The organism is Providencia sp. PROV073 (genome assembly GCF_033688125.1).
GTDB lineage: Bacteria > Pseudomonadota > Gammaproteobacteria > Enterobacterales > Enterobacteriaceae > Providencia > Providencia hangzhouensis.
Window position 1 is genome coordinate 1,153,430 of sequence record NZ_CP096353.1, and the last position, 57,671, is coordinate 1,211,100.

Annotated in this window: 49 protein-coding genes and 1 pseudogene (2 of these 50 running past the window's edge); 23 read left to right on the forward strand and 27 right to left on the reverse strand. The window is 39.1% G+C overall.

Going from position 1 to position 57,671, the window contains the following annotated elements; all coding sequences use genetic code 11:
• Together M1F17_RS05130 and M1F17_RS05135 are read left to right on the forward strand one after the other, a co-directional pair.
• Nucleotides 1-501, forward strand: partial view of a haloacid dehalogenase-like hydrolase gene (locus M1F17_RS05130; RefSeq protein ID WP_164455181.1) — the 3' portion only. Its footprint begins 429 nt before the window's first position; the window shows 501 of its 930 coding nt (coding positions 430-930); its start codon lies off the left edge, out of view; it ends in the stop codon at nt 499-501.
• Nucleotides 502-1,067: 566 nt separating this feature from the next.
• Nucleotides 1,068-1,772, forward strand: a complete 705-nt coding sequence (locus tag M1F17_RS05135; protein ID WP_112307186.1) for a hypothetical protein — start codon at nt 1,068-1,070, stop codon at nt 1,770-1,772.
• Between the two features lie 204 nt (nt 1,773-1,976).
• Here M1F17_RS05135 and M1F17_RS05140 read toward each other — a convergent pair whose 3' ends face one another.
• Nucleotides 1,977-2,456, reverse strand: a complete 480-nt coding sequence (locus tag M1F17_RS05140; RefSeq protein ID WP_318837278.1) for an Hcp family type VI secretion system effector — start codon at nt 2,454-2,456, stop codon at nt 1,977-1,979.
• A 217-nt stretch (nt 2,457-2,673) separates the two neighbouring features.
• The gene (locus M1F17_RS05145) at nt 2,674-3,021 is read right to left on the reverse strand and encodes a hypothetical protein (RefSeq protein WP_137018913.1); all 348 of its coding nucleotides are present in this window, start codon (nt 3,019-3,021) and stop codon (nt 2,674-2,676) included.
• A gap of 174 nt (nt 3,022-3,195) precedes the next feature.
• Between M1F17_RS05145 and rimO the strand changes: the two genes are divergently transcribed.
• Nucleotides 3,196-4,530: a 30S ribosomal protein S12 methylthiotransferase RimO gene (gene rimO, locus M1F17_RS05150; RefSeq protein ID WP_318837279.1), complete on the forward strand. Its 1,335-nt coding sequence runs from the start codon at nt 3,196-3,198 to the stop codon at nt 4,528-4,530.
• A gap of 215 nt (nt 4,531-4,745) precedes the next feature.
• Nucleotides 4,746-5,387, forward strand: coding sequence for a helix-turn-helix domain-containing protein (locus M1F17_RS05155; protein ID WP_094960938.1), 642 nt, complete (start codon nt 4,746-4,748; stop codon nt 5,385-5,387).
• 602 nt (nt 5,388-5,989) lie between these two features.
• Here M1F17_RS05155 and M1F17_RS05160 read toward each other — a convergent pair.
• Nucleotides 5,990-6,619: a response regulator transcription factor gene (locus M1F17_RS05160; protein ID WP_094960939.1), complete on the reverse strand. Its 630-nt coding sequence runs from the start codon at nt 6,617-6,619 to the stop codon at nt 5,990-5,992.
• 470 nt (nt 6,620-7,089) lie between these two features.
• Between M1F17_RS05160 and M1F17_RS05165 the strand changes: the two genes are divergently transcribed.
• Nucleotides 7,090-8,085 (forward strand): LacI family DNA-binding transcriptional regulator, encoded by a 996-nt coding sequence (locus M1F17_RS05165; protein ID WP_004260608.1) that lies wholly within the window; start codon nt 7,090-7,092, stop codon nt 8,083-8,085.
• Between the two features lie 31 nt (nt 8,086-8,116).
• Here M1F17_RS05165 and M1F17_RS05170 read toward each other — a convergent pair whose 3' ends face one another.
• A complete protein-coding gene (locus M1F17_RS05170; protein ID WP_094960940.1) occupies nt 8,117-9,571 on the reverse strand; it encodes a glycoside hydrolase family 32 protein in 1,455 nt (484 codons plus the stop codon).
• 203 nt (nt 9,572-9,774) lie between these two features.
• Here M1F17_RS05170 and M1F17_RS05175 point away from each other — a divergent pair, with 203 nt between their 5' ends.
• From M1F17_RS05175 to yjiA, 7 genes are all read left to right on the forward strand, one after another.
• Nucleotides 9,775-10,722, forward strand: a complete 948-nt coding sequence (locus tag M1F17_RS05175; RefSeq protein WP_004260601.1) for an aminoimidazole riboside kinase — start codon at nt 9,775-9,777, stop codon at nt 10,720-10,722.
• 172 nt (nt 10,723-10,894) lie between these two features.
• Nucleotides 10,895-11,821, forward strand: a complete 927-nt coding sequence (gene rarD / locus M1F17_RS05180; protein ID WP_318837280.1) for an EamA family transporter RarD — start codon at nt 10,895-10,897, stop codon at nt 11,819-11,821.
• Between the two features lie 122 nt (nt 11,822-11,943).
• Nucleotides 11,944-13,122, forward strand: a complete 1,179-nt coding sequence (gene purT, locus M1F17_RS05185; RefSeq protein WP_004260593.1) for a formate-dependent phosphoribosylglycinamide formyltransferase — start codon at nt 11,944-11,946, stop codon at nt 13,120-13,122.
• 221 nt (nt 13,123-13,343) lie between these two features.
• Nucleotides 13,344-13,799 carry a hypothetical protein gene (locus M1F17_RS05190; protein ID WP_004260591.1) on the forward strand — a complete coding sequence of 152 codons (456 nt, stop codon included), beginning with the start codon at nt 13,344-13,346 and terminating at the stop codon, nt 13,797-13,799.
• A gap of 429 nt (nt 13,800-14,228) precedes the next feature.
• Nucleotides 14,229-16,382: a carbon starvation CstA family protein gene (locus M1F17_RS05195; protein WP_004260588.1), complete on the forward strand. Its 2,154-nt coding sequence runs from the start codon at nt 14,229-14,231 to the stop codon at nt 16,380-16,382.
• Nucleotides 16,383-16,483: 101 nt separating this feature from the next.
• Entirely contained in the window at nt 16,484-16,687 is a 204-nt protein-coding gene (locus M1F17_RS05200; RefSeq protein ID WP_004260586.1) for a YbdD/YjiX family protein, read from the forward strand.
• Between the two features lie 22 nt (nt 16,688-16,709).
• Entirely contained in the window at nt 16,710-17,678 is a 969-nt protein-coding gene (yjiA, locus tag M1F17_RS05205; RefSeq protein WP_094960941.1) for a GTPase, read from the forward strand.
• A 138-nt stretch (nt 17,679-17,816) separates the two neighbouring features.
• Here the strand turns inward: yjiA and M1F17_RS05210 are convergent, their stop codons facing one another.
• Both M1F17_RS05210 and M1F17_RS05215 read right to left on the reverse strand, forming a co-directional pair.
• Nucleotides 17,817-19,139: a serine dehydratase subunit alpha family protein gene (locus tag M1F17_RS05210; protein WP_004260581.1), complete on the reverse strand. Its 1,323-nt coding sequence runs from the start codon at nt 19,137-19,139 to the stop codon at nt 17,817-17,819.
• Nucleotides 19,140-19,347: 208 nt separating this feature from the next.
• The gene (locus M1F17_RS05215) at nt 19,348-20,694 is read right to left on the reverse strand and encodes an MATE family efflux transporter (RefSeq protein WP_144140768.1); all 1,347 of its coding nucleotides are present in this window, start codon (nt 20,692-20,694) and stop codon (nt 19,348-19,350) included.
• Between the two features lie 199 nt (nt 20,695-20,893).
• On the opposite strand from M1F17_RS05215, the gene M1F17_RS05220 reads away from it, so the two are divergent.
• On the forward strand, nt 20,894-21,790 hold the full coding sequence (locus M1F17_RS05220) for a diaminopimelate dehydrogenase (protein ID WP_144140766.1): 897 nt from the start codon (nt 20,894-20,896) through the stop codon (nt 21,788-21,790).
• Between the two features lie 170 nt (nt 21,791-21,960).
• Nucleotides 21,961-22,695, forward strand: a complete 735-nt coding sequence (locus M1F17_RS05225) for a hypothetical protein (RefSeq protein ID WP_004260570.1) — start codon at nt 21,961-21,963, stop codon at nt 22,693-22,695.
• 62 nt (nt 22,696-22,757) lie between these two features.
• Here M1F17_RS05225 and M1F17_RS05230 read toward each other — a convergent pair whose 3' ends face one another.
• Both M1F17_RS05230 and M1F17_RS05235 read right to left on the reverse strand, forming a co-directional pair.
• Nucleotides 22,758-23,585, reverse strand: coding sequence for a phosphoenolpyruvate hydrolase family protein (locus tag M1F17_RS05230; protein ID WP_004260569.1), 828 nt, complete (start codon nt 23,583-23,585; stop codon nt 22,758-22,760).
• A gap of 12 nt (nt 23,586-23,597) precedes the next feature.
• Nucleotides 23,598-24,815: a Tm-1-like ATP-binding domain-containing protein gene (locus M1F17_RS05235; RefSeq protein WP_110592268.1), complete on the reverse strand. Its 1,218-nt coding sequence runs from the start codon at nt 24,813-24,815 to the stop codon at nt 23,598-23,600.
• A 372-nt stretch (nt 24,816-25,187) separates the two neighbouring features.
• On the opposite strand from M1F17_RS05235, the gene M1F17_RS05240 reads away from it, so the two are divergent.
• Together M1F17_RS05240 and M1F17_RS05245 are read left to right on the forward strand one after the other, a co-directional pair.
• A complete protein-coding gene (locus M1F17_RS05240; RefSeq protein ID WP_004260563.1) occupies nt 25,188-25,820 on the forward strand; it encodes a TetR/AcrR family transcriptional regulator in 633 nt (210 codons plus the stop codon).
• Between the two features lie 196 nt (nt 25,821-26,016).
• The gene (locus M1F17_RS05245; RefSeq protein ID WP_164455187.1) at nt 26,017-27,066 is read left to right on the forward strand and encodes an AbrB family transcriptional regulator; all 1,050 of its coding nucleotides are present in this window, start codon (nt 26,017-26,019) and stop codon (nt 27,064-27,066) included.
• Between the two features lie 59 nt (nt 27,067-27,125).
• Here M1F17_RS05245 and M1F17_RS05250 read toward each other — a convergent pair whose 3' ends face one another.
• Complete coding sequence (locus M1F17_RS05250; protein WP_004913725.1) at nt 27,126-27,473, reverse strand: YacC family pilotin-like protein; 348 nt, start codon at nt 27,471-27,473, stop codon at nt 27,126-27,128.
• Between the two features lie 240 nt (nt 27,474-27,713).
• Between M1F17_RS05250 and cueO the strand changes: the two genes are divergently transcribed.
• Entirely contained in the window at nt 27,714-29,345 is a 1,632-nt protein-coding gene (gene cueO, locus M1F17_RS05255; RefSeq protein WP_164455189.1) for a multicopper oxidase CueO, read from the forward strand.
• A 126-nt stretch (nt 29,346-29,471) separates the two neighbouring features.
• Nucleotides 29,472-30,008, forward strand: coding sequence for a hypoxanthine phosphoribosyltransferase (gene hpt, locus M1F17_RS05260; protein WP_004260548.1), 537 nt, complete (start codon nt 29,472-29,474; stop codon nt 30,006-30,008).
• Between the two features lie 107 nt (nt 30,009-30,115).
• Here hpt and M1F17_RS05265 read toward each other — a convergent pair whose 3' ends face one another.
• The 8 genes from M1F17_RS05265 to M1F17_RS05300 form a co-directional block, all read right to left on the reverse strand.
• Entirely contained in the window at nt 30,116-30,661 is a 546-nt protein-coding gene (locus M1F17_RS05265) for a fimbrial protein (RefSeq protein WP_180312403.1), read from the reverse strand.
• Between the two features lie 9 nt (nt 30,662-30,670).
• Complete coding sequence (locus M1F17_RS05270) at nt 30,671-31,219, reverse strand: fimbrial protein (protein WP_165119655.1); 549 nt, start codon at nt 31,217-31,219, stop codon at nt 30,671-30,673.
• A gap of 16 nt (nt 31,220-31,235) precedes the next feature.
• Nucleotides 31,236-32,258 carry a fimbrial protein gene (locus tag M1F17_RS05275; RefSeq protein ID WP_004260537.1) on the reverse strand — a complete coding sequence of 341 codons (1,023 nt, stop codon included), beginning with the start codon at nt 32,256-32,258 and terminating at the stop codon, nt 31,236-31,238.
• Nucleotides 32,259-32,272: 14 nt separating this feature from the next.
• Nucleotides 32,273-34,855 carry a fimbria/pilus outer membrane usher protein gene (locus tag M1F17_RS05280; RefSeq protein ID WP_318837281.1) on the reverse strand — a complete coding sequence of 861 codons (2,583 nt, stop codon included), beginning with the start codon at nt 34,853-34,855 and terminating at the stop codon, nt 32,273-32,275.
• A gap of 21 nt (nt 34,856-34,876) precedes the next feature.
• Nucleotides 34,877-35,554, reverse strand: coding sequence for a molecular chaperone (locus M1F17_RS05285; protein ID WP_197739528.1), 678 nt, complete (start codon nt 35,552-35,554; stop codon nt 34,877-34,879).
• A 49-nt stretch (nt 35,555-35,603) separates the two neighbouring features.
• Nucleotides 35,604-36,149, reverse strand: a complete 546-nt coding sequence (locus M1F17_RS05290; RefSeq protein WP_318837282.1) for a fimbrial protein — start codon at nt 36,147-36,149, stop codon at nt 35,604-35,606.
• A gap of 747 nt (nt 36,150-36,896) precedes the next feature.
• Nucleotides 36,897-37,667 carry an ABC transporter permease gene (locus M1F17_RS05295; RefSeq protein ID WP_004260522.1) on the reverse strand — a complete coding sequence of 257 codons (771 nt, stop codon included), beginning with the start codon at nt 37,665-37,667 and terminating at the stop codon, nt 36,897-36,899.
• Nucleotides 37,664-38,605: an ABC transporter ATP-binding protein gene (locus tag M1F17_RS05300; RefSeq protein WP_318837283.1), complete on the reverse strand. Its 942-nt coding sequence runs from the start codon at nt 38,603-38,605 to the stop codon at nt 37,664-37,666. Before M1F17_RS05300 ends, M1F17_RS05295 begins: the two co-directional genes overlap by 4 nt.
• Before the next feature lie 257 nt (nt 38,606-38,862).
• On the opposite strand from M1F17_RS05300, the gene can reads away from it, so the two are divergent.
• Nucleotides 38,863-39,537 carry a carbonate dehydratase gene (can, locus tag M1F17_RS05305; protein ID WP_004260515.1) on the forward strand — a complete coding sequence of 225 codons (675 nt, stop codon included), beginning with the start codon at nt 38,863-38,865 and terminating at the stop codon, nt 39,535-39,537.
• A 176-nt stretch (nt 39,538-39,713) separates the two neighbouring features.
• On the opposite strand, the gene panD is transcribed toward can, so the two are convergent.
• The 7 genes from panD to sfsA form a co-directional block, all read right to left on the reverse strand.
• Nucleotides 39,714-40,094 carry an aspartate 1-decarboxylase gene (gene panD / locus M1F17_RS05310; RefSeq protein ID WP_036958294.1) on the reverse strand — a complete coding sequence of 127 codons (381 nt, stop codon included), beginning with the start codon at nt 40,092-40,094 and terminating at the stop codon, nt 39,714-39,716.
• Between the two features lie 236 nt (nt 40,095-40,330).
• Nucleotides 40,331-41,194, reverse strand: a complete 864-nt coding sequence (panC, locus tag M1F17_RS05315; RefSeq protein ID WP_144140760.1) for a pantoate--beta-alanine ligase — start codon at nt 41,192-41,194, stop codon at nt 40,331-40,333.
• Between the two features lie 30 nt (nt 41,195-41,224).
• Entirely contained in the window at nt 41,225-42,016 is a 792-nt protein-coding gene (gene panB, locus M1F17_RS05320; RefSeq protein WP_036958292.1) for a 3-methyl-2-oxobutanoate hydroxymethyltransferase, read from the reverse strand.
• Between the two features lie 58 nt (nt 42,017-42,074).
• A complete protein-coding gene (gene folK / locus M1F17_RS05325; RefSeq protein ID WP_004260498.1) occupies nt 42,075-42,566 on the reverse strand; it encodes a 2-amino-4-hydroxy-6-hydroxymethyldihydropteridine diphosphokinase in 492 nt (163 codons plus the stop codon).
• Nucleotides 42,567-42,583: 17 nt separating this feature from the next.
• Nucleotides 42,584-43,930, reverse strand: coding sequence for a polynucleotide adenylyltransferase PcnB (gene pcnB, locus M1F17_RS05330; protein WP_206077539.1), 1,347 nt, complete (start codon nt 43,928-43,930; stop codon nt 42,584-42,586).
• 729 nt (nt 43,931-44,659) lie between these two features.
• Entirely contained in the window at nt 44,660-45,115 is a 456-nt protein-coding gene (dksA, locus tag M1F17_RS05335) for an RNA polymerase-binding protein DksA (RefSeq protein ID WP_004260494.1), read from the reverse strand.
• 195 nt (nt 45,116-45,310) lie between these two features.
• Complete coding sequence (sfsA, locus tag M1F17_RS05340; RefSeq protein ID WP_004260493.1) at nt 45,311-46,021, reverse strand: DNA/RNA nuclease SfsA; 711 nt, start codon at nt 46,019-46,021, stop codon at nt 45,311-45,313.
• A 100-nt stretch (nt 46,022-46,121) separates the two neighbouring features.
• On the opposite strand from sfsA, the pseudogene hrpB reads away from it, so the two are divergent.
• Nucleotides 46,122-48,581, forward strand: a pseudogene (gene hrpB, locus M1F17_RS05345) (ATP-dependent helicase HrpB).
• A gap of 182 nt (nt 48,582-48,763) precedes the next feature.
• On the forward strand, nt 48,764-51,286 hold the full coding sequence (gene mrcB, locus M1F17_RS05350; RefSeq protein ID WP_004260488.1) for a bifunctional glycosyl transferase/transpeptidase: 2,523 nt from the start codon (nt 48,764-48,766) through the stop codon (nt 51,284-51,286).
• A gap of 1,098 nt (nt 51,287-52,384) precedes the next feature.
• Here the strand turns inward: mrcB and hemL are convergent.
• Nucleotides 52,385-53,674: a glutamate-1-semialdehyde 2,1-aminomutase gene (gene hemL, locus M1F17_RS05355; RefSeq protein ID WP_318837429.1), complete on the reverse strand. Its 1,290-nt coding sequence runs from the start codon at nt 53,672-53,674 to the stop codon at nt 52,385-52,387.
• Nucleotides 53,675-53,887: 213 nt separating this feature from the next.
• Between hemL and erpA the strand changes: the two genes are divergently transcribed.
• Nucleotides 53,888-54,232 carry an iron-sulfur cluster insertion protein ErpA gene (gene erpA / locus M1F17_RS05360; protein ID WP_004260480.1) on the forward strand — a complete coding sequence of 115 codons (345 nt, stop codon included), beginning with the start codon at nt 53,888-53,890 and terminating at the stop codon, nt 54,230-54,232.
• A gap of 142 nt (nt 54,233-54,374) precedes the next feature.
• Here erpA and btuF read toward each other — a convergent pair whose 3' ends face one another.
• Nucleotides 54,375-55,205: a vitamin B12 ABC transporter substrate-binding protein BtuF gene (gene btuF, locus M1F17_RS05365; RefSeq protein WP_144140758.1), complete on the reverse strand. Its 831-nt coding sequence runs from the start codon at nt 55,203-55,205 to the stop codon at nt 54,375-54,377.
• Between the two features lie 68 nt (nt 55,206-55,273).
• A complete protein-coding gene (gene mtnN / locus M1F17_RS05370) occupies nt 55,274-55,966 on the reverse strand; it encodes a 5'-methylthioadenosine/S-adenosylhomocysteine nucleosidase (RefSeq protein ID WP_144140756.1) in 693 nt (230 codons plus the stop codon).
• Between the two features lie 257 nt (nt 55,967-56,223).
• Here mtnN and dgt point away from each other — a divergent pair, with 257 nt between their 5' ends.
• A protein-coding gene (gene dgt, locus M1F17_RS05375; RefSeq protein ID WP_094960955.1) for a dGTPase crosses the window boundary here: on the forward strand, nt 56,224-57,671 show its 5' portion. Its footprint extends 79 nt past the window's final position; only the first 1,448 of its 1,527 coding nucleotides appear in the window; its start codon is at nt 56,224-56,226; the stop codon falls past the right edge of the window.

The following is a 57,671-nucleotide window of genomic DNA, read 5'->3' on the forward strand; positions in this document are numbered from 1 at the left end:
TTAACGGGAAACCCTGGAAACGGAGTCACTAATCAGGAAATTAACCAGAGTCTTAAAGAGCTTAAAGCTGTTGTTGGCGAAGATATTGTGCTTATTACAGGGAAAATGCACGCAGCAGGAGTTTTGAATGCCTCGGCTGAGCAACTCATAACAGAAGATGATATTCGTACCTTTATTAACAGTGGTGCAGATATTATTTTGCTTCCGGCTCCAGGAACGGTCCCCGGGATCTCGTTAGAATTTGTGCAAAAAATGGTGGGTTATTGCCATTCCCAAGGAGTGATGACAATGACAGCGATTGGGACTTCTCAAGAAGGCGCAGATTTACAAACTATTCGGCAAATAGCATTAATGTGTAAAATGGCTGGGACAGATTTACATCATATTGGTGATTCAGGGTATAACGGAATTGCATTACCTGAGAATATTTTAAATTATAGTATTGTGATCCGAGGGGTTAGGCACACTTACTCACGTATTGCTCGTTCAATTAATCGCTGATTGGCATTTTTAGGTGGTTTTTACAAAATGATTTGTGAAAATCACCGACTAAAAGCAAGATTTGTTTCTATCTATTCTAGATTTAAATTCATATTATTTTCGATAAAAATTTATACAATTCCCTCAATTCTTCAGGTAAAATTTCGCCCATTTTTCTAAAACAATATTTATAACACAATAAAAGAAGTGAGTTATGTCGCAAAATACTAATCCGGTACCAAAAATTGGTTTCGTTTCTCTCGGCTGCCCGAATGATGAAAATGCTACAGATTTATCGGGTAATTGAGAATTAAAATAATATTTAAATGTAAGTGCAACTTTCTTTGTCATTGGCTATATGTTGAACGCATATTGTTATTACTTCGATATAAAAAGATGTCATAGTTAAATGTGGGTTAGTTTCAGTAAGTTACCATCTTAATGGGTGTTTTCAATGCAATTACGTTATTTTTAGTTGAATATCACTATTGTGTTCATCTCATAGCATAAAAATATTAGCTCTTTCGTTTTGTAATCATTCTGCTAAACTGAAATTTAGCATAAGTCATTTTAACTGGTACAAATGAATGGATTACATTGAGCAACATTTTATTAATCTGACAAAAGAAGAAGAGATGATTGCTATTGCTATGGATAAAGGCATTGCAGGGGTTCAAGAAATAGCAGCTGATGTTTATGATGCATTAGGTGATGGGCTTAATCGCTCAATGAGAAGAGCGATCTCTTATGCTTTTGATGATGATGAGTATAATGTCATACACAACCAAGATAGTAGGCTAGTTTCAGCTATTAGAACATTTTCATTTGATTATAATCCAATAAAAGATATTGTTAATACTTATATTGAATTAGCATTAATTGAAAAAAGTGAAAGTGAGGTAAACAGCATTTATGATAAAATACTTAAACGGTTAGGTCATAGTGCAAAGCTTGCAACAAAAAGACTTACAAAAATGGTTATCATTGAAGCTATAGTTGAATCACTATACCAAATAATTCTATTTAGTCCTGTTGTTAGAAAAAATGTTAAAATGGTTTCAAATATTGCATTTACAGCAATTGGTGGTTATGGTCGGTTTGAACAAGCGGCTATTGCTGCAGAGCAGTTAAGTTGGAATGACCCATATTTTTATTGGAAGCTTTATGGTAAGGGAATTGAAATGCTGTATTTCATTCCAAAGCCTAAGTTAGAGAAAGGGTTATATCTTGTAAATGGAAAGCATACTGATGACGATATAGCATCTACAATAGTTGATTTGATTGTAGGATAATTTAATGAAGGATTTTATATCTTATTTTTTTAAAGACTTACTAAGTAATGTATTGATTACAGTAGCTACTATTAGCGTAATCATTATTTACATTATTTTCTTCCCAAATCATTGGTTTTTATTAAGCTTCATTACCATCTGTATAGTTCCATTTTATCGAAAGATAATTCTTTTTTTTAAAAGGTGAAAGGTCACATTTTAAAATTAAAAAACATTATCATTGGATATTGAATATCCCTCTGTGCCTGACATTAAATGTCGCCATGATATAGATTCGTACTTCATTAATAACTTTTCATATGGCATCAATTCATTATTGTTAATGGAGTTAGGGTAAACGCAAGAAATTTCAACTAATGAAGCTTTTGTTAATTTTAGCTCATAGAATTTTTCTAATCCGCCTTGCCCGCTTGTCCGATAAAAGTAAAAGACAGCACTAAATAATTCATTATTATTCAATGCAACACCTAGCAATGGTGATGATTTATCTATAGGTTTTAATATTTGAATTGGATGATGGGAGGAGTTTTGTGTTCTTGTCATTGAATGATTTAAACCAATAACTTGAATTTCATTTTCATGACCAAGCTGATAACGATTACCAATTGAGTCTTTGGATGAACATCCACTAGAAATTAAACCTTGTTTATCGCCTTGTAAGCTTAAATAGATCAAATATGACATGGTACTTCCTATATGCTAATAATTTTGTGGTAAATATTGTAAATTTAACTTAGGTAATGTGCAATGAAAATAAACAGTGGCTAAAATCACAAAAAATAGAGTTTCAAAAACTCTAAAAATAACAAGTTTCTTGGTTCCCGAATGATGGTAATGCTACAGTTTTGTATGGTTATAATAATCTAGTGCAAGAAGTACTAATATCAGAGAACATAAAAACTCAATCAAACCAATAAGGTATATGGTTCTTAATTAATATTGTTGGTTCTAATTGTACTGAGATTTCAGGCAATCCACTATTTTCGTTACACTTTATTATCATAGTATTTTTATCTAATCTTATTATCTCGACATAGCGGATAGGTTGTACCATAACATTAACATCATCGACTTTAAGCATTAGCGTTACTCTGCCTTCTAGTGCAGTAAAGTAAAATAATAAAGTAACATTTCGTTTTTTATACTCATAACCAAATGTTATGTTATCTTGTATATCTTTTAAGAATGGCTCATTTTCGAAAAAACATAGAAAATCAATTTCATCTGGAAGTTCGGTAATTCCCATCATTTTGTCCTTTTATTCTGTCATTATTATATGCCTGTGGATTGTATAGTGTAAGCTTAGTCCTAATAAATTTAGCTTTATTTTCGACAAAAATTTATACAATTCCCTCAATTCTTCAGGTAAAATTTCGCCCATTTTTCTAAAACAATATTTATAACACAATAAAAGAAGTGAGTTATGTCGCAAAATACTAATCCGGTACCAAAAATTGGTTTCGTTTCTCTCGGCTGCCCGAAAAACCTAGTTGATTCAGAACGCATTTTAACTGAATTACGCACTGATGGTTATCAAGTGGTTCCAAGCTATGATAATGCTGACTTAGTCATTGTGAATACTTGTGGATTTATCGACAGTGCAGTGCAGGAATCATTAGAAGCGATTGGGGAAGCACTGAATGAAAATGGTAAAGTGATTGTGACAGGATGCCTTGGTGCGAAAGAAAACCAAATTCGTGAAGTACATCCAAAAATTTTAGAAATCACTGGCCCACATAGCTATGAGCAGGTACTTAACCATGTTCACCACTATGTACCGAAGCCTGAACATGACCCTTTCTTGAGTTTAGTCCCTGAGCAAGGGGTAAAATTGACACCAAAGCATTATGCGTATTTAAAAATTTCCGAAGGGTGTAATCATCGTTGTACTTTCTGCATTATTCCTTCAATGCGAGGGGACTTAGATAGCCGTCCAATCGGGGATGTGTTAAATGAAGCTAAGCGTCTGGTCGCTTCAGGAGTCAAAGAGTTACTGGTTATTTCCCAAGATACTTCTGCATATGGTGTTGATGTTAAAAATAAAACGGGTTTTTGGGATGGTCAGCCTGTAAAAACTAGCATGGTGGGGTTATGCGAACAACTTGCTTCAATGGGCGTATGGGTGCGTTTACATTATGTTTACCCTTATCCACATGTTGATGATGTTATCCCGTTGATGGCAGAAGGTAAAATTTTACCTTACTTAGATATTCCATTACAGCATGCAAGTCCGAAAATTTTAAAATTAATGAAACGCCCCGGTGCCGTTGAAAGAACACTTGAGCGGATTAAACGTTGGCGTGAAATTTGCCCTGAACTCACCTTACGTTCAACATTTATTGTTGGATTTCCCGGTGAGACAGAAGAAGATTTCCAAATGCTATTAGATTTCTTATTGGAAGCTAAGTTGGACCGAGTCGGCTGCTTTAAATATAGCCCTGTCGAGGGAGCGAAAGCGAATGAACTAGCTGATCAAGTTCCTGAGGAAATAAAAGAAGATCGTTATCATCGTTTTATGCAAGTACAACAGCAAATTTCTACACAGCGATTACAAGATAAAATTGGTAAAGAAATTTTAGTCATTATTGATGAAGTTGATGATGAAGGTGCTATTGGCCGTAGTATGGCTGATGCACCAGAAATTGATGGTATGGTTTATCTCAATGGTGAATTTGAGGTTAGCGTTGGGGATATAGTGAAAGTATTAGTTGAGCATGCAGATGAATATGATCTGTGGGGAAATATTGTTACTGCTTAATTTAATAAAAGCGTTCTAGAAGTGTATATGGCTAACTTAGATAGATTCAGTTAGCCATTTTCTTTTTTACCACATTGATTTACTACTTTTAATTATAAAAAATTGATGTGTATCAATGGTTGTAAACCTATCAATTAATAACTTGATCTAGAATATAATAATTAAATGGCAAATTGACATAATCAGATAACTCTTATCGAAGAATAAGGATAACTATGTCAACTCATTTAATATTTCCAACTACAACACCTGTAAAAGAAAGTATTTATAATTCAGGTAATTATGAATATATCGTAGAGCTTGCTCATACAACCATTGAGAGCGGATTAGCCTCGTTACATGATAATAATATTCGCAGTTCTCTACTGAGCACTGATGGGAAAACGCTGTGGCTCAGTCATGAGCTTGATGGTAATTTTGAGATAGCAAATTTACTATCTGATAATTTAACTTATGGGGCACAGCTTAGGTTGTATGCAGAGCCAATTGAATTACATGGAATTTTTTATTACTTAGCACCAGTGTATTCACATACTGGTGAGCCTGTACTCGTTGTTGTTTTATCTTCAACTAAGAATAGTTGCAATATTTTGTTTGCACTTACGCAATCCTTAGCAAGGGAAGTGAGTGAAAAATTGAAATTTCACTATTACGAACAAGGTATTTTTAAGGTAGATAAGGACGAACAACGGTTCGCTAACTTAGATATTCATTCAGTTGAGAAAGCTTTGATTATTGAAGTTGCACAAGCTTGCAAAGGTAAAATTCAAAAAATGCATAAAGTCCTTGATATGGGACGGACAACATTATGGCGCAAGCTAAAGCAGTACGAAATTAACATTAAGGACTACAAATAGCTCTCCTATATGCTCTGAATGGTAAAAAATAGCGCTTTCGCGTGTTTTTTGAACAGCTACAAAGCATAAAAACAGCGAAGCGCGAAATATTTACCAACATTTTGAACGACAGCCGATAGATAAATAAAGCGTAATCTATCTACTTGTATCGTTACTTGATGTATCGAGAAAAGAAAATGAAAACGATGCTTATTATGCTTGGATACGGTAAGGAGGTATGTCGTTTGTAGCCTTATTTTTTTAGTTTTATGAGAGAGAAAGTTTGTTGATAAAGGTTATTGTTTTACTAAAAAAGTAGTGAGATATGGGGAGGGTAAATAATACTTTAATAACTAAAAAAAATGTAATTTTATTTTGTGATTATTAGTGGTTATTATTACCATCTGAATTATTAATTTACTTAGGTTTTTAATCCATAACAGAGTGGTGTTGTTTTTATCACTTATAAAAATAAGTTATTATTTCAAAATTAACAGAATATTAATCTATATTTATCTAAATTATAGTACCTTTAGGTATTTTTCATATAGTTAATTTCTGATGGCTTAGAATCAAGCCATCAGAAATAATAACGCTATAAGAAGGTAAACATAGCATATAGATTAAATATATCTAGGATAGGTATTAATATATTCGTATTCTTGAATAAGTTGTGGTAGTGATTTTATTCCTAATTTTGTATAAATATTAGAGCGATGTACCTCTACAGTTCTTGGTGATAATGACAGTTTTTCTGCGGTTTCTTTACTGGTATTACCTTCTAATATCATATCCATAATTTCTCTTTCTCTAACCGAAAGACGATTAAATTTATCAGAGAGATGAGTATATTTTTTATGCTTTTCATGCATACTTAAAAATAATTCCATCGCGTTACTAATGGAATTTGATATTTCTATATCTTTGAAAGGAAAAGGAAAAAAATCAAAAGCTCCAGATTTAAAGCTTTCTCGACATAGACTGATAGAAGGCTCTTCGGCAAGCACAATGAATGGAACAATACCAAATGAATTATTTATATTGTTTAATCGATTAATACGATTTTCATCATTGTTTAAGAATAATAAAATACATTCCTTTACATTAATCTCATTAGGGTAAGTATAATTACTCATAAACACTTCTTCGTTATTATAAAATCTAAAGATAAAACCAAAAGATTCCATCATTAATTTCAGTTTATTCTTAAAGACATTATCACTTTCTACGATTACGTGAATGGTGTTATTCATCACCATACTCCTGTTGAACTGATTTGATATTCATACTAATCTGATAAAATACGTAGATAAATAAAGTGAAATTTAAATTCCACAATAATATTTTCTACTGATCGTTGTTTTTTTTATTAATGTAATACTGACCTTAATTTATATTAAAAACATCATCTAGTTAAATTTAATATAAAAATAGAAACAATAGTTAAAGTTTGTGTCATTGGGTAATATTCGATTAATGACGTGTAACATTTTAGGTGATTTTACTTATTAAATGTGTTTTTATCATAAAGTGATAGACAGAAATATTGCTAAAGCTAATCAATAATATCTTAAATCATTAGTCATAAAAAGTCTTAGATGTACACTTATGTTGTTTTTTGAGGTGATAGCTCTTAACTTGTGAATTGACGAAGATTAAGTACTTTTTATATCTAACATGTTAAAATTAATACTTACCTAGTTTTGATGAGTGAATATACTTAATGGCTTCTTTAAAAGACGTAGCTCGACTTGCAAATGTTTCATTGATGACTGTATCAAGGGCAATTAATAGCCCTGAATTACTAAAGCCTGAAACCTTGAAACAAGTCCAACAAGCTATTGAGTCACTCAATTATGTCCCTGATTTTTCAGCGCGAAAGATCAGAGGGAAAAGCTCTAGGGTTTCGACAGTTGGTGTTTTGGCCCTCGATACAGCAACTACCCCTTTTTCTGTAGAAATCATTCTTTCAATAGAACAAACCGCGAGACAATTCGGCTGGAGTAGCTTTGTAGTTAATATTACATCTAGCGAAGATAGTGAAAGAGCTGTCCGACAATTATTATCTCAGCGGCCTGATGGTATTATTTATACTACGATGGGGCTTCGAGAAGTAGCGATTCCAGAAACATTACATAATAATCGTTTGGTTCTTGCTAATTGCATAGATAAAAATGGGCAGTTCCCTGCTTATGTGCCAGATGATTTTAATGGTCAATTTAATGCAGTAAAACGCTTAATAGAGAAAGGGTATCGAAATCCTCTTTGTCTTTATATTCCGCAAGAGACACTTGCTGGAAAAATGCGCCGTGAAGCGGTGGAGTCTGCGTGGGCAAGTGCTGACTTACCGCTAGCATCACTTCAGCAACACCATTTAGAGTTAGGCGATGAGCATTATTTAGATGTTATAGCTTTAATTAATAGTCATTTTAAGAATAAAAAACCGAATTTTGATGTCATTATTTGTGGAAATGACCGTATAGCATTTTTAGCTTACCAAGTACTACTTAGCCGTGGCTTACGTATTCCACAAGATATCGCAGTACTTGGCTATGATAATATGATAGGTGTCGGGGAACTATTTTATCCTCCATTAAGTACGGTTGTGTTACCGCACTATCAATTAGGCCAACAAGCCGCTTTACACATCATAGAAGAACGGCAGCAAAATAGTGTTGAATATGTTGCTTGCGACTTGTTAGAACGTAATTCTTTTTAACCTTGCAGAGAAAAGCAAATCTAGTAGCTTGCTATTCAATGGATTTTTTGATCTCCCAATAAATCGCTTTTTCGAGCTTTGCTTGCTGATTTATTGCAAATAATCTTAAGTCCCGCTCACTTTGATGGGGGTAGATTCGACAACTAAAGTTGAGTTCACCATCATTAATAAATACTTCCAAGCTAGAGTGATCGATAAAAGCATTTATTTTAAGTTGATGACCTTCAGGTATTGGCGCACAACGACTATCACTAATTGTATATTCAGGGTAATGACGCATTAAGGTTAATTGCTGACTTTGGTTATCAATGTAAAACTGTACGCCGTATCCTACCCAAAAGCCGAATTTTTCAGCAGGGCTTTGCTGTAAGTCCCAGATAAGTTCTATTTCACAACTTGTCGCATTCTCATTCAGTATGATTGTGCTGTTTTTAGCTAGTGTTGTTGCGGGAAAATGGCTTGCGGACTGACGTAATGTTTTCAATTCCTCTATAGGTTTAGCGACAATTTTACCTTGTTCATTCAGTGTTAGCTCTCTAGGTAAAGTAAAACATCCTGACCACCCATGTTTTTGTGTGGGCATATGGCTTTCCCACATATCCATCCAAGCGATAGCGATACGGCGGCCATCTTTAGCTAAAAAGGTTTGAGGTGCGTAAAAGTCTTGGCCGAAATCAAGTTCTGTAAATGCATGTGAAATTTTATAAGATGAATTAGGAGACCAATTACCAACCAAATAACCATTTTGAAATAGATTTCGATACTGATAATTTTTTGCCTTTTTTCCTTGAGGTGAAAAGAGGGCAACAAATTGTTCGCCTAATGGAAAGAAATCAGGACATTCCCACATATAAACATTATCGTCGTCAGTTTTTGCCAGAACTTGGTAGTTTTGATCCCAATTTAATAAGTCTGTACTCTTAAATAAAAGTATTTGTCCTTGATCTTGGGAGTCTCTTGCGCCGACGACCATCCACCATTTTCCATCTTGTCGCCAAACTTTAGGATCTCGAAAGTGCATATAACCATCGGGTGCAGAAAGCACAACACCTTTCTTTTCGAAATGAATACCATCTTCACTGATTGCAACACATTGTGATTGGATGATTTGACTATCATCACCTGGATTTGCTAACCAGATGTGGCCCGTGTAGAACAGATATAATTTATTATCGTAACTAATTGCAGATCCTGAGAAACAACCATCTCGGTCATAGTCTTCACTAGGTGCTAACGCAATTGCCTGATGTTCCCAATGTACCATATCTGTACTTGTTGCATGCCCCCAATGCATGGGGCCCCAAATCGCACTAAATGGATGATGTTGATAAAATGCATGGTATTGGCCTTGATGATAGATCAAACCATTAGGGTCATTCATCCAGCCTGCATAAGGGGCAAGGTGGTATTGTGGGTAAAACTGCAAGTCCATATTTTTCCTTGCTGTTTTGATGGCTTCGTTGGCTAGTTCAAGTTGTTTTTTCATTATGGCTTCCTGAATGTTTTTCGATCGCAATAACAAAATAAGCACATGAAATTCAATAATAGGTGCGTTTATTTGCTGGTTTCTTTATACTCAATGTTAACGTTAACAGTTTGCGTTTACTAGTTTTATTTTTATGAGTTGGTAATGTGCTAGCTATGAATAAGAATGAAGGTTAAAAATATAAAACTCGCAAAGGAGACATAATGAAAGTTTGGGCATTAGGGGATGCTGTCATTGATTTAATCCCCCTTCAAAACATGCAATATGAAGCTTGTGCTGGTGGAGCACCTGTGAATGTTGCCGCGGGTGTTGCACGCTTAGGGCAAAACAGTGGTTTTATTGGGCGAGTCGGCGAAGAAGCTTTTGGGCATTTTATGCAGAAAACCCTATTTGATATAGGGGTTGATACTAGTGCGATGGAGTTTGATGAAAAGTATAAAACAAGTACTGTTCTCGTCTCGTTACACGAAAATGGAGAACGTGAATTTTCTTTTTTAGTTTCTCCTTCGGCCGACCAATTTTTAACGATAAATAATTTACCGCAATTTGGTAATGATATTTTGCATTTTTGCTCATTAGCTCTGGTGCACCATCAATGCAGAGCATCACTATCGACAGCTATCGAACAACTCAAGCTCGCTGGCGGATTACTGAGCTTTGATATTAACATTCGTCCGCAAATGTGGTCAGATCCCGACGAAATGCACCAAATTGTTGATAATTTTGCAAAACAAGCAGATATTTTAAAACTTTCGGATGATGAATTGCTGTGGTTAACGCAAGAAAGTCGTTTTGAGAATGCCATAGCTAAATTGCAAAATTACCCTGCTCAATTAAAAATTGTGACTCAAGGTGCTAAAGGTTGTCAGGTGTTCACCCCCTCAGTTCAAATAGCCGTAAGTGCTTATTTAGTTGAAAGTATTGATACTACTGGTGCAGGTGACGCATTTATGGCAGGGTTATTGGCGGCCATCTCACAATATGGGCTAGTCAACGAAAAAGAGGGATTGATGAAGGTCATCTCGCAAGCTACGGCTTGTGGTGCATTAGCGACAACTAAAAAAGGCGCTATCGCTGCGGCTCCGACACAACAGGAATTATTTGTATTTATGCAGCAGCAACCGCCATTACATCAACGCGATGTTTTTTGATGAGAATATATGTGTATTGAGCAACTAAAAGGTAGCGATATAGTTACCTTTTAGTTTAAGAATACTTGATATAATTCAAATTATATTATGGTGGTGGCAAGTTTTATTTTTTGCATTTTGGCGTATGATAAGTAGCTAATATTATTTAATCAGATTTTATTGTGGATAAATCATGTTGCTTCGCTCGGGAGTAGCTCTTGCTATTTTTTCCTATATCTTATGGGGAATAACACCATTATTTTATCGTTTACTTCCCGGTGCGGAACCTTTAGAGCTACTTGCAGAACGTCTTATCTGGTCTGTGCCTATACTTTTTCTTGTTCGCTTAATTATCAAAAATAAATCTTTATGGCGTGAGGTATGGTCTGACAAACAGTCGATAATTCTATGTTTATTTAGTTCGTCGGTTATGGCGATATCTTGGACAACATTTACTTATGCATTAACCCACGGGCAGGTGTTAGCTGCTAGTCTTGGCTATTTTATTAACCCATTATTTTCTATTTTACTTGGTGTTTTGTTCCTTCGCGAACGGCTTGTTTTTGCAGAAAAAATGGCTGTTATTTTTATTTGTGCGGGGGTCGGTTACCAAATTTGGCAGTATGGTGAATTACCTATTTTAGCGTTAGTAATGGGGAGTGCTTTTGCAGTCTATGGGTTAATTCGTAAATTTATTCGATTTGATGAGATTACGTCTTTATTTCTAGAAGCACTTTGGCTGCTTCCCATTGCAATAGCGATCACTTGGTGGTTAGCATCTCATGGTCTAAGTGCCGTGACGCAAGGGGATTGGCAAATTAAAGTTCTTTATATGTTAGCGGCGCCTGTCACGATAATTCCTTTGCTCTTTTTTACCGCAGCGATTAAACGGACATCATTAACGGTGATTGGTTTAGCGCAATATATAGAACCAACAATTCAATTTTTATTGGCCGTATTTTTATTTAATGAGCTCTTTGATTGGGTCAAAGGTATTAGTTTTTCACTTATTTGGATTGGTTTAATGTTTTGTGTATTAGCTATTTTACGCAAACAGTATATTAAATTTTCTCACAAAGAACCCTTTATTACTGGGCGCGATAAAACACCATTAGATTAAATAATAATTATTATTATCAATCGATTATGAAAATTTTTTTTATAGTGTTTTTTCCTTGATAGTAAAAGCAAACGATTGCGTATATAATTGGTATCAACTTTTTGTCGGTAAGGTCATCAATCATGAATCAATTAGGTACTGCGCTGTGTAAATCTGCAACAAAAGTCATGCTGTTAGGTGCTGGAGAGTTAGGCAAAGAAGTTGCGATTGAATGTCAACGATTGGGCATCGAAGTTATTGCGGTTGATCGCTATGATAATGCGCCAGCGATGCATATTGCACACCGCAGTTATACGATAAACATGCTTGATGGCGAAGCGCTGAAACAAATAGTCTCACGGGAAAAACCTGATATTATCGTGCCTGAAATTGAAGCAATTGCGACACAGGTATTGATGGAGCTTGAACAGCAAGGACAAAAAGTGGTTCCGTCTGCGAAAGCCATTGTACTTACTATGGATAGAGAAGGGATCCGTCGTTTAGCGGCAGAAGAGTTGAAATTGCCAACATCAGAGTACCAATTTGTAGACAGTAACCCCGATTTTATTGCAGCGGCAGAAAAAATTGGGTTTCCCTGTATTGTTAAGCCTGTGATGAGTTCATCAGGAAAGGGACAAAGTGTGATCCGCTCTCGAGCAGAATTAGATCAGGCTTGGGATTATTCGCAGCAAGGTGGGCGAGCAGGGCAGGGGCGTGTAATTGTTGAAAAAATGGTTAATTTTGATTTTGAAATTACATTGTTAACAGTCAGTGCGGTGGATGGTATTCACTTTTGTGCGCCTATAGGTCACCGACAAGAAAAAGGGGATTACCGTGAGTCTTGGCAGCCGCAGTACATGAGTGAGGCTGCGTTGAAAAAAGCGCAAGACATTGCCAAGAAAATTGTAACCTCTCTAGGAGGTTATGGAATATTTGGTGTTGAATTATTCGTATGTGGTGACGATATCATTTTTAATGAGGTTTCGCCTCGTCCCCATGATACGGGGATGGTGACGCTTATTTCGCAGAGTTTATCTGAATTTGCATTACATGTTCGTGCATTTCTTGGTTTCCCAATTGGCGTGATCCGCCAATATGGGCCGAGTGCTTCAGCGGTTATTTTACCTAATTTACAAAGCCAAAATGTGGTTTTTTCAAATATTGGTGCTGCTTTGGGGTCTGACACCCAATTACGGTTATTTGGTAAACCTGAAATTGCAGGAACTCGTCGGTTAGGTGTGGCTTTGGCGATTGCGGATTCTATTGAAAATGCATTAGATATGGCTAAGAAAACCGCGAATACAGTGTGTGTTTCTGGTTGATCTTGATGAATTTTGCGCTCAATGACTCTAAGTGAGTGAGCGCTTGTATACTTTAATTTTAACTTTGAGATTATCTTCATATAAGACTTTATTTACCTTTATTCCTAGTTTCACTGAAATAGATATCCGCTATCTTTAATTAAGCGAGTATTTAATAGAGCAAAGTTGATGAGCTTAGCGTCTTATCACTTAGTAGGCATAAAAGTAGAATAAGGAAAGTTATGATGATTCATTATGTAGTTGGTTTAATGTCATTAGGATTAATATCTTTTTTATCAACAGCGCAAAATCTTGAACAACAATTCAGTTTATGGGTAGAGAACGAAAAAGATAAAATCGAGTGTTTTGAGCAACAATCTTCATTTAAGTATTGTTTAGGTAAATCATCGAATAAAGGCTTAGCTGTTTTTGACCAAAAAGGACAAGAGATTTACCAACTTTACTATTTTGATAATTGGCCTGATGAAGCGCAAGACGGGGTATATCGAATTCGCAAAGAAAATAAAATTGGTTTTGCAGACGCAATTACTGGGGAAATCGTGGTTGATGCAATTTATGATTGCGCGTATCCCTTTGAAGCAGGGAAAGCGAAAGTCGGTATCGGATGTGAAACGCAAACAGATGGTGAACATAGTTGGTGGGTTGGTGGTAAATGGACAACAATTACACGCCAATAGCACATAGATATTATAAAGCTTTAGATAACCTAACTTTGAGATTTCACGTTATTAGTGAAATTTGTTTACAATAAACTTCATTTTATTCATATGAGTTACATTTTTTAACTTATTGAAAACAAATCAGAATCGTTATGTGGATCACATTTTTGACCTCATATTCCCTTCCTTAAAACCATTTAAAGTAAAAAACAAACCGCTTAATTCTATATGGCACCACTTAGCATAACTTTAGTCATTTGCTGAGTGTAATTTCATACCATATACACCATGGCAGAGCTCAATTTTTTAATTCAATACAGTTCAACCACTGCCAATTAAAAAACCATCAACGATAAATGATAAGCAACGAAAACACAGCGATATCGTTTTTTAAGATGGTTAATACAAAATCAATGGCATGTTCGTTTTACCTCAGAAGGGTGTTCTATGAACAAAAATGGTATTTTAAAGCACATTCCGTGGATGATCCTCGGGATAATCGGTGCAGTCTGTTTAGGGGTTGTTGCACTCAGACGCGGTGAGCACATTAGTGCGCTGTGGATTGTCGTCGCTTCTGTGGCGGTGTATCTCATCGCATATCGTTATTACAGCTTATATATTGCTAAGAAAGTGATGAAGCTGGACGAAACACGTGCGACCCCAGCCGTCATTAATAATGATGGTTTAAACTATGTTCCGACAAATAAAAATGTTCTATTTGGTCACCACTTTGCCGCTATTGCAGGGGCTGGGCCATTAGTCGGACCTGTTCTTGCGGCGCAAGTAGGCTATTTACCCGGTACCTTATGGTTACTAGCTGGGGTTGTGTTAGCCGGTGCGGTGCAAGATTTCATGGTGTTATTTATTTCATCACGCCGTAATGGTGCATCATTAGGGGAAATTGTTAAAGAGGAGCTTGGCCCGATTCCGGGAACGCTGGCGCTCTTTGGGTGCTTCCTAATCATGATCATTATCCTTGCTGTATTAGCATTGATTGTGGTGAAAGCCTTGGCAGAAAGCCCATGGGGTGTCTTTACCGTTGTCTCAACAGTGCCTATCGCATTGTTTATGGGGATATATATGCGATATATCCGGCCGGGGCGCGTAGGTGAAGTTTCTGTTATCGGTATTGTTCTGTTAGTTGCTTCCATTTGGTTTGGTGGTGTGATTGCTCATGACCCATACTGGGGCCCAGCACTGACATTCAAAGACACGACGATCACTTATGCGTTAGTCGGTTATGCGTTTGTTTCAGCATTATTACCTGTATGGTTAATTTTAGCGCCTCGTGACTATTTAGCGACCTTCCTGAAAATTGGGGTTATTGTTGGTTTAGCGATTGGTATCGTTATTCTAAATCCTGAATTAAAAATGCCAGCTGTCACCCAATTTGTTGATGGCTCCGGTCCTGTTTGGAAAGGTACTCTATTCCCATTCTTATTTATTACCATCGCTTGTGGTGCGGTATCCGGTTTCCATGCGCTTATTTCTTCAGGGACAACACCTAAGTTATTAGCAAACGAAAAAGATGCGCGTTACATCGGTTATGGTGCAATGTTAATGGAGTCATTTGTTGCGATTATGGCACTGGTAGCGGCCTCTATTATCGAACCAGGCTTGTATTTTGCAATGAATACACCACCGGCAGCGTTGGGTATTACTATGCCTAACTTACATGAACTGGGTGGTCCAGATGGCGCAGCTATCATGGCTCAGCTCAAAGATGTGTCTGTTCATGCAGCCGCTACAGTGAGTTCATGGGGCTTTGTGATTTCACCTGAGCAAATCATGCAAACAGCGAAAGATATTGGTGAGCCGTCGGTGTTAAACCGTGCAGGTGGTGCACCGACATTAGCGGTAGGTATTGCGTATGTCTTCCATGAAATCATGCCTGCGGCAAATATGGGCTTCTGGTATCACTTTGGTATTCTGTTTGAAGCGCTGTTTATCTTAACCGCATTGGATGCAGGAACCCGTTCTGGCCGCTTTATGCTGCAAGATTTATTAGGTAACTTTGTTCCGTTCTTGAAGAAAACCGATTCACTGGTTGCGGGTATCATCGGTACAGCGGGATGTGTTGGGTTATGGGGTTACTTATTGTATCAAGGCGTTGTTGACCCACTGGGCGGTGTTAAGAGCTTATGGCCTCTGTTCGGTATCTCGAACCAAATGTTAGCAGCGGTTGCTTTAGTCTTAAGTACAGTTGTATTGATTAAGATGAAACGCAGTAAATACATTATGGTGACTGTCTTACCTGCAGTATGGCTATTAATCTGTACAACTTGGGCATTAGGACTGAAATTATTCAGTGATAACCCACAACTGGAAGGGTTCCTATACTTAGCGAAATCTTATAAAGATAAGATTGCGGCAGGTGGTGCAGAGTTAACTGCACAAGAAATTACTAATATGAATCACATTATTATTAATAACTACACCAACGCTGGGCTGAGTATTCTATTCTTAGTGGTTGTTTACGGTATCATTTTCTACGGTATCCGCGTTGGGATGAAAGCACACAAAAACCCAGAGCGTACAGACAAAGAAACACCTTATGTTCCTGTACCTAAAGAGGGCGTGAAAGTTTCATCTTCACATTAAGTCACCCTTCAACGGATTTGAACATCGAAAGGTGCTCAATAAATGAAAGGTCGCCCTACATTATGTGCTCATGATGTAGGGCATTTGTATTGGAGAGGCTGATGTTTGGAAATCTCGGCAAAACAGGAAAATACCTCGGGCAAGCCGCACGTATGTTAATTGGTATTCCTGATTATGATACTTATGTGCAGCATATGAGTGATAACCATCCAGACAAACCTGTGATGACATATAAAGAATTTTTTCGCGAAAGACAAGATGCACGGTATGGTGGTAGTGGTAAAGGCGGATTTCGCTGCTGTTAATCAATGAAGTGTGAGGGCAATAATGAAACCTATTAGCGTAACAATTTTAACCGGTTTTCTCGGTGCAGGTAAAACGACTCTCCTTAGCCATATTCTTCATGCTGAGCATGGCCATAAAATCGCAGTGATTGAAAATGAGTTCGGTGAAGTCCCCATTGATAACGCAATAATTGGTGATCGTGCGACACAAATTACTACATTAAGTAATGGGTGTATTTGTTGTAGCCGTTCGAATGAATTAGAAAATGCCTTATTAGATCTATTAGATGGCCTTGATAGTGGAAAATTAGACTTTGACCGTCTGCTCATTGAATGCACTGGCATGGCAGATCCCGGGCCGATCACTCAAACCTTTTTTTCCCATGAAGTCCTCTGCGAACGTTATGTATTAGATGGGATTATTACCTTAGTGGATGCTGTTCACGCTGATAAACAATTAAATGATTTCGCCATTGCTCAAGCGCAAATTGGCTATGCAGACCGTATTTTATTGACCAAAACCGATATTGAGCCAAATAATGAAGCTTTAATTGAACGTTTACAACGAATTAATGCAAGGGCGCCGATTTACCCCGTCATTCACGGTGATATTGACCTGAGTATGTTATTAGATATCGACGGTTTTTTATTGGATTCACAATTAAATGTTAAACAACCGACATTCCGTTTCGCCCCTAAACAACAAAATGAAGTAGGCTCGATTGTTCTCGAATTTAATTACCCTGTTGAACTGATGGCGGTTTCTCAGGTAATGGAAGAATTATTACTTGGCTTTGCAGATAATTTACTGCGCTATAAAGGGATCCTTTCCATTGTGAATGAGCCAAAACGCTTATTATTCCAAGGTGTTCAGCGTCTTTATAGTGCGGATTGGGATAGAGACTGGGAAGTTGATGAACAACGCCGCAGTGTATTAGTGTTTATTGGTATTGACCTACCAGAAGAGATGATCCGCGAAAAATTCGCAGCCCTAGAAGTTAATTCAAAATAGAACAATTCAAAAAAAAGAATTTCAAAAAAAGAAATTCAAAGTCATTAGCGGCGTAGCAAGGCGGCAAAAGAGCCAACCCCTAGGAGCATACAAAATATGTAACTAGGGTTGGCGAATGTAGCTAACAACACTGCGGCGTTAAGGGCGCGCTTTAGCGGCCATAATTTCAATAATCTGCACGTCAGTATGTCTCATAGAACCCGCAGCTAAAGAACATAAATTGGCAATGGACTGGTCGACATCATCAGAAACAATACCATCCGACCCTCTGACACAGCTATTATCTAATGCCATTAGCACGGCTTTATAAGCGGCACTCGCACTGGTTGACACCTTCATTGCACAACTGTTTGATGCACCATCACAAATCATACCACTAACATCACCAATCATACTGGAAATTGCCATTGCGACGACTTCATAGCGGGATTCTAGTAACCAAGCGATGCCTGCAGCAGCCCCCATAGCTGCTGTTGTCGCAGCACATAGTGCCGATAACGCAGGAAGCTGGTTGTGAATATAAATAGCCATTAAGTGTGACAACATTAAGGCTCGAGCCAGTTGCTCTTCAGAAGATTGCAAATAATCTGCAGTGACAACTACCGGCATGGTTGCTGCAATACCTTGGTTACCTGACCCTGAATTACTCATTGCGGGCAATACAGCCCCTCCCATGCGCGCATCAGAAGCCGCGGAGGTACGGATCATAATTTCTGACATTAAGTCTTTTGAAAGCAAACCACGGTCTCGCTGGGTTTGTAATGTTTTGCCGATATGTAAGCCATAAACATTGCGTAAACCTTCTTGAGATAAGGCTTCGTTTAAATGCGCGGCTTCAAGAATAAAACGAATATCCTCTAAAGGCGCTTCGGTGGCAAATTGATAAACAGATTTAGCAGTGACTGGCGGTAGTGGGATGTCAGCTGCACAGTCAACTGGAGATTCATGGTGAGGTTGAGCCGTTGTGGCATCAAATACGGTGTGATTGTTATGAATAATTTTAACAATATTCGTATGTGACCCCGCAATGATGACGGTTGCGGATTCTGTTTGGGTATATACCGTGGCTTCGGAGTAGATAACATCGTCGCAAGGGTGCTTAATATCAACGGTAATAGCCCCTTGTGCTAACATGGTTTTACTTAATGCAATGGCATCCTCAGATGCTGATTTTAATACTTCTAAACCTGCTTCAGCATCACCGCCAACTGCACCAAGGGCTGCAGCAATGGGTAGACCAACCATTCCTGTTCCGGGTACGGTTACGCCCATACCATTTTTCATGAGGTTAGGGGAAACGAAAGCACAGACTCGGGTCACTTTGCCATTAAGAAATGAAGCCGCTTTGGCGGCTGCATATGCCAATGAAATTGGCTCAGTACAACCTAAGGCAGGCTTTACTTCTTGCTTTACTGCGTTGATAAAATATTGCCAAAGTAGTGGTTGTGATTGAGCATGCATGGCAAGTCCCCTTAATAAAATCTTTTTTGATTTTATTATTTTAAACAACAGTCTGGAGAAAAACTTCACTAAGTTAGGGGATTTAAAGAGAGTGGAGAGAAATATTATCTCTAATTTGAATTATAAAAATGAAAAATTTCTAACTTTGAGCTTAGTCACAAAAGTCCTGCCTATAATATTCGGCAGGACTGAGTGATAACTGAACAGATTAGCTTTCTACATCAAGACGCTTACTTTGCCACTTACGTGAACGCCAGCGCCATGCATTGGTTAAGCCGCGCAACCATTCATCAGCAAAGAAACCTAACCAAATACCTAAGAGGCCCATCTCCATTTTTATGCCTAAGAAGTAGCCTAATGGGATAGCGACGCCCCACATAAAAATAATAGCGGTACACAGAGGAAAGCGAGCATCGCCAGAGGCACGCAAGGCATTTACCATCACGATATTAATTGTTCTGCCGGGCTCTAAGAACACCGAAAGTAAAAATAATGGCAGCAGTACCTTAATAATACCTTGGTCATCAGTAATATTATTTAAGATAGGATCACGGAATAACCAAAAGGCAATAACGACACCAATTGTTACGTAAAAACCCATTTTAAGGCTTTTTACACCGCGCCTAAAGGCATCTTCAAAGCGTTTTGCTCCAACAAGGTGGCCAACCATAATTTCATTACCAATACTGATAGAGATCCCGAACAGCATGATAAACAATGACAATTGGAAATAGAGCGTTTGTGCCGCAAGAGGCGTTTCCCCCATGAGACCGATAAACGCAGATGCGGTCATAAAATGGAGGATCCACACAAGATTTTCCCCCGCAGAGGGTAATCCAATATGTAAAATCTTACCCAACATTTTCCGTGACCAGTGTATTAACATCATTGGGACAAATTTAATTCTCAGCCCATAAAACAGTAGGCAGAAAAGTAAAATAACGGCAACAATACGCCCAACGACTGTTGACCAAGCAACGCCTTCAAGGCCGTATTGTGGTAAGCCGAAGAAACCATAAAGCACAATGATATTACCAAATACTGTAATCACATTAGCGATTAATGTGACCCACATTGCGGGTTGCGCTTTACCATAAACCCGCAAGCATGCCGCTAAAATAATTGAAATCGCTTCAGGGATTAAACAAATCCCTAGAATACGTAAATAAGTATAACCATCAGCCATTAAATGCGATGGCATATTCATAATAGTTAGAATGCTATAGCCAAAAAATAACGCAACTAATGCGCTGGAAAAACCAAGAATAAAGTTAAACGCGATTGAAATATGAATCGCTTGGCTGGCTTTTTCTCGGCGGCCTGCCCCTAGGTATTGGGCTATAACAACGCTACACCCCACACTGATAAAGTTAAAAATAGTGATAAATAGGTCAAACACTTGGTTTCCCACCCCCATAGCAGCAAGGTAGGCTGTAGACACGTGACTAACCATGTAGGTATTAATTAATAATGTGGCCAAATGAAGAAAAATATCGATAAAAATTGGCCAGCTGAGCGAAAAGAGTGACCGCTCAGTCACATCGGATTGATGCATTGAGAACCTTTATATATTCATGAATGATAGGGAAAGCTTTCTGATGGGCTAATTCTACATGGATTTCAACAATGAAAATAGGGTTAAAATGCGTCTGATTTAATTAGGCTAATGTTTTGTTTACTTTTAATTATTCTGTTAAATTCAATTTCGCTATAAATAATTTAATGAGCAACATCAGAACTGTATAGGAGCAAAAATGACAAAAATTAAAGCAGCAATAGTGGGCTACGGTAACATTGGTCGCTATGCACTAGAAGCTGTTCTGGCCGCTGAGGATTTTGAGTTAGTCGGGGTAGTTCGTCGCAATACGCAAGATATTCCTGCTGAGCTTTCTGGATATAAAGTGGTTGATGATATTGAAAAACTTGGGAAAGTTGATGTTGCACTCTTGTGTTCACCAACGCGTGCTATCGGCCCATTAGCAGCTAAAGTTTTGAGCCTCGGTATTAATACTGTTGATAGTTTTGACGTGCATTCAGATATTGTGGCGCTAAAACACAGCTTAGATGACGTTGCGAGACAGCATAATAGCGTGGCGGTTGTTTCTGCCGGATGGGATCCTGGCTCGGATTCGATTATGCGTACATTGATGCTAGCAATGGCACCAAAAGGGGTAACTTATACGAATTTTGGTCCAGGGATGAGTATGGGACACAGTGTGGCCGCTAAAGCTATCAATGGCGTAAAAGATGCCCTTTCTGTCACAATTCCATTAGGAACAGGGGTTCATCGTCGTATGGTTTATGTTGAATTAGACGGTGGCGCTAAGTTCGATGAGGTGGCTCAAGCGATTAAAGCAGACAGCTACTTTTCTTCTGATGAAACACATATTCGTCAGGTGGATAGCATTGATGCATTAAAAGATGTTGGGCACGGTGTGCACATGACTCATAAAGGGGTTTCAGGGGCAACACATAACCAGTTGTTCGAATATTCAATGCGCATTAATAACCCTGCACTGACTTCTCAATTTATGGTTTCTGCCGCACGAGCGACGATGAAACAAGCAGCAGGCGCATATACAGTGATTGAAATTCCACCAGTGAATTTCTTACAAGGTGATTTAGATACGCTGATCGCCAAACTGGTTTAATTAAATTTAATCTATCTGTGGCATGACATTTATTCGTTCATGCCATCTTGTCGATATTTCTTACACTTTACCTCGCTTTGAACCTGCCATTCAGACTTTAGCCACTGTTTATTTTTTGTGTGATCAAGTAGCTTATTAATAAAGTGATATTGGTGAGATGGAGTGAGCTAATGGTAAAACCACCAAGGAATGGGAAAGATAAAAACCAAGGTTTTTTCCCAGAACAATCTTCAGTAAAAAGTGTGAAGGAGAACCCGCATTCTTTCAGTATTATTCGTGCTTTTTCTAAAATAATAAACTACGGTTTTTCATTGTTTTATGTTGGTTTTATTCTATCTGTATGGTTTTTTCCTGAATACTATACGGTAGAAATTATTTATAACCTGACGTTGATCCTGATTTTTGAATTTATTTTAGTTCACTCGGGCGTCTTTATGGCGGTATTTCGTGATTGGCGAGTATTAACGTTATTTGCTCTTTTCTATGGTCTTTTTGCACTGGCCATCAATATGTCAGTATTAGGTGATTCCCCATTAATTTTATATTTATACAGTGCCACTGTTGCCAATCGAATGCTTTTTGGTTTAACCAGCCGAACAGAGCAAGAACGTTCAGAAAATATGGGCTATTCAGCATTAATGGCACTCAATTTTATGTTCTGTATTTTCTCGGTGTTAATTTTATCTTTCCTCGTGCCTTATGGCGGATTAACGCCTGAATATTTAAGATCGATTGACTATTATTCGAGTATTTCTAGCGGTGGTGAATTCCCGGAGAAACCCCATGTGGCTTTTGCCTTTGGCGTGCTCTACTTTGGTATGCCTATATTTATGGCTTGTCTAACACATTTCTTATGCAAAGGGCATTCTATTTACCAGAAAAAGGGAAGTAACTTTCGTGGCTAGAAAGATAAAAAAACGCCTACCGAAGTAGGCGCCTGGTGTTGGCAAAATATAAAGTAAAAAAACTAACGTGTAATTGATTTAAATTTTTGTGTGGTGGCGGTTAATGCCACTTCTGTTGGTAAACGTTCCATTGAGCTGGCACCATAGAAACCATGGCAATCAGGGCAGTTGGCTAAAATATATTCAGCATCTTCAGGGGTGGCTATTGGGCCACCGTGGCACAGAACAATCACATCTTCGCGTACTGATTTTGCCGCTTTTGCCCATTCATTGATTAGTGGAACGCAATCTTTGAGCGTCAGGGCGGTTTCTGCTCCAATATTCCCCCCAGTCGTTAGCCCCATATGTGGCACAATAATGTCGGCACCAGCTTTAGTCATCGCAATGGCATCTTCAGCGCTAAAAACGTAAGGCGTAGTGAGCAAATCTTTCTCATGAGCGAGACGGATCATCTCAACTTCTAACCCATAGCCCATTCCTGTTTCTTCTAAATTGGCGCGGAAATTGCCATCAATTAAGCCGACGGTAGGGAAATTTTGTACTCCTGCAAAACCTGTTGCTTTGATATCATCAAGGAATTTATCGAATTGGCAGAATGGGTCTGTTCCATTCACACCCGCAAGGACAGGAGTATGTTTTACTACGGGTAAAACCTCTTTTGCCATATCCATAACGATTTCATTCGCATTGCCATAGGCTAATAAGCCTGCAAGTGAACCTCTACCTGCCATGCGGTAACGGCCTGAGTTATAGATAACGATTAAATCGATACCGCCCGCTTCTTCACATTTAGCAGATAGCCCTGTTCCTGCGCCACCACCGATGATTGGTTCTCCCCGAGCAATCATGTCTCTAAATTTTTTTAATAAATCTGCGCGGTTATGTTTCATAGTTAACCTCTATTATTTGTTCAAAATTTCCTGGTGAAGCTGAATAACCTGGTCACAAAACTCTGTGGAGTTAATATGATAAGGACTCAAAATAAGTTGTCTTTTCTCTGTTATTATTAAATTTGCTGTTAAAGCATCAATGAAGGCTTGATCTGCGATAGGATCCCAAAATGGAGCACCATCAACATCTAATGCTGAAAAGCCTGCTGTTGGGATGATAAAGCGCACTTCACCATTACAACGATTTAATTTTTCTGCAATCCAACGACCCATTTGCTGATTTTCTTCTTTGGTCGTTCTCATTAAAGTGACTTGAGCATTGTGATGATAAAATAAGCGATTTTGGTAGTGCTCGGGCACAGTCGAAGGGCGGCCGAAATTCACCATATCGAGAGCTCCACAAGACATCACGCAAGGGGTTTGAGTGCGTTCAATGGCACCAAAACGGTCTTCATCACACGCTAATACCCCACCAAATAAATAATCACATACTTCGGTGGTTGTAATATCTAAAACAGAATGTAATAACTGGCTATCAATCAGTTTTTCCATGGCTTTGCCACCACTGCCTGTCGCATGGAAGACTAGACAGTCATATTGCGCCTCTAACTCTGTTGTGAGCTGCTGTACGCATGGGGTCGTTACTCCGAACATGGTTAGTGCAATTGCTGGTTTTAAGTCATGCGGTTGTTCTTCGTCGTCAAACCAAACAGCTCCTGCTATTTGATTAGCAGCATTTTTTAATACTTTGCGGGAAATGATATTCAAACCTGATACATCAGTGACGGAGTACATCATCGAAATATCACTCGCGCCGATATAACCAGAAATATCCCCTGATGCCATTGTGGAAACCATTAATTTTGGAATACCTACGGGCAATACTTGCATGGCGGGTGTAATGAGTGCGGTTCCACCCGAACCACCTAAACCAAGAATAGCGGCAACATCTGTTTGTGCGGCAAGATAAAGGCTGAAAGCCTGTGCCATAGCTTCAATGGCTTTACCGCGGTCACCACAGAAAACGGCCTCAGTACCAAGTGGATGAAAACTTGCGACAGTGTGTGCGCTGATATCTGCGTTTTTTTCTAATTGCGTTGGTTGTGTTGTCAGGTCAACAGTACGTACCGCCAATCCGGCGTTTTTGATTAATTCACTAACATAAAATAGTTCAGCACTTTTAGTGTCAAGCGTCGTTACAATATAAATAAAACCCGGATGTTTTTTCATATACAAACCCTTTCAGAGTAAAACGAGCGTTGAATTTTTCATCATAATGAGACTATAGTATCATTGCGGTTGATTGTAAAATGAGATTGTAGTCTCATTTTTGGTTTATTATGACGTTATTGACTGCTAATGTTTTTATCCTATTGATAAAATAGTATAAATTATTATTTATAGACCTGAGCTATTTTGAGTATATTTGGATATTTAAAAGATATAATTGTGATTGTTATGATTTTTGCTATTACTTTTAAATCACCTTTATGAATAATTTCTTTAAATCATCAACCAAGTGCATTTACCTATTCACACTTATATGTTTTCATGAGCTCTAACTCATTTTATAGTAAGTGACAGTATTTTAAGGATAAATTAATGTCTAAAACTAATTCACATTCAGAATACAAAGGGACACGAAAACGAACCTATGTATTGTTGATTAAGACGGCTTTAGATTTATTTGAAAAAGGGGCGATGCCTTCTGTTTCTGAGTTGGCACTTGAGGCGGGAGTTTCTCGTGCGACAGCTTATCGTTATTTTCCGACACAAGCCGATTTAATTACCGCAACGGTTAATGAAAGTTTAGGTCCTATTTTAACTTGGCGCCCGCAAAGTGAGCAAACCGAAGAGCGTATTGACGAGCTATTAACCTATGCTTTTCCACGTATGTTTGAACATGAAGGTGTTTTACGAGCCGCGCTGCAAGTATCATTACAGCAGTGGGCACAGGGGCGAGCAGCTCCACAAAGCATTAAAGATAAGCGTCTAGAACGCGGTAATCGTAAAGAAATTCTTGCAATGGTCACATCGCCAATGAAATCAGAATATCCGCAAGAAATTATTGATAAAGTGATTCGTGCTTTTTCTGTTATTTATGGTTCTGAAATATTTTTAGTACTAAAAGATATTTGGAAAATGGATGATGCACAAGTAACACAATTAGCACAATGGATGTCCAAAGCGGTTATGAACCAAGCTCATGCTGATAACATAAAGAGAAGGAAATAAATTTTTCACTGTACCGTGTCAATCTAAGTTAAAAAGATTTTTTCAGACCAAGTTAAAATAATAAGATCAAAACCTAATAAATAGATAAATGTTGGTGGATATCACTAGGGTGATAAATAAATAAAAACTAAAGCTATATGGCTTAAATAATATGATATAAATTAGGGATATAAAAAGACTTAATGGTTAATACCATATGAAGAAATTATTAAAAATGATAGGTGGGATTTCCATCTGTGCTTTAATCGGTGGCGGGCTTACTTACCTAGGAGTTCCCCTTGCATTGATGTTTGGCCCGATCATTGCCATTATCATTTTTCATCGTTTTGGTATTTCCTTCGCAATTCCTAAACACACCATTAGTTTTGTTCAAGTCACGTTGGGAACCTCTGTGGGCTTGATGTTCAATCAAGTATCTCTTAATGAAGCGGACAATTTATTTCTTTTATTATTGATGTTGGTTGTTTGTTTGGCTGTGCAATTTTCGTTTAGTTTTTTTTGGTTTTACCGGAAAGTCGGTTGGACAAAACAAGAAGCGATGCTTGGCTCTGTGCCCGGTGCTATGGCAGCTATTCTGGCATTAACTGACCATACTCATACCCCACCTCAGAAAATTGTTATTTCCCATACAATTCGCTTAATTATTCTTATTTTATTAGCAGGAATTGTTGTGGGGAGCGATGGAGATCCTCAACCGATAATAGAATTTCCAGAATTGACATTAGTTGCAACGGGATGGCTAGTGCTCATTATTGCAGTTGGGGTAATTTCAGGGGCAATATTACAGCGTTTAAAAGTCCCCGCACCTTTTATGTTAACGTCATTAGCGGCAGCAACTCTCATTCAAGGTTGGGCGGATATCCCATTAAATTTCCCGTTGATGTTGACTGAACTCAGTATGGTATTAATTGGGATGAACATTGGTAACCATTTCATTGTGTTTCCACTTTCATCGTTAATTAAAAATATATACTCTTCGGCCCAAGTTGTGGTGGTTAATATCGTGCTGACTTTTCTTATCACGGTATTTGCCTCTTGGATTACAGGCTATGATATTTCGGTACTATTGTTAGCGTGGGCTCCGGGGAGTATGGAAGCGATGACATTCGCCGCAATCACCATGAATTTAGACGCGGGCTTTGTTATGTCAAACCATATTATCAGGATGGTAATTATTCAAAGTATTCCATCGATAGCGTTGTTTTGGCAAGAAAGAAGGCAAAAAAGAAATAGTCATTTAAAGTAAAGAAAGAAAACATGCAGGCGATATTTGGCATGTTTTCTTGATAGGCTTTTTTCATCTGCTTATTTGACGTAAGCAAAGAGGCCTAGTGAATCGCGAGCAAGAGACTGGCATTTAAACTCGGTGGTGAGTGGTATCCCTTTTAGATCACTATAACTTTCTTTGTTAAGAACGGTCATTTTTTCCGCATTATAGTTACTAAGATCCCATTTGTTACTTTTCGCAAAGTAAACAATAGCACGTTCAATTTCTCTATCTGGGATTTGTGAATACCCGCAATCATATTTTAGATAAATAAAAACGGCCGTGAGATCAGCAAGATCTTCAGCTTCGTTGGTGGAAAGAGCTCTGGCAGAATTGGTTATCCCTAACAGAGTCATTAAGCATGACATCAATATAAATTTGCGCATTCGTTATTCTATCTGTTTTCTATGTCAAGTTACGTTAGCATAAGAATAGAATTGTTAGTCAACTATATTTTTCTTAAATCCATGTAATAAACCCACATTTATGGAGTGGTTTTATTGACCTTCCTGTAAGGGGAAGCTTTATCATACCGTCATTAAACCATGTTTTGCTTCGAAAGTGTAATTTGTCATAAATCACACCACTGATGATTATCGATTTGATAAATAAAAGGAAGGTTATCAATGCTACGTCGCGATTTTCTTAAATTAAGTGCTATCACATATGCTGCAAGTGCGCTGCCTATTTGGAGCCGCATCGCGGTCGCAGCGGGAAATTATCCAACATTAGCGATCCCCCCCTTATTGGAGCCTGATGCGCAAGGTAACATTCAGTTGGTTATCCAGAAGGGCGTTTCACAATTTGTTCCTGGAAAGCAAACGACAACATGGGGTTATAACGGCAATTTATTAGGCCCTGCAATTAGCTTGAAAAATGGACAGAATGTTAATATCAATATTGTTAACCAACTGGCAGAAGACACGACAGTTCATTGGCATGGTTTAGAGATTTCAGGTGAGCAAGATGGCGGCCCTCAAGCGATAATCCAACCAGATACAAGCCGTAAAGTGAATTTTACGGTAAATCAAAGCGAAGCGACATGTTGGTTCCATCCTCATACTCATGGAAAAACCGGCTACCAAGTGGCGATGGGGTTAGCTGGTCTTGTATTAATTAAAGATGATGACAGCACAAAACACGGCTTACCAAGCGATTGGGGTGTTGATGATATTCCTGTCATTTTGCAAGACAAACGCTTAAAAGATGATGGGCAAATTGATTACCAGCTTGATGTGATGAGTGCGGCTGTGGGGTGGTTCGGTGACATCATGCTAACGAATGGTGCTGTTTATCCTAAACATGTTGCCCCGAAAGGTTGGCTGCGCTTAAGGTTATTGAATGGCTGTAATGCTAGAAGTTTAAATATTTCCACCAGTGATGGACGTAAAATGTATGTCGTTGCGAGTGATGGTGGTTTATTAGCCGAGCCGATTGCGGTAACAGAATTACCTATCTTGATGGGAGAGCGTTTTGAAGTATTAATTGATGCCTCCGATGGTCGTGCATTCGATTTGGTAACTCTACCTGTCGGGCAAATGGGTATGACGATCGCACCATTTGACCAGCCTTTGCCAGTACTGCGTATTGAAACAACGTTGACGAAGGGAGAAGGTGACTTACCATCAACACTTGCAGCAATGTCTGCTATTCCTTCTCTTGCTGGCTTAAATCGCCGTCGTTTCCACTTAATGATGGATATGCGTTTGGACATGCAAGGCATGATGATGTTACGTGAAAAATATGGTGACCAGGCCATGGGTAACATGGGCGGTCATGGTGCAATGATGGGGAATATGAACCACGGTAACATGAATGCAGGTAATATGAACCATGGAAATATGAATCATGGAAATATGAATGGCAAAATGGGAAGTGGCGGCCACTGTGGTACAGGTTCTGATGGTTTGGATATTCATAATGCGAATACTATTAATGGGCAAGTTTTCTCAATGACGCATCCTGCATTCAATGCCCCTATGAATCAGCAAGAAATTTGGGTCGTTTCAGGGCGTGGCGATATGATGTTGCACCCATTCCACGTCCATGGCACACGTTTTCGTATCCTAAAAGAAAACGGCCAAGCCGTAGCGCCTCATCGTCAAGGGTGGAAAGATATTGTTAAAGTGGAAGGGCAGGTGAGTGAAATTTTAGTCGAGTTTAAACACCCTGCAACTCAACAGCACCCTTATATGGCCCATTGCCATCTTTTGGAGCATGAAGATACAGGAATGATGTTGGGCTTCACTGTCAGTTAACAGCAATATTTATTTTCAGAGAAAATGCAGTGTGAAATTTTAGCACTGTATTTTCCTTTATTAGTATATGCGTGCTGCCTATGTTAAAATTACGTGCTTTCCATTCCCATAGATGCGTAATAGAAGATGAAACATACCCTTGAAGTGATGATCTCTGAAGAAGAGATTGCTCAACGAATTAGTGAATTAGCTGATAAAATTAGTGCTCATTATCAAAAGCTTGATGGTGAATTAGTCCTTGTTGGCTTGCTGAAAGGTTCATTTATTTTTATGGCTGATTTATGCCGTAAGATTGATGTTCCTCATGAAGTCGATTTTATGACTGTTTCAAGTTATGGCAATGCGATGACATCGAGCCGTGATGTTAAAATTGTCAAAGATTTGGACGAAGATATCCGTGATAAACACGTATTAATCGTCGAAGATATTATCGACTCTGGTAATACTTTAAATAAAGTTCGTGAAATTTTCGAATTACGTGGCCCTAAATCTGTCGCTATTTGTACATTACTGGATAAACCTTCACGTCGCGAAGTGCAGGTTCCTGTTGAGTGGATTGGTTATTCTATTGAAGACAAATTTGTGGTGGGTTACGGTATCGACTACGCTCAACAATATCGTCATCTGCCTTATATTGGTCATGTAACGTTACTTGAAGAATAATATTTGGTGACCTTATAAAGAAGAGCCGCGTTTAGCGGTCCTTCTTGTTGTCACCACACATAATAGGTTTAGCAGTGTGCTGAGCGCCACAGTAGGGCGTTTTTCTATTATTCGTAAGTCACTTCTACTTCCATCGTCGCATTGGCTTTACCTGGAAGAATCGTTTTTTCCATTTGTATATAATACGAGTTAAAGTATATCGATAGTTTTCCGTCAACATTTGACGGGGAAACCAAAGTGCCTCGGCCACCTATTCCCATCCTATACCACAACGTTCGGTCATTACTGTATTCTATTCTTATTCCAACACCTCTGGCTCTATCAGAAGAGTTATCTATATCTAGAACTGTGTTAGAACCTGAATATTGACGTCCTTGAAGAGCAATATTAATTTTAGTGTCTTTATCGCAATCAAAATCAATCTGCCATCTCACATCTTTGCTTTGCGTGTTGACACCACTGCCAAAGCCGGACTGACCAATAGTATAATCACCAAGATGAACATTTTGTATTCTTGATGATTGGACGGAGCAGGTATTAGAAGACACTCGCCCTGTAATATTAAAAATGGCATCGTAACCAAATGATTTAACAGAAAAAAATAAAATCATTGTTACAAGGCAATGAATTGTATATTGAATTTTTTTATTCATTGCTTCCCCTTAATTATTTCGTACAACGAATGTAATAGAGGCATTTGCCGTACCTGGTGTTGCGCTATTTGCTAATTGCTTATAGCGTGCGCGCAATTGAACTGTATTAGTTCCTGAAGTTGTCCCTGCCGCACTAATTAAGGTGCTGACTTCATTTGCATTTTTTGCTTCCCAACGTTTGCGCTCGGGTGAATAAGCTTCAACTTGAATTGCCATTCCGCTCGCTGAACCTTCAGTCTGATCCAACTCAAATAGCTTTCTATCTAGTGCAGCAGGAGTTCCTTCTAAGGCGCCACTCACTTGTCGATTTACTGTTGAACAATTAAAAACCAAATCAAATTCCACCCAATCCGTCACTGAGTTACGAGGGAAGTTGCTTCCATCACCTTCTAAAAACCACATTCCTAAATCAACACCTTGCGCAGCAGAAGATATGCTACACGTTTCACCTTTAATCGAACCTGTGAAATTCACCTTGATATAGGCATCCACAGCCATCACATTCATTGGCATTAGAGATATAAAAAACAGTACAAATAGATTTAAATTATGTTTCATAAATAATGACCCTTGATTATTTATACACAAGGGTAACCGTAACCTGTGCATTACCATGAGTTGCCTTCACTTCATTTGATGTTTTGACATATCTGAATTCAAATGTTTTTGTGACAATGGGGCTCAGACTTGCTTTATCCAGCAAGGAATAGACATAATTGTTGGATAAGGTACGGTCTCCTCCTAATTTCAATGGGGAAGATTGACCCGCTTCGTATACTCGCACCGCAAACCCAGGGTTTTCGCTTTCATTTTCTAAATAAATAATATCTGTATTTATATTACTTGGATGCAAGTTATCAGCTACGGTGTAGGCTACAGACATGATGGCAGGGCAGTTAATCGTAATCGACTGTTGAGCATGGCCAAAGGTATCTCCTATATTTAACGAGCGAACTTTAGCGATGTCATGGACGCCGAGGTCGACCGATTGTCGAACTGATGAAACTGCACAAGTGCGTTGTGCCCATGAAATCAATGTTGATGCAGGCAATATTTCCCCTACTGATGAGACCCAATTCATATCACCACTGCATTGCACTTTGACTGGATTAAAATGTGTAACAGCTTTATCCGTTCCTTCAATATCTCCTTGAACGGTTTTGACATACATCATTCGTGTTTCAAGTTGTAGCGATGATGAGCCATCAATGGCACTAATTTCGCTATTATTTCCTGTTAATGGATACCATTGGCTCGTTCCTTTTTGCCTTAATGCCATGACATAACCCACGCCATTAATGCCAGTGCTAAAAACGGGGTAACTCCCTGATCCATCATTAATCACCATTCCTACGGGTTGGCTATTTACTTGAGGAGTAAAATTAAAGTTTCCCGGCCCTTCAGCAACACATAATTCTTGATTCCCTGTAGATTCAAATTGCTTCCAGCCATTACCCAATATCGCTTCACGGGGAAGTTTATGAGCTGCCGTATCAATTTCTAAATCCCCTAAATTGATACGAAACTGCCCGACACTGAGCGCGTTAAATGAAAACAAGGTAATACCAACCAAAGCAATAATTTGTTTTATATTCATATTCAAAACCTATTTTATTGGCAGTTGACGGGCAATATGGGTAAATGATGCTTCAAGTGTTCAGCGGTTAATTTATATTCGGCAACACACTGATCTTCTTGGTTTTTACCCCATTTAATTTGTAGCCGCCCTTGCTCTGGCATCCCACTGAGATACACATCACCATTATCACCGACAATACCTGAGCTCATATTTTGGTCATCACTTTGAGCGAATTGGGCCATTGCACCGAAAGGCACTGGTTTTCCATTATGAGTAACATTAAATAATAATCGGTAACCGACATGAGTTTGGTAGCTTGCCAAAATTGCGGCGCCTTTTGTTGGTACCGCATTAACTGTATTGGTTTTTAATTCAACATTTTCAGGTAAAGAGTCAATGTTGAGGGATATTTCATTTTTAGTATAAGGATTGAGATAAGGCACAATGGCGTAACCTCGAGAATCGGTTGAAATATTAGCTCGATTTAAAACTTGCACATTTTCCGCCCCCGGAGCTCGAATAATCGCGAAAGAATCATAGATAGGCTGGGCTAAAGTGATACCATATGGATGAGCAACAATCGCCCCTGTTAAACCATAGTTTGCTCGCTGTGAATATCTATCATAGCCATAGGCCGCATTAGCAACACCGTAACTTCCTCGATAAGATGCCGAGGCATTTCCACTACCACGAGTTTCTTTATTTCCATATGACTGCTGAACAGCGTAATTAATATTATTTTTTTCGCCAAGAGTACCACTTACTCCCATCATTGCGTCTGCATTGCCGCTGTTATCCGCTGTAATACTACTATTTATCGATGTGTAATTGCCGGATGTATTATTAAGTGGAATAGAAACTGAAAAAGAGAAGTAATTATCAGCTTTACGTTGATAAGCACTATCAGAATAACTGTAATTAAAGTTATAAGTGATCCCATCAAAGCTTTTGTTATAACCTGCATTTAATGAGCGTTCTTTACCCGAACGGTTCCAATAATCTTGCTGATAACTAGAAAAATAAATATTACCGAATTCATTTAGTGACTGATTTAGTGAGATTTGAAAGCGATTTTTTTTATTATCGCGATATATTTTAGGTTGATTACTGTTAGCTTCACTGAATGAATAAAAACCTTCCGTTGAGTAACGATAGTTAGCTAAAGTTACAGATGTACCAGTCGAGGTCACGTTTTTGGAGTATTGAAAACGATATGACTGCCCACTGTCGGTATCTTCTTTCCCTAATAAATTTTGGCTATTTGCTTGTGTAACATCAGCCGATAGTGCTCCCAAACTACCTAAATTAATTCCCATTCCTATCGCATAAGATTGGTAATTTTTTGATATTAAAGTTCCAACATACCCAGTAATACCTTTTGGTAACCCATAAATAAAAGTACTTTGCAGGAAATCAGGTTCTACTTCACCGGATGCATTAGATTTATATTTTCCCCCCGTTAATGAATACTTGAGTTGCCCTTCTCGCTGCATAATAGCAATTGATGAGAACGGAACAGTAAATGAGCGTTCAGTACCATCCGCTTCCTTAATTATAACGGTTAAGTCACCGCTAGTCCCTGTTGGGTATAAATCATTAATTTCAAATGCACCTGGAGAGACATAGGATTGATAAATAACATAGTTATTTTGTTTAATCGTAACTTCTGCGTTACTTTGAGCTATTCCCCTAATAATGGGAGCAAAACCTCTCATTGAACTAGGTAGCATGGATTCATCACTTTGTAATTGAATACCACGGAATTGAAAACCATCAAAAATCTCACTTGGTGTCGCTGTGTCACCAATCACTAATTGAGATTTTAAGAAATTAATCCCTCTTTCTAAGCTAGTCTCAATGTTTTTCCATTCGCGTTCTCCACTATTATCCGTATAAGTCGAATAGTTTTTTAAACGCCATGGGCCTAGATTTCCAGTGCTACGAAGGTTGAAATAATGAGAGTTTGTATCTTTGGCGTTATTACGACTCCAATTGTTTGAACCACTATAATAATAATTTAAGATTAAAGCAGGAACACCATTTTCCCATTGACTAGCGGGAGCAGTACCTAATGCTTGTTTATTCATAGCAATTTGAGGTATTGAGATATTCAGCTTCTGTTGATTCAATTCAAGCGTAGATTTTGCCTCGGGTATATATTCGCCTATTGGGCCTATATATTGCCCAGCAGAAAGTGCAGCCAATGCTGGAATAGAATTAACTTTAACTCCCCAAAGTGCTAATTCTTCTTTTGTTATGCGTGGAATTAATTGGCTTGATTTATCATCCTTAACAAATTCGATAACCTTAGAATCCATTAAAATACCATTTACGATAATATCGACATGATATTCTCCCGCTAACTGGCCTCCAGGGTTAGCAAACTGGTCTAAATTAGGTAGATCTGCAATATTTTGGCCATCAATGACGCTGAGTGAGCTAGGACTAAAATAATCTTCCGCAGATACATGACTAATGCTTATTCCAGCCAAAATTATTGCAGTTACTACCTGACATATTTTTTTTAATCGAAAATAAGTTACCCCATTATGCAAATCGGTTATCGCGTCATAATGACGATTTAATGGATGTTGCTTTCTTGAAATGCAGCGCATAATGAATGTTCTTCCAACTGATTATTTTAATGTCTGAGTTTTCGCTTTCGTTATCGTTCCATAGTCATTAATTGCACTCCAAGTAACTTGGTTTGCTTGAGTTCCCGAAATATTCCATGACGCTTCGCCCAGAGGAGGGACCATGCCTGGTTCTGCAATTTCTTTATTACCAACCTTCAACTCCCCGAATGAAACATAATAAGGCGTTGGATTATTTGCTTTTAAATAGTTTCCTTGTTTTTTAAAGGTTAATTTTTCATACGCAATTAATGCTTCTGCTGTTGGTAAATCTGCAGGGCGATAAAATAATTTAATCTTGTTATTAATTGAAATCGTTAAATTATTTGTTGCATTTGGGTCTGATGGTGGAATTGATTTAACATTTAGCCAATAAACTGATTCTTTATCAGAGGGTAACTGAGAATCTGTTAAAACAATTCGAATAGCATTGGCTGATTCAGGTTCAATGCGAAAAAGTGGAGGAGTTACAGTAAACGGTACTTTTTGCTTATCATTATTATTAAAATTATTGACCCAAGATTGTACAAGATAAGGTGTTTTGTCATCATTTCTCACTGAAATTGAAGCTTCTTTCTTATTGCCTTCATAAATAACACGAGTGCCACCTAAAATAACACTGGCGTTTGCATTAAGAGTCGTCATAAATAAAAGCGCTAATGAAATGAGATGCTTTTTCAAAATTTTCCCCTATAAAAAGAGGGAACGAATGTTCCCTTAATTCAGTGAACTATTGGTTATATTGAATAGTGACAGTAACGTCAGCGTTTGCTTTACCAGCAGTAACTTCATTTGCGGTTGTAACGTAACGCGCATAATATGTTTTTTCGCCACTATTACCTTTCAAATCAATACCATCAGCTTCTGTGTCTGGAGTATAGAAATTTGTTCCGTTAACATCACCAGAAATACCAATACCAACACCTTCAGCCTCATTGACAGCATATAATTGGTTGTTATCTGGGTGTGCGGTTCCTCCGAAGGTGACGCGAGCACGTGCTAATGTTGCAGGGCAGCCACTCAAGCCTATTGTTAAAGGAACTACATCAGTTAATTCACCGACTTTATCGAAGGTGTTAGTCATCCAAGTGCCAAGTTGCACTACACCTTCATTTTTGTTTGTATTATTAACTTCAATAGTACAAGTCGTATCAATAAATTGACCTTTGAAATTTATGGTGCCTTTAGCATTACCGCTATCAATTGCAGCATGTGCCACACTTGATAATGAAACCATAATAATTGATGCCATTAATACTGACTTTTTAAAAATCATAGGAACCTCTTATCTATCTAGTAAAGAATCATTAATTATATTCAGGTTAGATGACTAAGTTATTTTTTAATAACTATTATCCCATATATTTCACACATCAAAATTATATTAGTGTTTTTAAAGTAAATCCATTAAACGAGTAATTTTAAGTATTTTACTTAGATTGCGATGTTTAACTTTGAAATAACGCTTTTAAGTTAATAATATAGATGAATAATCCAATAAACTGACATTTTCTTAACTGTTAACGATAACAATCATATTAAAATTAAATTTAAATATTATTTAAGTAACTGTAACATTGTATTTCGTTTGAAATATAATTTAACGGATATATGCAGGCCAATATTCTTATTATACGAGATGCGTGGTATTAAAAATCTCCAAAGTTGGTATTTAAGGTATTTAAAGCTTATTTGCTGTAGGGGAAATGTGAAAACTCATAAGATATGATCTGGCAGTGCTATAAAATCATCTTTTTATTTTTACCTTTTCAGGTAAATAAAATGAATGATAAGACCATGAATTTTAATTTTTTCAACAAGAAACTATTTATGGTTTAAATTAAAGGGGTAGTAAACTCTCTTTAATATATAATTTTTTATTAAATTTACTTTAGTTTTGATTTTTTATCGAGAATATTCTTTGCTTGATTAAGTGATTTTACTTAAAAATAAAAGGCCATATCTAATTAGCTGAATGACAACGATAGATATGACCTTTTTATTATTTATAATCTAGGCTAAATTAACTGCGTAACCCTCTACCTTGTTCAATCAAATACCAAGTTAGTAAATAAAAAACTATCAAGAAAATCATCAGTACACCAAGAGTAATTGCGATTGATACATCTGCAATACCTAGGAATCCATATCTAAATCCACTAATCATATACACGATAGGGTTTAATTTAGATATAGCCTGCCAAACTGGCGGTAATAAGGATAGCGAATAAAAGACACCACCTAAATAAGTTAACGGTGTTAGGACAAAAGTAGGAACGATACTGATATCATCAAACGTCTTAGCAAAAATTGCATTTAATAGCCCAGCAAGTGAAAATACAATAGCGGTTAGCAACAAGGTTACTACAACCATAACCCATGAATGGACTTGTAGTGGAATAAAAAATAGTGACACTAACGTGACTAAAAAACCAACTAGGATCCCACGAGCAACACCTCCACCAACAAAACCAGCAATAATTATGTGTGTTGGAACAGGTGCAACCAGTAACTCTTCAATATTCTTTTGAAATTTAGAACCAAAAAATGAAGAGCAGACATTAGAGTAAGAGTTAGTGATAACTGCCATCATGATTAACCCCGGAACTATAAATTGCATATAGTCCACACCACCCATATCACCAATTCTTGAGCCAATTAAATTACCAAAAATGACAAAGTATAGTGACATTGTAATGACTGGTGGTAATAAGGTTTGTACCCAGATACGACCAAATCGAGTGACTTCTTTTATCCAAATAGTTTTTAATGCTACCCAGTACAATGAGATCATTTTACAATCTCCTTCTCGGCCGCATGGCTTTCTTTTTTGACTAAATTAACAAATAACTCTTCCAAACGGTTCGCTTTATTACGCATACTTAAAATTTGTACACCTTGCTCGCTGAATTGGCTAAAAACACTATTTAGGCCTTGCTCTCTTTTTACATCCACTTCAAGTGTTGATGTGTCTATCAAACGAGATTCATACCCTAATAATTGAGGAACAGGACTTTTGGGCATTAGATCAAAAATAAAAGTTTCTGATTCTAGTTGGCTAAGTAGTTGTTTCATACTTGTATTTTCAACTAGCTCACCATGTTGAATAATACCAATATTACGGCACAGCATTTCAGCTTCTTCTAAATAGTGAGTTGTTAAAATGATTGTCGTCCCTTGAGCGTTTAGATTCTTCAAAAATGTCCACATAGAACGACGTAACTCGATATCCACTCCTGCTGTTGGCTCATCGAGTATTAATAATTTTGGTTGGTGCATTAAAGCACGAGCAATCATTAAACGGCGTTTCATTCCACCTGATAGATTGCGGGCACGCTCATTGCGTTTTTCCCATAAATCAAGTTGAGTCAGATACTGTTCGGCACGTTCTACAGCAACTGAACGAGTGACTCCATAGTAACCCGCTTGGTTAAGGACGATTTGTAGTACTGTCTCAAAAGGGTTGAAATTGAATTCTTGAGGCACTAAACCAAGTTGTTGTTTTGCTTGTACAACTTGCTTTTCTAAATCATAACCAAAAACTTTTACACTCCCACTCGTTTTATTCACTAATGAGCTGATAATCCCGATTGTAGTTGATTTACCTGCACCATTTGGTCCTAGCAAAGCATAAAAATCGCCATTTTCAACGCTTAAGTCGATTCCTCGCAAGGCTCTTACACCACCGGGGTAGGTTTTGGTTAACTGCGATAATTCAAGTGCATATGTCATATGTAAAAAAAACCTTTATTCTTAAGATAGTTTGGCGGCAATATATCCTAATGATGCCACTTTTTTCTGTCCTATGTTATGCAGAAAAGAGATAATTAATTTATCTAAGATAATTCAATATGTTACTAATTTAGGGTTGTTTTGTCTAAAGGAGAGGTTCATCATAAGGGCATTAAAATTAGTATAACTAATTATTAATTAATCAATAAATGCTGTATAAGATTTTATCGCAAAGTAACACAATTAGGCTATAAGTCATGATGAGAAAAATAGAAGAACTGTTTGCTAACAATGAAGCATGGTCAGCATCAGTAAAAGAGCAAGATCCTGAATTCTTCAAAGAATTATCAAAAGCGCAAAAGCCAAGATTCTTATGGATAGGCTGCTCAGACAGTCGAGTACCTGCAGAAAAGCTAATTAACGCAGCACCTGGCGACCTTTTTGTTCACCGTAATGTTGCTAATTTAGTTATCCACACGGATCTTAATTGTTTATCTGTTATTCAATATGCCGTTGATGTCTTACAAGTTGAGCACATCATTATTTGTGGTCACTATGGTTGTGGTGGTATTGAAGCGGCTGTTGATAATACCGAACTCGGCTTAATCAATAATTGGTTATTACACATACGTGATATTTGGTACAGACACAGCTCTATGTTAGGTGAATTAAAACCTTGCGAGCGACTTAACCGTTTATGTGAACTAAATGTTGTGGAACAAGTTTATAATTTAGGCCACTCTACCATTATGCAATCAGCGTGGAAACGCGGTCAAAAAGTCATGATCCACGGCTGGGTCTACGGTATTAACAATGGCCGATTGCAAGACCTTCATATTACGGCGGATAGCAGAGAAAAACTTGAACTTTGTTACCGTGAAGCAATTGCGACATTAACGCAAAAAAATAATTTAAGTAAAAAGGATTGCTAAATTGCCCTCTGATTGCTGGTAAACCTATTATGTCATCAGCAATTAGAGCAAGCTTTGAAAGTAAAACCCTAAAAAACAACTTATTAACGTTGGGCAGATAAAACAAAGCGGGAAAAATAGGTATTTATCCCGCTTTATCAACAATCTCAAGCGCTATAGAATGGTGCTTTCTTATATTAAGCGACTTGTACAGGCACTGCTTTAGCAACCCTGCTCATGACATTGTTTTCATCAAAATAAGCAACCTTCGGTTTATGCGTGCGCGCATCTTCATCGTCAATTTGTACATATGAACAAATAATGAGTTTATCGCCTACCGCGGCACGGCGTGCAGCAGCACCATTAACTGAGATAATTTTTGAACCGCGCTCGCCAGAAATCGCGTAGGTTGAAAAACGCTCACCATTATCGACGTTATAGATATCAATGGCTTCATATTCAAGGATCCCAGCAGCATCCATGAAGTTCTGATCAATCGCACATGACCCTTCGTAGTGTAGGTCTGCCTGTGTGACTGTGACGCGATGGAGTTTGCCTTGTAACATTCTTCTTAACATTTCTTCTTCGTCCTTCAAATTGCAGCGTTGTTGACTACGTGCGTTCGCCCTAGTCACATACTTATGTATGCTCCTAGGGACTCACTTACTTGCCGCCTAGCTGCAATCTGAATGACTTTGAATAAAATCATAGTGCCTTCAAAACTGCAGCGTTGTTGACTACGTGTATATAAGTCGCAACAGGCTTAGCAACGCAGCAAGATGGTTGCTGTGATAGTGTTATAAGTCTTATTGTTTTATGCAATATCGCGTTGCAGGTCAACTTGTAAATTGTCAATAAGACGTGTTTGACCTAACCATGCCGCCATTAAAATAACCGCACGTTTACTGGAATCACCAAATGGTAACAACGTCTCTGCATCGCGAATAAATAGCTCATCAGGGGTAAAACCCGCTTCACGTAAGCTATTATTCATCTCTTCAATAATAACCTCAGATGCGCTAGGTTCAGCCACTAATTTTTCACCCGCTTGTTGCATAATTTGATACAGCTTAGGCGCTATTTTTAGCTCTTCTGCTGACAAATTATTGTTACGTGAACTCAGTGCTAGGCCATTTTTAGCTCTAACCGTTGGGACACTAACAATTTGAGTATCAAATGATAAGTCAGAAACTAATTTGCGAATTAATTGCAACTGTTGGTAATCTTTTTCACCAAACAAGGCAATATCTGGCTGAACTAAGTTGAACAGCTTAGTGATAACCGTTGCGACACCTCTAAAATGACCGGGACGGCTTGCGCCTTCTAACATGGTCGATAACTCAGGAACTTCAACAAAAGTCTGTTTTTCCATCCCTTCTGGGTAGAATTCTTGCGGGGAAGGTGCAAAAACTAAATTGATATCACGACGCTTTAATTTTTCGCAATCTTCTTGCAAAGTTCGTGGGTAATTGGCTAAATCAGATTGCCTATCAAATTGCATAGGGTTCACGAATACACTGGCAATCACAATATCAGCCTGTTTTTTCGCTTGGTCAATGAGTGTTAAGTGACCATCGTGTAAATTACCCATCGTTGGGACAAGTGCAATACGTTTACCTTCTTGTTTCCAACGACGAATTTCACGGCGTAAGATAAGTGCCGTTTCAACGATAAGCATACGTGTGTTCCTTATAATTACTGGCATCAATTAAGAAAAAGAATGTGCTTCACTTGGGTAAATGCCATCTTCTACTTCTTGGATATACATACGAATAGCATCATGAAGGTTGCCTGCTTGAGCTAAAAAGTTTTTAGCAAATTTAGGCGCTCGTGCGGTAATACCCAGTGCATCATGCATAACAAGGATTTGTCCATCAGTTCCATTTCCTGCGCCAATACCAATCACCGGTAATAGCAGTTCTTCAGAAACATGACTTGCTAAGGCAGTTGGAACACATTCGAGAACCAATAATTGGATACCTGCATTTTCTAATGCAATCGCATCTTTGAGTAATTGATTTGCCGTGACCTCATCGCGTCCTTGGACTTTATAACCGCCAAGAACGTTCACGGCTTGAGGTGTTAAACCTAGATGACCACACACAGGAACAGAGCGTTCTCCTAGCATTTTTACGGTATCACATAACCAGCTGCCACCCTCAATTTTCACCATGTTTGCACCCGCTTGCATCAAAATTGCTGCATTAGAACAAGCTTGTTCTGGTGTGGCGTAACTCATGAATGGCATATCTGCAATAATGAAGGCGTTTGGTGCACCTTTGCGAACGCATCGGGTGTGGTAAGCAATTTGCTCGACAGTCACAGGTAAAGTAGATGATTCACCTTGGATCGTCATTCCCAGTGAGTCTCCAACGAGCATCACCTGAATACCTTGCTCATAAAATAATTGAGCAAAGCTTGAGTCATAGGCTGTCATGGTTGCAAATTTGTGTTTGTCTTTTTTAAACTGACATAAATCAGCCAGAGAAATTGGTTTCATTATAATAACCTCCGGAAATGATCTCCCTGCGACCATACCTCATAAGAGGTTGAATATTTTAGGCTGGAATATCCCAAAACATTAGGCCATTTCGAGGGACTTGTGTGAGTCTTTCTGAAAGCTTTTCGCCATCAGGAAAAACAAGGGAAGGGGCGATTTCGCTAAGCGGATACAACATAAACTCACGCTCTTTTAGCCCATAATGTGGAACGATTAACCGTTCAGTATTGATGATACGGTTACCAAAAAGCATGATATCGAGGTCAAGCGTTCGTGGCCCCCAACGTTCCTCTTTGCGTACACGGCCAAGCTCAAGTTCGATTTTTTGTGTATGGTTAAGAAGAACTTCAGGCTCAAGGCTTGTTTCTAGTAGCACAGCCAGATTCAAAAAATCTGGCTGGTCCTGTGGGCCTAATGGTTTGGTTCGATAAACAGAAGAGGTAGAAACAACGCGGCTATTAGGAATAGCATCTAATGCTGCAATAGCTTGCTGTGCCTGTAGCAGCGGCTCACCAAGGTTACTTCCTACAGCAATATAGACTTGTTCCATTGTATTCTCTCTATCTATTATGACTTATTCGGCCGGCGAGCGCCGGTTCCACCTTGTGATGAACGTGGGCGATGGCGGCGGCGAGTAGGGGCACTACCTAATTCCGAAATCATTTCACGCTGTTTGATATTATTCGCTTGTTGAAAATCAGTCCACCATAACGCTAACTCTTGTAACTCGTTGCGGTGCTCAACATTGGCTCTTAATTCTAATAAATCAAACGCTGCACGGAATTTTGGGTGCTCCATCAGTTTATTTGCACGGCGACCTTGGCGGCGAGGTAAGCGTAATTGCAATAACCAAATATCACGCATAGTGGTTGTAATGCGTTTTGGGATCGCAATCGAGCGGCACTGTTCATCTAAAATATCATTCATTGCCAGCGCAAAGGCGTCGTAATAGGCCAACCCGCCTTCTTGAGATAGCTTCTCAGCATGCTCAGTAACTGGGTACCATAACATAACAGCAAATAAAAAAGCAGGATTAACACGCTTATCATTTTTTAGTCTGAAGTCAGTATTTTTAAGGACTTGCTCAATGATTTTTTCCATTGGCGAATCACTGTTATCAGTAAAGCGGCTTGCGACAACAGGGAAAAGTTGCTCAAATAAACCATATTTTTTGAGCATTTTATAGGTCGCGTAACCTTGGCCTGCTTGGAGTAATTTGAGTGATTCTTCAAATAACCGAGCTGATGGAATTTCTCTCAATAAATGAGCGAGTTGGTAAATTGGTTCTGCGGTTTTCGGCTCGATGCTCATATTTAATTTGCAGGCAAAACGTACCGCTCTTAGCATTCTGACTGGGTCTTCACGATAGCGCGTTTCAGGGTCACCAATTAAACGAATAACGCCAGCTTTGAGGTCTTTCAAACCATTAACGTAGTCACGTAATGTGAAGTCTTCAATATTGTAATATAGGCTATTAACGGTGAAGTCCCGACGAATCGCATCTTCCTCAATAGAACCAAAGATGTTGTCGCGTAACAACATACCGTTTTGCGCTTGTGCAGATAAGTTTTTGTCATCTGACACATTTTGGTCATGGTGACCACGGAAAGTTGCAACTTCAATAATTTCGGGGCCAAACATAATATGGGCTAGACGGAAACGACGACCAACTAGACGGCAATTACGAAATAATTTGCGGATCTGCTCAGGTGTTGCGTTCGTAGTTATATCGAAGTCTTTAGGCTTTTGGCCTAAAAGCAAATCACGCACACCACCCCCCACTAAGTAGGCTTCAAAGCCACTTTTATTTAAGCGATACAGTACTTTTAATGCATTGTCACTAATATCACTACGCGAAATAGGATGTTCGGAACGCGGGATAACAGTAATGTTTTCGTCGTTTACGGTTGTCATTGTAGGGCGCTTCTCAGGTGTTGAATCGGCACGTTGAGATTGACGAACCGTTTTTTTAATAGGGGCTGTTTTATGGGGTTGAGCGGTGTTCTGCTCTTTAGATGCGGTTTGCGCATGAGCAGAATGAGTGACTGGCCTTTTACCGGCTGCCTGTATATCTCGCGAAGTATCACGATGTTGTTCTACATCTTCAGGGGATGCGTCTGTATTGCGAGATAAAATATTACGGCAGAAATTTGCTACTCGGTTAAAAATAGTACACCTCGATGTCATTACCAATATTCATTAAACAAAAATAAGCGGCTAATCATAGCTCACAGAAGTTTCTTTGAGAATGGTTAAACGAATAAAAGTCATCTCTAATTATAAACGTTACCAATAAAATTTACGCAAAATAATAGCTCAAAAAGCGATCTCACTATAGAAGTATAGGTTTAGAAGCCTTATTTTAAGCGCTTTTTTGTTGTTAGAGGATTATTCAACTTCAAACTATGGGGTTAAATAACAGCCAAATCTATCTCCGTAAAAAATTACGTGAAAGTAAATGTTTATCTTACTTAAAAGAGCACGATAGGACGTTATCGCCAACCAATTGGCAAAAAGATGCGGGAAGGATAGATTTTATGTGATAGCTAACGCAAGGAATAAGCTCTGAGCTGAACATAACAGGATGTAGAGTTCCCTTGTAACGGCGCAGTAATATGCGCCGTTCAGGACTCCATATAGACACTAGCCAGCCATTTGCTTTTCGCGAATTTCAGCTAATGTTTTACAGTCGATACATAAATCAGCGGTAGGACGGGCTTCCAAACGGCGGATACCAATTTCTACACCACATGATTCACAATAGCCAAAGTCGTCATCTTCAACTTTTTTCAGCGTTTTTTCGATTTTCTTAATCAGTTTACGTTCACGGTCCCGGTTACGTAATTCAAGGCTGAATTCTTCTTCCTGAGCGGCTCTATCAACGGGGTCTGGAAAGTTAGCTGCCTCATCTTGCATATGAGTAACAGTCCGGTCCACTTCATCTCTGAGTTGATTGCGCCATGCTTCGAGAATGAGCTTAAAATGCGCCAACTGGGCCTCGTTCATGTACTCTTCGCCAGCTTTTTCATGATAGGGTTCAACCCCAGCAATGGCGAGAATGCTTAAGGACGATGTCTTACGTTTTTGCCCTTCTTGCATAATGCTTCTCCTACACACGCAAATTTTACAAAAACCCCAAGGGGGAAAAATTAAGGTCGCTATAAATAGCAGAAGACTGCGCTCTTGGCAATCGTTCCTGCAATGAGTTTTGTAATGCTGTGAGGGCGAGCGTGTTTATTCCCTTTTTAGCGCCCAGAACTCTGCGGCCTCGTATAAAAAACGGTTAAAAAAACTTTATTTAATAGAGTTAAAGTGAATCTGCTTACTTAACACCATTTGTTGAACAGTTATATCAGCTTGATAACAAAGCACTTCAACACCACTTTGTCTCGCTTCCTCCAATAAGAGCGCATATTGTTTATCAATATGTGCCGCTGCAGATGCTACGTGAATACCTGTGTGTAAAGCAACAAACAATAGTATGGCTCTTTTTCCTTCTTTCGCAATATGCATGAGCTCTCTTAAATGTTTTTGGCCTCTAAGTGTCACTGCATCAGGAAAGAACCCCTGATTATTTTCTAGTAAAGTTACTGATTTTACTTCGATAAAGCAATCTGGTAATCCATTTTGCGTGAGATAGAAATCGATTCGGCTATTTTCTGTGCCATATTTAACTTCAGGCTTTATTACGCTGTATTCGGATAATTCTGGAATGTGTTTTTCGGCTAAGGCTTGTGCAACTAATTGGTTCGCACGAAGGGTATTAATGCAAATAAAGTGGCCATTTGTGGTTTGGGTTAACTCCCAACTATACGGATACTTGCGTTTTGTATTATTGGACGTCGAATACCAAATGGTATCACCAGGGGTAGCACAACCTGTCATAGCGCCTGTATTCGCACAGTGAATTGTAATTTCTTCACCGCTCGGTAAAGTAACATCAGCCAAAAAGCGCTTGTAACGCTTAATCAAAGTAGCTGGTTGTAAGGCGGGTTCAAATTCCATGGGGTCTCCGCTATCGTTGTCGGTAATATGCTTACTGGCAAAAGAGGCTAATGCTACAATGTCTGACAGTAAAAGTTAAATACATGGAGTGATAACCTCAGTGTTACCGATATTCGAAGTTTGTGAGGACATACTTACCGCGTTAGTCGCTTCACCTCAAGTTTTGCTTCATGCACCTACAGGTGCAGGTAAATCAACGGTTTTACCGTTAGAAATATTAAAAAGTGGGGTTATTGATGGGCGGGTTATTATGTTGGAACCCCGTCGCTTAGCGGCACGTTCAGTAGCGGCTCGCCTCGCACAGCAACTTGGTGAAGATATCGGTCATACCATCGGTTTACGCATGCGCTCTGAAACTAGAGTTAGTCGCCACACGCGTCTTGAAGTCGTGACAGAAGGCGTACTGACCCGCTTACTGCAAAATGACCCAATGCTTGAAGGGGTTGGCTTAGTCATTTTAGATGAGTTTCATGAACGAAATTTACAGGCAGACTTAGGTCTCGCTTTGTTAATTGATTCACAGCAAGCCTTACGTGAAGATTTACGTATTCTATTGATGTCAGCGACACTGGATGATCAAGGGCTGAATCAGTTGTTTCCTGATGCTCCAGTTATCACTTCACAAGGGCGTACGTTCCCCGTAATACGTGAATATCATCCGATTAACCCAAATAAACTCTTTCATAAAGAAGTGGCACTAGCGGCTTGGCAGTTATTGCAACAAGAGCACGGGTCTTTATTATTATTTCTTCCAGGTATGGGGGAAATCGAGAAAGTAAGAGTAGAACTCGCTTCGATGGTAAGTGAGGACATACTTTTATGTCCTTTATACGGAGCATTATCTCTACAGGCTCAGCAACAGGCGATACAGCTGGCACCAGAAGGAATGCGAAAGGTCGTATTAGCCACCAATATTGCGGAAACCAGTTTAACGATTGAAGGGATCCGCCTTGTGATGGACAGTGGTTTTGAACGTGTGGGTCAGTTCAACCCACGAACAGGACTGACAAAGCTCATTAAACAGCGAATCAGCCAAGCATCGATGGCGCAGCGAGCTGGTCGAGCTGGCCGTTTAGAAGCAGGTGTTTGTTGGCACTTATTTAGTGAAGAGCAAGCTGAACGTGCGGCTCAATTTAGCGAGGCTGAAATTGCACAAAGTGACCTAAGCAACTTATGGTTATCTTTATTACAGTGGGGCTGTCACGACGTGGCACAGCTGAATTGGCTGACTTTACCCCCGAAACCTGCGATATCTGCGGCAAAAAATTTACTTAATCAATTAGGTGCCATTGATGTGGCTGGTAAGTTAACGCCTTTTGGGCAGCAGATGGCGGTGTTAGGCAGTTCAGTGCGAACAGCGGCAATACTATGTAAGGCACAACAAACCCAAAATCAGCATGTTATTCAATTAGCTGCGTTGCTGGTGGCGATTATCGAGGAACCTCCTCGTCAACAAGATGCGGATCTTCGTTATTATATAGAAAGGCCAACTGAGGGGTGGTGCAAGAGAGCATCAGCGCTTTGCGAACAAAAAGTGTTGAGTACCATTGGTCAGCAAGATGCGCTAATTAGTGAGTGGCTACCAACGTTGTTAGCTGTGGGTTATCCCGATCGCATTGCGAAATCTCGAGATAACCAACATCGCTATCAATTAGCGAGTGGTTTAGGGGCAATATTGGGTGAATCGGATAGGCTAATGGGAGAGTCGTGGTTAATGGTGGTGTCTTTATGGCAACCCGAAAATATGGCGGATGCGCGTATTTCCTTGGCTTATCCTATTGAAATTGACAGATTACAAGCAGATTGCCCATCTTTATTTAACACTCAAGAAACGGTCGAATGAGATGAACAAAAAGGGACCTTATTAGCTTGGAAACGCTTGCAATGTGGCCAATTAGTAGTGAAATCAGAACGTTTGAGCAACCCTGATAAGGCTGAGATTCGCCAAGCGCTGGTTTATTGGTTGAAGCAAAATGGCTTGCAGCAGTTAAATTGGCAGGAAGATGCTTTGCAATTGTGTATTCGCTGCATGCTAGCTAAGCGGCATTTTCCTGATATTGCTTTTCCTGATTTTGATGATATAGCGCTATTAGATTCGTTAGATGAATGGCTTGAACCTTATCTTGATGGCATAACAAATAAGCAAAAACTACAGCAGATTGATTTAGCCTCTTTATTAATCAATCGATTAGATTGGCAGCAGCAACAGTGGTTAGAAAGTATGTTTCCGAAGACCTATCGAGCGCCATCTTTACATGATGTAAGTATTCACTATTCGTTAGATAAGCCACCAGTGATAGCTATTCGTATGCAAGAAATGTACGGGGAAAAAGCGAACCCGACAGTAGCACAAGGGAAAATTCCTATTACGCTCTCTTTGCTTTCTCCTGCGATGCGGCCATTACAGATTACGCAAGACCTTGGCGCATTTTGGCAGGGTAGCTATAAAGAGATACAAAAAGAGATGAAAGGGCGTTATCCAAAGCATTTATGGCCGGATGACCCTGCAAATACTGCGCCAACGAGACAAACAAAAAAAGCGATGATGGGTGCGAAATAACCTATTTTTGTGCTCTAATAGCGGGTTTCCTCATTCAGGCTATCGATGCGTTAACCTGAGTAAGGAAATGTAATTAAGAGCTTTCTTTGGTGAAATCTCTGAGGTTATGAGCCAAAATTAACCACTAAACTGGCGTAACTAGTGAGTTATTAAGTTATTTTGTCATGTGATATGGAGTGACCATGTCAGGTAAAGATTTTGAACCGATCGGCAGACGTAATAAAAAAACTGCTGGGAAAAAACAGTCTTCATCTCGCCGCCGTAGAGACCGCGATGACTATGACGATGAAGATTTATTTGAAGATGATGATATTGATGAACAATATCTCGATGATGAAGATGAAGAAGAGCAAATGGCTAAAAAAGGCTCAAAAAAGAACAAGCCTCGGAAGGTAAAAAGTAAATGGCGTTGGTTTTGGCTGCTAGTCAAACTGATGATCGTATTTGCTGTTTTACTCGCGGCATATGGTTTTTATTTAAACCAACAAATTAAAGAACGTCTCGATGGTAAGGTTTGGGATTTACCCGCCGCAGTATACGGCCGGATGGTTAATCTTGAACCGGGCATGGACTACAGCCAGGCTGAAATGGTTCGCCTGCTTGAAGGTATGCAATACCGTAAAGTGAGTAAAATAACGACATCGGGCGAATTTGTAGTACGCGGTAATAGTATCGAAATCTTACGCCGACCGTTCAATTTCCCTGATCAAAAAGAAGGGCAAATACTCGCGCGTATGGTGTTTGATAATAACGCGTTGAGCAAAATTGAAAATATGGAAAACGGCCGCTCATTTGGCTTTTTCCGCTTGGACCCGAAACTGATCACGATGATGCAGTCGGCGAATAATGAGCAACGGTTAGTTTTACCGATATCTGATTTCCCTGAGTCCTTAGTTAAAATCTTACTAGAAACCGAAGATCGAAACTTTTATGAGCACGATGGTGTCAGTTTGTACTCTATTGGCCGTGCTGTTGTTGCTAACTTAAGTGCAGGACGCTCTGTTCAAGGGGGAAGTACCTTAACTCAGCAGTTAGTCAAAAATCTCTTTTTGACCAATGAACGGACATTAAAACGTAAAGCCAATGAAGCGTACATGGCGGTTTTATTGGACTATAACTACAGCAAAGAGCGCATTTTAGAGCTGTATTTAAACGAAGTCTTTTTAGGCCAAAATGGTAATGATGAAATTCGTGGTTTCCCATTAGCGAGCTTGTATTACTTTGGTCGTCCAATCAATGAACTAAGTTTTGATCAACAGGCGTTATTAGTCGGTATGGTGCAAGGGGCATCAACGTATAACCCTTGGACTAAGCCACAAAATGCGATTAAACGCCGTAATATCGTACTGAAAATCTTGGAAACACGCGGTGTGATTGACCAAGAAATGTATCAGGTACTGAGCGCAAGGCCTCTCGGTGTGAAAAATAAAGAAGGGCTAGTGGCTTCTCAACCTGCCTTTATGCAAATGGTTCGTTCAGAACTCAATGAAAAATTGGGCGATAAAGTTAAAGAACTCTCTGGTGCGAAAATTTTTACCACTCTAGATCCTGTGGCTCAAACTGCGGCTGAAAATGCAGTTGAGAATGGTGTCGCTGATTTACGTAAATCTCGTAAATTAGATGACATAGAAGGTGCAATGGTGGTAGTTGACCGCATTAATGGCGAAGTACGCGCTATGGTTGGTGGTTCTCAACCCCAATATTCAGGGTTTAACCGTGCGTTAAATGCACGGCGTAGCATTGGTTCTCTGGCAAAACCTCCGGTATACCTCGCTGCACTAAGTGAACCGGACCGTTTTCGTTTAAATACATGGTTAAAAGATGAGCCACTAACAGTAAAAGTCGGGAATCAAAACTGGAGCCCAAGAAACTACAGCCGTAATTTCAACGGCCGTATGATGTTAGTTGACGCTTTGGCAAAATCACAAAATATCCCAACGGTAAACTTAGGGCTAGAGGTTGGTTTAGACCAAGTGTTTAATACTTTTGTACGCTTAGGAGCTCCCGCGGCTGCTATGGAAAAAGTTCCTGCGATGTTATTAGGTGCAGTTAACCTAACACCAGCGGAAGTTGCTCAAGTTTATCAAACCATTGGTGGTGACGGTAATCGTGCGAAATTATCTGCATTGCGTTCTGTTATTGATGGAGATGGCAATGAAATTTACCAAAGCTACCCATCAGCAGAGCGAGCAGTACCTTCCCAAGCGGCATACCTCACATTGTATGGTATGCAGCAAGTGGTTAAACAAGGTACGGGCAGAGTCTTATTGACCAAATACGCCAAGTATAATTTAGCCGGTAAAACAGGGACAACTAACGATCTACGCGATAGCTGGTATGCAGGTATTGATGGCAAAGAAGTGGCGATTGTGTGGGTTGGCCGTGATAATAACGGTCCAACACAATTAACAGGGGCGACAGGCGCACTGAAAGTGTACCAACGCTACTTAGATAACCAAGCGCCATTAGCACTTATCAACCGTGCACCAGAGGGCATTGTTGATATGCAAGTCACTGCTGACGGCCAATTAAGTTGCTCAAACTTCGGCGGCGGTAGAATGTTGCCGATTTGGACAGATAACCCAGAAGGGTTATGCCAAGCGTCAGAAGAGCAAGCCCCGGTCTGGGACTTAAATGGTAATAATGGCGAGCAACAAGATGATGCGCCGGATTGGGTTAAGGATATGTTTGGCAATAACCCCTAAATTCTCGTCATATTTCAAGTTGTGACTGTGTTGGCTTCATTCGTCAACCCTAGTCACATACTTGTGTATGCTCCTAGGGATTTCCTCATTTGCCGCCTTGCCACAACTCGAACTATTTAGAGAATTAATTAGTTGGTGAATTGCTTATTTGAAAGGCTAATTATTTGAATGTTAATTAGTTAGGGAATTGTGGTGTAAGGCTCTTCTCGTCATATTTCAAGTTGTGACTGTGTTGGCTTCATTCGTCAACCCTAGTCACATACTTGTGTATGCTCCTAGGGATTTCCTTATTTGCCGCCTTGCCACAACTCGAACTATTTAGAGAATTAATTAGTTGGTGAATTGCTTATTTGAAAGGCTAATTATTTGAATACTAATTAGTTAGGGAATTGTGGTGTAAGGCTCTTCTCGTCATATTTCAAGTTGTGACTGTGTTGGCTTCATTCGTCAACCCTAGTCACATACTTGTGTATGCCCCTAGGGATTTCCTTATTTGCCGCCTTGCCACAACTCGAACTATTTAGAGAATTAATTAGTTGGTGAATTGCTTATTTGAAAGGCTAATTATTTGAATGCTAAATAGTTAGGGAATTGTGGTGTAAGGTTTTTTTCGTCATATTTCAAGTTGTGACTGTGTTGGCTTCATTCGTCAACCCTAGTCACATACTTGTGTATGCTCCTAGGGATTTCCTTATTTGCCGCCTTGCCACAACTCGAACTATTTAGAGAATTAATTAGTTGGCGAATTGCTTATTTGAAAGGCTAATTATTTGAATACTAATTAGTTAGGGAATTGTGGTGTAAGGCTTTTCTCGTCATATTTCAAGTTGTGACTGTGTTGGCTTCATTCGTCAACCCTAGTCACATACTTGTGTTTGCTCTTAGGGATTTCCTTATTTGCCGCCTTGCCACAACTCGAACTATTTAGAGAATTAATTAGTTGGTGAATTGCTTATTTGAAAGGCTAATTATTTGAATGCTAATTAGTTAGGGAATTGTGGTGTCGAACCTAGAGTTATCTATTCTTAACTATATCTTAACTATAAAAAAATAGAGGTGAAAATGGATAAAATTTCACCTCTATAACATCAATGTGAATTAATTCTCTTTAATTTTCATCAATGCAGTTTCTGCGGCTTTGATAGTTTTCTCAATGTCTTCATCGCTGTGGGCGATAGACATAAAGCCAGCTTCAAATGCAGAAGGCGCGAGGTAAATACCTTGCTCTAACATGTAATGGAAAAATTTCTTAAAGCGCTCAACGTCGCATTTTATCACATCTTGGTAACAAGTTACGGTTGGGGCATCGGTGAAGAAAATACCAAACATGCCACCGACGTGATTGATAACCATCGGGATACCTTGCTCTGCGGAAACACGTTTTAAACCACGAGCTAACTTTTCTGTTAATTCATTTAAACGTGAGTGGACTCCCGGCTGAGAGACTTCTTTTAAGCAAGCGAGGCCAGCAGCCATCGCGACAGGGTTACCAGATAAGGTCCCTGCTTGGTAAACAGGCCCAATTGGTGCTAGTTTTTCCATAATTTCAAGGCGGCCACCGAAGGCACCAACAGGCATACCACCACCGATGATTTTACCTAAACAGGTTAAATCAGGCTGAACATCGTAGTAATCTTGTGCCCCACCTAATGCGACGCGAAAGCCTGTCATGACTTCATCAATGATGAGTACGGCATTGAATTCATCACATAATGCACGTAAACCGGGTAAAAATTCAGCTGTTGGTGGTACGCAATTCATATTTCCTGCAACAGGTTCAACAATGACACATGCAATATCTTCTGGATAATTTTCAAATGCTTGGCGGACTGAAGACAGGTCATTATAGGTACAAGTTAATGTGTGTTTGACAAAATCTTCAGGAACGCCAGGAGAGTTTGGTTCGCCCATAGTAAGCGCACCAGAACCCGCTTTGACTAATAAGCAATCTGCATGGCCATGATAGCAGCCTTCAAATTTGATGATTTTGTCACGGCCTGTGTAACCCCGAGCTAGGCGAATTGCGCTCATGGTCGCCTCAGTGCCTGAATTTACCATGCGTACCATATCCATAGAGGGGACTAGTTCACAAACTAATTCAGCCATTTCAACTTCAGCGGCAGTCGGAGCACCAAAACTTAATCCTTTATGAACCGCTTTGATCACGGCATCACGGATCTCAGGATGGTTATGGCCTAAAACCATTGGTCCCCATGAGCCAACATAATCTACATAGGTTTTACCATCAACGTCATAAATATAAGCGCCATCCGCTTTTTCAATAAATAATGGGGTTCCACCAACACCATTAAAAGCACGAACAGGGGAGTTTACACCACCAGGAATTTGTTCTTTTGCTTGTGCGTAAAGTTTTTCAGATTGTGACATCGCAGGGCTCCAGAAAGAGGCTAAGAAAAAAATTGCTCTCATTCTAAAGCACCACACCAATTAAACCAAATGTTGATACGAAGATATGCACAATGTGTCTAATTGCGTAACAACACTTGAACCATTTAGTCAAGTGGCGGATAATTAGGTTAATTGATCTGAGTAGGTTTTAGCCTACACATGAATTTACCGGTCACCGGTTTGGAGTAAAAAATGAGTGATGATGCAGCTCTGCCTTTGCAATTTACTGATGCGGCAGCAATTAAAGTTAAAGATCTAGTCTCTGATGAGGACAACCCAAACCTGCGTCTGCGTGTTTATATCACTGGTGGCGGATGCAGCGGTTTCCAATATGGTTTCACATTTGATGACCAGATCAATGAAGGCGATATGACAATCGAGAAACAAGGTGTTGCTCTTGTCGTAGACCCAATGAGCCTACAATATTTAGTGGGTGGAAGTGTTGATTATACTGAAGGCTTAGAAGGTTCGCGCTTTATTGTGACCAATCCGAATGCTAAGTCTACTTGTGGGTGTGGTTCGTCTTTCAGCGTCTAATTTTCGTCATATTTCGAGCTGTGGCGGTGTTGGCTTCATTCAGTTACTCGGGTCACATACTAATGTATGCTCCCCGAGATATCTTCATTTGCCGCCTTGCCACAACTCGAACTATTTAGAAAATTTTTGTAATTTGTAATTCTCAATCAGATAATGCGTTTAACTGCTCGCACAGTTGTTCTGTCGCATTAACAATCCTTGGGCCTGCTCGGTGAAACCAATCTTCATTTAATCGGATAATTGGGACATTGAGCTGTGAGTGCCAAAATTCTTTCACTGCTTTTTCCTGTTCTGCCGAGCCCGTCATGATTATTACATCTGGTTTGCGAGTGAGCACCTGCTCACGACTGACTTGAGGCCATTGAACAGCGCTGTTAGCAAAAATATTTTCACTCCCACAAAACTCTACGACATCATTTTGCAGCGTGTGGTTACCTGCGCTAAATAAAGGCTGAGTACCGAGCTGAATGAACACTTTCTTTGATTTTTTATTAGAAATTTTTTCTTTTTGATAAGGAGCGACCCTAGAGCGCATTTTTTCAACATTTTGTTGTGCTATCTCTGGGGTTGGGCTGTATTGTGCTAATTCAATCACTGAGTTGATGACATCATCAATAGTTTGAGGATCGAAATAAATAATTGGGATACCGAGACCTGCGAGTTGCTCAAGAGGCCGCTGGGGGTTACCTCCCCGCCATGCGAGGATTAAATCAGGTTTAAGTGCGATAATACGTTCTACATTTAAACCTTGCCAATCAGAGACTTGTTCTAATTTTTTTGCTTGCTCTGGGTAATCGGAGTAAGCACTGACCGCAATTAAGCTATCTCCAAGCCCTGCTGCATAAGCAAGTTCAGTATTGGCCGGTGATAAACTAATAACGCGCTGCTTTGCCGCTCCTAGTGCAGAAAAGGCCACCAATAAAGCACATAATAAGGTGATAGTAAGGGAAAAATAATGCGTAATTCGTTTCATAACAAAATTCATCGTAGAATTAATTAAAAGGTATAACTAACAAATGGTTATACCTTTTTTGCAAATGATTAAGCGAGTTTAGCTAAAATTGCTGTGATCATCAGGGAAGATTGACGGGCAGCAACAGGTAAAAACTCATCGAAGCTCGTGTGGGATTCTTTATCTGCAACATCTGAAATGGCACGAACGACGACAAATGGAATGCCAAATTGGTGACATACTTGACCAATCGCGGTGGCTTCCATTTCTACTGCCGCAACTTGTGGGAACATCGCTTTGATGCGCGCCAGTGGCTCAGCACCATTAATAAAAGCATCACCGCTACAGACTAATCCACGAACAGCGTTCATATCCAATAACTTAATGCATTGCTCAGCAACTTCAATTAACTTAGTATCAGCAACGAAAGCTGGCGGACACTGTGCCATTTGGCCGGGTTCATAACCGAATGCGGTCACATCAGCATCATGATAACGAACTTCTGTAGATACCACGATATCGCCGACGTTTAAACGAGGGTCTAAACCACCTGCGGAACCTGTGTTAATCACGACATCTGGTTGGCAATGCTCTAATAATAGTGTTGTACCGATTGCGGCTGCGACTTTACCAATACCTGATTTCAATAACGTAACGTCAACGCCATTAATTTGGCCTGTATAAATCTCACAACCAGCACGGTTAATAGTTTGGCAGTTTTCAATTTGTGAGCGCAAAATCGCCACTTCCTGTTCCATGGCACCAATTATTCCAACTTTCATTTTGTCTCCTTTTCCCTGCACAATTTGCACTATTAATGTCAATATAGTGTCAATATTTTGACTAGGGACGATAATGTTTTATTGTGTTATTGCTGCATTCTTCGAGTGGGCTCGCAATTTTAATTGCAACAACTCGAATTTTGACAACGAAATTACAAAGATGCACGAAGTGTAACATTGAAAGGTGAGTCGTGAAGGTTTTTTCCTGTATTTAGGCTATATAATGAAACATCAATCGAAATAGGGAAGGTGGCAGAGTGGGTGAGATTAATTTTGTTAAGAAGCTAAACTTTCAGCGTAACTACATGAGCAGTGCGAAAAACCAAAAAATTTCACCTAAAGATGAAGATGCGGTTAATCGCTTATTTGAAAGTGATCGTGGGCGGATTATCAATTCAGCAGCCATTCGCCGCTTACAACAAAAAACACAAGTTTTCCCCTTAGAGCAAAACGCAGCAGTACGTAGCCGATTAACTCACTCACTAGAGGTTCAGCAGGTTGGCCGTTACATCAGTAAAACGGTTTTAGGTGAATTAAAAAAGAAAAAATTACTGGAGCCCTATGGGTTAGATGAACGTTGTGATGCGTTTGAAAGCTTAGTCGAAATGGCTTGTTTAATGCATGATATCGGTAATCCACCATTTGGGCACTTTGGTGAGGCCGCAATTCAACGGTGGTTTACCAAGTTACTGTCGCCAAGTTACTTATATACACCCAATTCCCCTGACCCATGCCAAATACCGGCATTACAATTAACTGGAAATGAAAAGCAAGACTTATTCCGCCGTCAATTAAAGCAGGATTTATGCTCATTTGAAGGTAATGCGCAAGGGCTGCGCATGGCGCATCGTTTACTCAAACTAAACTTAACTTATGCACAAATTGGTTCTATCTTAAAATATACGCGTGGAGCTTATGATTTGGAGCCAATTCCCCCTGAGTTTGATTATTTGATGAAAAAACCAGGCTATTATTGGTCAGAGGTGGACTTTGTCAGTGAGTTAACCAAAAAACTCGATATGGAGAAATACTGCCGTTTCCCTCTGTCCTATATTATGGAAGCGGCTGATGATATTTCATATTGTATTGCTGATTTAGATGATGCCGCGGAAAAAGGCATTTTTACTGTTGAGCAGTTGATTGAGTACTTAAAAGCAGAGTGGGGTGATATTGAACAAAATGATTTGTTCGATCAAACTGTCATGCGAGCTTTCAATAATATCAGTGACAACCACACAAGGCGTATTCAGCAAGATCAGTTCTTTATGTATTTGCGCGTTAATATTACAGGGAAGTTGTCTCATTACAGTGCACTGCAGTTTATTAAAAATCTGCCTGAAATTTATAATGGCACTTTTAACAGCGCTTTGTTAGAAGATAAAAGCCCAGAACATAGATTACTGAAAGTATTGAAAACAGTGGCTTTTAAACATGTATTTAACCACCATGAAGTTGAAGAGTTAGAGTTGCAAGGCTACCGAATTATCAGTGGGTTATTAGATTTTTATAGCCCATTACTGATGATGAATAGAAGGGATTTTGCTGAGCTCGTTGAAAAAAATTACCACAAGCACTTTTTCATTGAAACGAGATTGTTCCATAAATTATCTAATAAGCATCGCTTATCTTACACGGAAGCACTTGAGAAAATTTCTGCAACGAATGAAGCAGATAAATCTATTCTGGAGTTTTATTATCGAGCTCG

Coding starts and splice junctions, on each gene's coding strand:
- M1F17_RS05135 (WP_112307186.1), top strand. CDS start 1,068: ATGGATTACATTGAGCAACATTTTATTAATCTGACAAAAGAAGAAGAG.
- M1F17_RS05140 (WP_318837278.1), bottom strand. CDS start 2,456: ATGTCATATTTGATCTATTTAAGCTTACAAGGCGATAAACAAGGTTTA.
- M1F17_RS05145 (WP_137018913.1), bottom strand. CDS start 3,021: ATGATGGGAATTACCGAACTTCCAGATGAAATTGATTTTCTATGTTTT.
- rimO (WP_318837279.1), top strand. CDS start 3,196: ATGTCGCAAAATACTAATCCGGTACCAAAAATTGGTTTCGTTTCTCTC.
- M1F17_RS05155 (WP_094960938.1), top strand. CDS start 4,746: ATGTCAACTCATTTAATATTTCCAACTACAACACCTGTAAAAGAAAGT.
- M1F17_RS05160 (WP_094960939.1), bottom strand. CDS start 6,619: ATGAATAACACCATTCACGTAATCGTAGAAAGTGATAATGTCTTTAAG.
- M1F17_RS05165 (WP_004260608.1), top strand. CDS start 7,090: ATGGCTTCTTTAAAAGACGTAGCTCGACTTGCAAATGTTTCATTGATG.
- M1F17_RS05170 (WP_094960940.1), bottom strand. CDS start 9,571: ATGAAAAAACAACTTGAACTAGCCAACGAAGCCATCAAAACAGCAAGG.
- M1F17_RS05175 (WP_004260601.1), top strand. CDS start 9,775: ATGAAAGTTTGGGCATTAGGGGATGCTGTCATTGATTTAATCCCCCTT.
- rarD (WP_318837280.1), top strand. CDS start 10,895: ATGTTGCTTCGCTCGGGAGTAGCTCTTGCTATTTTTTCCTATATCTTA.
- purT (WP_004260593.1), top strand. CDS start 11,944: ATGAATCAATTAGGTACTGCGCTGTGTAAATCTGCAACAAAAGTCATG.
- M1F17_RS05190 (WP_004260591.1), top strand. CDS start 13,344: ATGATGATTCATTATGTAGTTGGTTTAATGTCATTAGGATTAATATCT.
- M1F17_RS05195 (WP_004260588.1), top strand. CDS start 14,229: ATGAACAAAAATGGTATTTTAAAGCACATTCCGTGGATGATCCTCGGG.
- M1F17_RS05200 (WP_004260586.1), top strand. CDS start 16,484: ATGTTTGGAAATCTCGGCAAAACAGGAAAATACCTCGGGCAAGCCGCA.
- yjiA (WP_094960941.1), top strand. CDS start 16,710: ATGAAACCTATTAGCGTAACAATTTTAACCGGTTTTCTCGGTGCAGGT.
- M1F17_RS05210 (WP_004260581.1), bottom strand. CDS start 19,139: ATGCATGCTCAATCACAACCACTACTTTGGCAATATTTTATCAACGCA.
- M1F17_RS05215 (WP_144140768.1), bottom strand. CDS start 20,694: ATGCATCAATCCGATGTGACTGAGCGGTCACTCTTTTCGCTCAGCTGG.
- M1F17_RS05220 (WP_144140766.1), top strand. CDS start 20,894: ATGACAAAAATTAAAGCAGCAATAGTGGGCTACGGTAACATTGGTCGC.
- M1F17_RS05225 (WP_004260570.1), top strand. CDS start 21,961: ATGGTAAAACCACCAAGGAATGGGAAAGATAAAAACCAAGGTTTTTTC.
- M1F17_RS05230 (WP_004260569.1), bottom strand. CDS start 23,585: ATGAAACATAACCGCGCAGATTTATTAAAAAAATTTAGAGACATGATT.
- M1F17_RS05235 (WP_110592268.1), bottom strand. CDS start 24,815: ATGAAAAAACATCCGGGTTTTATTTATATTGTAACGACGCTTGACACT.
- M1F17_RS05240 (WP_004260563.1), top strand. CDS start 25,188: ATGTCTAAAACTAATTCACATTCAGAATACAAAGGGACACGAAAACGA.
- M1F17_RS05245 (WP_164455187.1), top strand. CDS start 26,017: ATGAAGAAATTATTAAAAATGATAGGTGGGATTTCCATCTGTGCTTTA.
- M1F17_RS05250 (WP_004913725.1), bottom strand. CDS start 27,473: ATGCGCAAATTTATATTGATGTCATGCTTAATGACTCTGTTAGGGATA.
- cueO (WP_164455189.1), top strand. CDS start 27,714: ATGCTACGTCGCGATTTTCTTAAATTAAGTGCTATCACATATGCTGCA.
- hpt (WP_004260548.1), top strand. CDS start 29,472: ATGAAACATACCCTTGAAGTGATGATCTCTGAAGAAGAGATTGCTCAA.
- M1F17_RS05265 (WP_180312403.1), bottom strand. CDS start 30,661: ATGAATAAAAAAATTCAATATACAATTCATTGCCTTGTAACAATGATT.
- M1F17_RS05270 (WP_165119655.1), bottom strand. CDS start 31,219: ATGAAACATAATTTAAATCTATTTGTACTGTTTTTTATATCTCTAATG.
- M1F17_RS05275 (WP_004260537.1), bottom strand. CDS start 32,258: ATGAATATAAAACAAATTATTGCTTTGGTTGGTATTACCTTGTTTTCA.
- M1F17_RS05280 (WP_318837281.1), bottom strand. CDS start 34,855: ATGCGCTGCATTTCAAGAAAGCAACATCCATTAAATCGTCATTATGAC.
- M1F17_RS05290 (WP_318837282.1), bottom strand. CDS start 36,149: ATGATTTTTAAAAAGTCAGTATTAATGGCATCAATTATTATGGTTTCA.
- M1F17_RS05295 (WP_004260522.1), bottom strand. CDS start 37,667: ATGATCTCATTGTACTGGGTAGCATTAAAAACTATTTGGATAAAAGAA.
- M1F17_RS05300 (WP_318837283.1), bottom strand. CDS start 38,605: ATGACATATGCACTTGAATTATCGCAGTTAACCAAAACCTACCCCGGT.
- can (WP_004260515.1), top strand. CDS start 38,863: ATGATGAGAAAAATAGAAGAACTGTTTGCTAACAATGAAGCATGGTCA.
- panD (WP_036958294.1), bottom strand. CDS start 40,094: ATGTTAAGAAGAATGTTACAAGGCAAACTCCATCGCGTCACAGTCACA.
- panC (WP_144140760.1), bottom strand. CDS start 41,194: ATGCTTATCGTTGAAACGGCACTTATCTTACGCCGTGAAATTCGTCGT.
- panB (WP_036958292.1), bottom strand. CDS start 42,016: ATGAAACCAATTTCTCTGGCTGATTTATGTCAGTTTAAAAAAGACAAA.
- folK (WP_004260498.1), bottom strand. CDS start 42,566: ATGGAACAAGTCTATATTGCTGTAGGAAGTAACCTTGGTGAGCCGCTG.
- pcnB (WP_206077539.1), bottom strand. CDS start 43,930: ATGACAACCGTAAACGACGAAAACATTACTGTTATCCCGCGTTCCGAA.
- dksA (WP_004260494.1), bottom strand. CDS start 45,115: ATGCAAGAAGGGCAAAAACGTAAGACATCGTCCTTAAGCATTCTCGCC.
- sfsA (WP_004260493.1), bottom strand. CDS start 46,021: ATGGAATTTGAACCCGCCTTACAACCAGCTACTTTGATTAAGCGTTAC.
- mrcB (WP_004260488.1), top strand. CDS start 48,764: ATGTCAGGTAAAGATTTTGAACCGATCGGCAGACGTAATAAAAAAACT.
- hemL (WP_318837429.1), bottom strand. CDS start 53,674: ATGTCACAATCTGAAAAACTTTACGCACAAGCAAAAGAACAAATTCCT.
- erpA (WP_004260480.1), top strand. CDS start 53,888: ATGAGTGATGATGCAGCTCTGCCTTTGCAATTTACTGATGCGGCAGCA.
- btuF (WP_144140758.1), bottom strand. CDS start 55,205: ATGAAACGAATTACGCATTATTTTTCCCTTACTATCACCTTATTATGT.
- mtnN (WP_144140756.1), bottom strand. CDS start 55,966: ATGAAAGTTGGAATAATTGGTGCCATGGAACAGGAAGTGGCGATTTTG.